The organism is Marinitoga arctica, assembly GCF_054657315.1.
Genome location: NZ_BAAHYY010000008.1, coordinates 1 through 57,671, shown reverse-complemented (window position 1 = coordinate 57,671; position 57,671 = coordinate 1). Strand labels below are relative to the sequence as shown.

At 26.9% G+C, this 57,671-nt stretch carries 36 protein-coding genes, 1 pseudogene and 1 riboswitch (1 of these 38 running past the window's edge); of the genes and pseudogenes, 29 read left to right on the top strand and 8 right to left on the bottom strand.

Annotation, left to right across the window (positions count from 1 at the left end):
* From ACYQ44_RS03800 to ACYQ44_RS03785, 4 genes are all read right to left on the bottom strand, one after another.
* Positions 1-1,090 carry the beginning of a hypothetical protein gene (locus ACYQ44_RS03800; protein WP_459995335.1) on the bottom strand. Its footprint begins 1,469 nt before the window's first position, so the window shows 1,090 of its 2,559 coding nt (coding positions 1-1,090); it begins with the start codon at positions 1,088-1,090; the stop codon falls past the left edge of the window.
* A gap of 13 nt (positions 1,091-1,103) precedes the next feature.
* Entirely contained in the window at positions 1,104-7,808 is a 6,705-nt protein-coding gene (locus tag ACYQ44_RS03795) for an Ig-like domain-containing protein (RefSeq protein ID WP_459995334.1), read from the bottom strand.
* A gap of 167 nt (positions 7,809-7,975) precedes the next feature.
* Positions 7,976-9,214, bottom strand: coding sequence for a hypothetical protein (locus ACYQ44_RS03790; RefSeq protein WP_459995333.1), 1,239 nt, complete (start codon positions 9,212-9,214; stop codon positions 7,976-7,978).
* 1 nt (position 9,215) lies between these two features.
* The gene (locus ACYQ44_RS03785) at positions 9,216-12,722 is read right to left on the bottom strand and encodes a hypothetical protein (protein WP_459995332.1); all 3,507 of its coding nucleotides are present in this window, start codon (positions 12,720-12,722) and stop codon (positions 9,216-9,218) included.
* A 193-nt stretch (positions 12,723-12,915) separates the two neighbouring features.
* Here ACYQ44_RS03785 and ACYQ44_RS03780 point away from each other — a divergent pair, with 193 nt between their 5' ends.
* Positions 12,916-15,426, top strand: a complete 2,511-nt coding sequence (locus ACYQ44_RS03780; protein WP_459995330.1) for an ATP-binding protein — start codon at positions 12,916-12,918, stop codon at positions 15,424-15,426.
* Complete coding sequence (locus ACYQ44_RS03775; protein WP_459995328.1) at positions 15,426-15,788, top strand: response regulator; 363 nt, start codon at positions 15,426-15,428, stop codon at positions 15,786-15,788. Before ACYQ44_RS03780 ends, ACYQ44_RS03775 begins: the two co-directional genes overlap by 1 nt.
* Positions 15,789-15,803: 15 nt before the next feature.
* Here ACYQ44_RS03775 and glmM read toward each other — a convergent pair whose 3' ends face one another.
* Entirely contained in the window at positions 15,804-17,129 is a 1,326-nt protein-coding gene (glmM, locus tag ACYQ44_RS03770; RefSeq protein WP_459995327.1) for a phosphoglucosamine mutase, read from the bottom strand.
* Positions 17,130-17,211: 82 nt separating this feature from the next.
* On the opposite strand from glmM, the pseudogene ACYQ44_RS03765 reads away from it, so the two are divergent.
* The 5 genes and pseudogenes from ACYQ44_RS03765 to codA form a co-directional block, all read left to right on the top strand.
* A pseudogene (locus tag ACYQ44_RS03765) lies at positions 17,212-17,349 on the top strand (LacI family DNA-binding transcriptional regulator); the annotation flags it as partial.
* Between the two features lie 87 nt (positions 17,350-17,436).
* The gene (locus ACYQ44_RS03760; protein WP_459995338.1) at positions 17,437-18,210 is read left to right on the top strand and encodes a LacI family DNA-binding transcriptional regulator; all 774 of its coding nucleotides are present in this window, start codon (positions 17,437-17,439) and stop codon (positions 18,208-18,210) included.
* A 42-nt stretch (positions 18,211-18,252) separates the two neighbouring features.
* Positions 18,253-19,734 carry a carboxypeptidase M32 gene (locus ACYQ44_RS03755; protein WP_459995326.1) on the top strand — a complete coding sequence of 494 codons (1,482 nt, stop codon included), beginning with the start codon at positions 18,253-18,255 and terminating at the stop codon, positions 19,732-19,734.
* A 229-nt stretch (positions 19,735-19,963) separates the two neighbouring features.
* On the top strand, positions 19,964-21,283 hold the full coding sequence (gene codB / locus ACYQ44_RS03750) for a cytosine permease (protein WP_459995325.1): 1,320 nt from the start codon (positions 19,964-19,966) through the stop codon (positions 21,281-21,283).
* 5 nt (positions 21,284-21,288) lie between these two features.
* Positions 21,289-22,551 (top strand): cytosine deaminase, encoded by a 1,263-nt coding sequence (gene codA, locus ACYQ44_RS03745; protein ID WP_459995337.1) that lies wholly within the window; start codon positions 21,289-21,291, stop codon positions 22,549-22,551.
* A gap of 17 nt (positions 22,552-22,568) precedes the next feature.
* Here codA and ACYQ44_RS03740 read toward each other — a convergent pair whose 3' ends face one another.
* Entirely contained in the window at positions 22,569-22,829 is a 261-nt protein-coding gene (locus ACYQ44_RS03740; RefSeq protein WP_459995324.1) for a CPF_0552 family protein, read from the bottom strand.
* A 4-nt stretch (positions 22,830-22,833) separates the two neighbouring features.
* A complete protein-coding gene (locus tag ACYQ44_RS03735) occupies positions 22,834-24,462 on the bottom strand; it encodes a radical SAM protein (protein WP_459995323.1) in 1,629 nt (542 codons plus the stop codon).
* A gap of 373 nt (positions 24,463-24,835) precedes the next feature.
* On the opposite strand from ACYQ44_RS03735, the gene ACYQ44_RS03730 reads away from it, so the two are divergent.
* Entirely contained in the window at positions 24,836-27,256 is a 2,421-nt protein-coding gene (locus ACYQ44_RS03730; protein ID WP_459995322.1) for a TolB family protein, read from the top strand.
* A gap of 28 nt (positions 27,257-27,284) precedes the next feature.
* On the opposite strand, the gene ACYQ44_RS03725 is transcribed toward ACYQ44_RS03730, so the two are convergent.
* On the bottom strand, positions 27,285-28,670 hold the full coding sequence (locus tag ACYQ44_RS03725; protein ID WP_459995321.1) for a pyruvate carboxylase subunit B: 1,386 nt from the start codon (positions 28,668-28,670) through the stop codon (positions 27,285-27,287).
* 134 nt (positions 28,671-28,804) lie between these two features.
* Here ACYQ44_RS03725 and ACYQ44_RS03720 point away from each other — a divergent pair, with 134 nt between their 5' ends.
* From ACYQ44_RS03720 to ACYQ44_RS03620, 21 genes are all read left to right on the top strand, one after another.
* Positions 28,805-29,374, top strand: a complete 570-nt coding sequence (locus ACYQ44_RS03720) for a hypothetical protein (RefSeq protein WP_459995320.1) — start codon at positions 28,805-28,807, stop codon at positions 29,372-29,374.
* 17 nt (positions 29,375-29,391) lie between these two features.
* Entirely contained in the window at positions 29,392-30,021 is a 630-nt protein-coding gene (locus ACYQ44_RS03715; RefSeq protein ID WP_459995319.1) for a Crp/Fnr family transcriptional regulator, read from the top strand.
* A gap of 76 nt (positions 30,022-30,097) precedes the next feature.
* Positions 30,098-30,574, top strand: coding sequence for a permease (locus tag ACYQ44_RS03710; protein ID WP_459995317.1), 477 nt, complete (start codon positions 30,098-30,100; stop codon positions 30,572-30,574).
* Positions 30,571-31,266, top strand: a complete 696-nt coding sequence (locus tag ACYQ44_RS03705; protein WP_459995316.1) for a permease — start codon at positions 30,571-30,573, stop codon at positions 31,264-31,266. The genes ACYQ44_RS03710 and ACYQ44_RS03705 overlap by 4 nt, the downstream gene beginning before the upstream one ends.
* Positions 31,267-31,699: 433 nt before the next feature.
* Positions 31,700-32,545: a 50S ribosomal protein L11 methyltransferase gene (locus ACYQ44_RS03700; RefSeq protein ID WP_459995315.1), complete on the top strand. Its 846-nt coding sequence runs from the start codon at positions 31,700-31,702 to the stop codon at positions 32,543-32,545.
* Positions 32,512-33,027 carry a DUF501 domain-containing protein gene (locus ACYQ44_RS03695; protein WP_459995313.1) on the top strand — a complete coding sequence of 172 codons (516 nt, stop codon included), beginning with the start codon at positions 32,512-32,514 and terminating at the stop codon, positions 33,025-33,027. The genes ACYQ44_RS03700 and ACYQ44_RS03695 overlap by 34 nt, the downstream gene beginning before the upstream one ends.
* Positions 32,984-33,787, top strand: coding sequence for a GGDEF domain-containing protein (locus tag ACYQ44_RS03690; RefSeq protein WP_459995311.1), 804 nt, complete (start codon positions 32,984-32,986; stop codon positions 33,785-33,787). The genes ACYQ44_RS03695 and ACYQ44_RS03690 overlap by 44 nt, the downstream gene beginning before the upstream one ends.
* Positions 33,753-35,501: an excinuclease ABC subunit UvrC gene (gene uvrC / locus ACYQ44_RS03685; protein WP_459995310.1), complete on the top strand. Its 1,749-nt coding sequence runs from the start codon at positions 33,753-33,755 to the stop codon at positions 35,499-35,501. Before ACYQ44_RS03690 ends, uvrC begins: the two co-directional genes overlap by 35 nt.
* A 10-nt stretch (positions 35,502-35,511) precedes the next feature.
* Positions 35,512-36,981: an ATP-binding cassette domain-containing protein gene (locus ACYQ44_RS03680; protein ID WP_459995309.1), complete on the top strand. Its 1,470-nt coding sequence runs from the start codon at positions 35,512-35,514 to the stop codon at positions 36,979-36,981.
* A 78-nt stretch (positions 36,982-37,059) separates the two neighbouring features.
* The gene (locus ACYQ44_RS03675; protein ID WP_459995308.1) at positions 37,060-38,442 is read left to right on the top strand and encodes a DegQ family serine endoprotease; all 1,383 of its coding nucleotides are present in this window, start codon (positions 37,060-37,062) and stop codon (positions 38,440-38,442) included.
* A gap of 426 nt (positions 38,443-38,868) precedes the next feature.
* A complete protein-coding gene (locus tag ACYQ44_RS03670) occupies positions 38,869-40,089 on the top strand; it encodes a M20 family metallo-hydrolase (protein ID WP_459995307.1) in 1,221 nt (406 codons plus the stop codon).
* Positions 40,090-40,099: 10 nt separating this feature from the next.
* A complete protein-coding gene (locus ACYQ44_RS03665) occupies positions 40,100-40,375 on the top strand; it encodes a hypothetical protein (RefSeq protein ID WP_459995305.1) in 276 nt (91 codons plus the stop codon).
* Positions 40,369-42,030: a LytS/YhcK type 5TM receptor domain-containing protein gene (locus ACYQ44_RS03660; protein ID WP_459995303.1), complete on the top strand. Its 1,662-nt coding sequence runs from the start codon at positions 40,369-40,371 to the stop codon at positions 42,028-42,030. The genes ACYQ44_RS03665 and ACYQ44_RS03660 overlap by 7 nt, the downstream gene beginning before the upstream one ends.
* Positions 42,027-42,707, top strand: a complete 681-nt coding sequence (locus ACYQ44_RS03655) for a LytR/AlgR family response regulator transcription factor (protein ID WP_459995302.1) — start codon at positions 42,027-42,029, stop codon at positions 42,705-42,707. The genes ACYQ44_RS03660 and ACYQ44_RS03655 overlap by 4 nt, the downstream gene beginning before the upstream one ends.
* 132 nt (positions 42,708-42,839) lie before the next feature.
* Entirely contained in the window at positions 42,840-44,525 is a 1,686-nt protein-coding gene (locus ACYQ44_RS03650; protein ID WP_459995299.1) for a carbon starvation CstA family protein, read from the top strand.
* 153 nt (positions 44,526-44,678) lie between these two features.
* The gene (locus tag ACYQ44_RS03645) at positions 44,679-49,541 is read left to right on the top strand and encodes a fibronectin type III domain-containing protein (protein WP_459995297.1); all 4,863 of its coding nucleotides are present in this window, start codon (positions 44,679-44,681) and stop codon (positions 49,539-49,541) included.
* A 172-nt stretch (positions 49,542-49,713) separates the two neighbouring features.
* On the top strand, positions 49,714-53,274 hold the full coding sequence (locus tag ACYQ44_RS03640; RefSeq protein WP_459995296.1) for an LVIVD repeat-containing protein: 3,561 nt from the start codon (positions 49,714-49,716) through the stop codon (positions 53,272-53,274).
* An 83-nt stretch (positions 53,275-53,357) separates the two neighbouring features.
* Positions 53,358-53,528, top strand: a riboswitch (cobalamin riboswitch).
* A 51-nt stretch (positions 53,529-53,579) separates the two neighbouring features.
* Complete coding sequence (locus ACYQ44_RS03635; protein ID WP_459995294.1) at positions 53,580-54,464, top strand: ABC transporter substrate-binding protein; 885 nt, start codon at positions 53,580-53,582, stop codon at positions 54,462-54,464.
* Positions 54,461-55,474, top strand: a complete 1,014-nt coding sequence (locus ACYQ44_RS03630) for a FecCD family ABC transporter permease (protein ID WP_459995293.1) — start codon at positions 54,461-54,463, stop codon at positions 55,472-55,474. The genes ACYQ44_RS03635 and ACYQ44_RS03630 overlap by 4 nt, the downstream gene beginning before the upstream one ends.
* Positions 55,471-56,235, top strand: coding sequence for an ABC transporter ATP-binding protein (locus tag ACYQ44_RS03625; RefSeq protein ID WP_459995291.1), 765 nt, complete (start codon positions 55,471-55,473; stop codon positions 56,233-56,235). Before ACYQ44_RS03630 ends, ACYQ44_RS03625 begins: the two co-directional genes overlap by 4 nt.
* 150 nt (positions 56,236-56,385) lie before the next feature.
* The gene (locus tag ACYQ44_RS03620; protein ID WP_459995290.1) at positions 56,386-57,507 is read left to right on the top strand and encodes a KamA family radical SAM protein; all 1,122 of its coding nucleotides are present in this window, start codon (positions 56,386-56,388) and stop codon (positions 57,505-57,507) included.
* The last annotated feature ends 164 nt before the right edge of the window (positions 57,508-57,671 follow it).

Below are 57,671 nucleotides of genomic sequence, written 5' to 3'. Positions count from 1 at the left end.
TATAATTATTTACGGTTAAAGAATTAAAATTAATTAAATTATCAAAGAACTGGTATTTTAGAAAAGCTAAATCCATATAAATATTGAGATTATTAGTTACATCAATATTCCTAGGAGTATCATAAAGAGAAAAATCATCTATTTTTGAAGGATTCAGTAATCTTAAAGCGTCTTTCATATCGTAATTAAGTTGATTTGTGAAATCGTTAAATAATTGTGAAATATCAGTACTATCTTGAGAGAGAGAAACTCTAATTCCAAAATTAAATAGCCATAATCTCATATTTGTTCCTAATTCTATATTCTGAGAAAAGTTCATGTCTAAAGAATCAATAATATTTTTTTCTACTAATTCATTAGTTGTTGATATTTTACTTTCAAATTTGAATTCAGATGATAATTCGTAACTTTTGTTAAAAGTAAATTCAATTAAAGGTGGTCCTTTTTCCTTCATCACAACATTTATTTCAGCAGGTTTAGAAATATTTCCTTTTTTATCTGAAACTTGAATAAATATATTATATTCCCCAAAAGGAGCATTAGTTAGTCTATAAGTTAATAAATTACCTTCAATGTTAAAATTTTCTATAGTTTTATCATTTATTTTAAAAATAATACTATTGGGATCAATGCCAGTTTCATTTTCATCAAGTAAAATAGCAATAGGAATTAATTCATTATCAAAAAAATTTTGGCCATTTAACGGAGAAATAAATTTTATTTTAGGACTTAAAGTATCTGGCAATACTTCAAATTGATAATAATTTCCAAATCCTTCGGGGAATCTTTGAACAAATCCTTTATCGTCAACTAATTGTATATAAAAATCATATTTTGTTGTTGTAAGCAGAGCTGCCGGAATGACAGCTTCTGCAGAACTTTGAAAAATTCGTAATTTTAATATATTAAATTTTCTTTCATCATAAACTTTGAAAAATAATTTCGCTTCACTAAAAGTTTGTTCAGGATTAAAATTTACAGAAATTTTTATATTTTGACCTTCGTAAACTTGTTTTTGGAAAACAACTTCTTGAGAAAATGCAAAAAATGATAATGTTAGTACTAATATAATTAATAAATGTTTTTTCATAGACTATCCCCCCTCACTCATTAAAAGTAATTTCTCTTCGGTCTTCAAATTTTATGCCTTCGTTTGTATTAATTGTATATATTTTTTGGGATCCATCTTTGAATGCTAATTTTATTTCGGTACCTCTATAAATTATTAAAGTATCTACATTGTAAATAGGGGATAGAATTTTTAAATCATTTATGTTATCTTTATATTTAGTTGAAGCTTCACCTTTAAGACCAATAACCACTGCAATAATTTCTCTTTTTTCTTCATAAGGAATTACTTTAATTTTTACTGATTTTGATATATCTTCAACGCTTGCAGTTATTTCATGTTCCCCTGGTGTCGAAAGTATAGCTTCTATAGTATCACCTATACCTAATTCTCCATCGATATCTGATGTCCAAATTATATCTCCATCTACACCTATTTTATAAGCACTTAATTCAATTGGTTGATTTTGTATAACCAAAAGCCCATCTTCAACGTCTATTACGAGTTTTTGTTCAACTTTGGTTTCTTCTAAAACCTGTATAGTTATATTTTTTGTAATTGAACCATTATATTTACTTATTACGCTTAAAGTTATTACATGTTTTCCAGCACTCAATTTTTTATTCATATCATAACCATATCCTATTTGACCATCGATACTTGAACTCCATATAACATTTTCAGGTGGTATTTTAGAACCGTCAGCATCAATTACCTCAGCTTTAAATGGGATTTCTATAGAGCCTGTAAATATATCACCATTACTTGGAGATTCAATAAATATTTTCATTTCTCCTAGGCTTAAAATATTTATAGTATCTTTTGTAATTTCACCTTTTGAATTTTTTGCAATAGCTGTTATTATATGATTTCCCGGAATTAATTTAACTTTTATGTTTTTTCCAATTCCTAATGTTCCTTGTAGACTTGAATTCCATTCTATGTTTTCTACGTCGCCATCCAATGGGTCAAGTGCAAAAGCATTTAGTTCAATTTCTTTATTGGATTTAACGATATCGTATTTTGATAGAATTTTTACTTTTAACTTTTCTCTAATAGCTATATTAATTGAATCACTATCTTCTTCATTTCCTGATTTAGCTATGATTTTTAATACATAATTTCCATTTTGGATATTGTTTGTATCAAGAGTTAAAACAGTACCCTCGCCAACTTTTTCATTGTTAAGCATCCATTCAACCTTTATGTTTTTCCCTTCAGCATTGAATAATTGAGCTACAGCATTTAGTTTTTCTTGGCCTTTTACAAGTACTTGACCATTTTTGGGTTTTATTAGTTTCACCTTAATTTTTTCAAAAATGGTTATTTCTCTAGTTTCAATATATGTATTATTAAGTGCATCTGTTATTTCAAAAGAAATTAGTGCTTTACCAGGATTTAAATCAAAAGCATTTAAATTTAAGTTATTACCGTTTAATATTTTATCTGATGAATTTGGTTGTTTTATTGTCCATACTATCTTATACGGTTCTAATCCACCGGAAATATTTGCATTTAAGTTAATAATATCAGTTTGTGAGAAAGCGGAATTATTTTCAGGAGATATAATATTTATTTTTAAAGGTGATATGATTTTTATAGAAATAGATTTTTCATTTGATAGCCCATTATCATCAGTAACCTTTACTGTAATTCTATAATCACCTTCCCCAAGCGTTCCTGCGTTATAAGAAATACCAAATCCTTTTTCTTCTCCATTAATGAACCATCTGATATTTTCTGGCTTTACATTATTTTCTAAATCATTTATTGAAGAATTAAATATAATAAAATCTTTAGTGGTTAATATACTTCCATCTAATGGTTGGATAATATCTATGTTCGGTTGAGTATTTACTATTATTCTACGAGTATCAGAGATATCTTCAACCATCGCCGTAATAGTATGTTCACCAGGAGATAAAATATTCGTATTTACTTCTAATCTTTTTCCTGTACCAAAAATCGTTCCATCTATTTTCCATGAAATATTATTATCTTCATATGGAAGATTTGGGCCTTTAAAAGCTTCAGCTTGTAATATAAGTATTTCTCCACTATTTATAATTGCCCCGTCAATAGGTTGAATAATTCGTATATTAGGTTTTTCAACAACAATTATATCTGATGATATCTGTGTATATTCTCCCATTAAATCTTCAACATATAGGTCTACAAAATGTTCTCCAGTAGATAAAATTTCTGTATATTCAATTTTTAAACCGTTACCAACTTGTTCTCCATCAATCATCCATACGATATTATTTTCGTTTATTGTATCATCATCTTGTACAATTGCTTCAAGGATAAGAGACATCCCAGCGGTTATTTCTTGACCTTTTTGTGGAGAAATTATAGTTGGATTAGGTTTTTGATTGATAATAATATTTCTTGTTTCACTAACCTCACTTCCAAGTTTATCTTTTGCAAAAACTTTTAAAGTATGAGGGCCTGGATTTAATGTGCCAGCAAATATAGATTCTATGTTTTCACCTAATTTTGTTCCGTCAATATATAATTCATATGATAATAATCCATCTTCATTATCTTCTACTTTTATATTAATAGGAATATTTGCATTTGAAACAAATTTATCTTCATTTTCTGGTGATTCCCAGTTTATATTAGGCTTTGAATTTGGTAATAATGTTATTGAGTCTTTGCTTTCTAAATCATTAAAAACGCTTTTTAAGGTTAACTCAGATTTAGAAGTGATGTTTTGAGTATCTAATGTTAAAATGTTTCCTTTTCCAATTTCGTTTTCATTTAAATACCAGGTTAAAATACCATCACCCTTACCTTTTATTGTTAAATGTTCTCCAGGATTAAAAACAAGTTCTTTTTGACCTAATATTTTAGCTTTGGCAGGCTCTAATATTTTAATATTTATTTCAGAAGTTAAATCCTGATATTCTGCCTGAATAATATGTTCCCCTGGTTCAAGATTTTCTATAAATATAACCCCACCATTTTCTAGCTCTGTTCCATCAACATACCAGATAATATCATTTGTATCAAGATTTTTTCTTCCTTCCAATTTTGTAATATATATTGTTCCAACAGCTTTAATTTCATCACCATATTTAAAAGTTGAATTATTTTTTGGTTCTAATATTTCAAGTATAGGTTTATCAGATATATTTATATTAATTTCCTTTGTATATATTTCATCAAGAATATCGATAATTTCAGCTTTAACTACAATATCTCCTTCTTCACCAATATTTGAAACAAGGACATCTCTCCCCTCTGCAATTTTATTACCATTAAAGAACCAATTAATTTCTTTCACTTCACTCCAATTACCTTTTACCAATTTAATTTTCAATCTTATAGAATCATTTAGATTGAAATGAGAATCTTCTTCAGGAGAAATAATATCAAATTCTAATCTCTCTACAACTTTAAAGTTTATCTTTATTTCAGCATGATTATTCATATTATCTTGAATTTTAAATAATATAGTGTGTGGTCCAGATCTAAGATTTGAAAGCGATATTTTGTCTTCATTAGAAATCTTTCTTCCATCAAGTAACCATATTTTTTCTTTTATCCCAATAGTTTCATCAAAATCATAATTAGAATATAATTCAATTGTTTCATCATTAAAGAAAATATCTTTATCCAATCCTTCAATAGTCAAATTTCCAACAGGTTTATAGATATAAATTTTAACAGATTCTTCTAAATTACCTGAAAGGGCTTTTATTTCATGTTTTCCAAACTTTTCAGGAGTGAAAATAATTTCGCTTCCACTACTTAAATATTCATCATCAATAAACCATTCTATAGTTGCGTCGTACTTTGTTTTAGCTTTAAGCTTAATATTTTCTCCCAATTTATATATATCACCATTTTCAGGAGAAATGATTTTTAGAGTTTGTGCTTCTAATATTTTTATTTTTATTATCGATTCAACTGTTTCTGTTTTAGCTTTTATTTCATAATTTCCAGCAGTATTAAATATATACTTAATTGAATCACCTTGTCCGATTAAAACGCCATTTACAAACCATTGAATATCTTTTCTTAAATTTTCTCCTTCAGCAGTAAATTCAATTTCTTTTTCTATATAGAATTCTGAACCATTTTCAGGAGAAATAATTTCCAGTTTTTCAGGTAGCAATATTTCTATTGTTATAGTACTTTCTAATTCCCCGCTTTTCGCTGTAATTTCATAACTTCCAGCTTCATTAAATGAATATTCTATGGAATCGCCGTTCCCTATTTCTTCACCATTAGCATACCATATAATATTATCAACTATATTTTTACTTTCAACAGAAAACTTTATAGCATCGCCAATTTCAAAAACAGCACCATCTATAGGGGTTTTTATAATCAAATATTTTTCTCCAACAACATTTACCGTAATTTCATCATAGAAATCTCCTGCTTTTGCTTTTACAATATATTCACCGCTGTTTGAAAAAGTATATTCGAAGATATCACCACTTGCAATTTCTTCATCATTTATATACCAAATAATATCATCTTCTATATTTTCTTTGTGTGCTTTAAATGAATATGATTTATTTATATCAATAACAAGCAATTTATTTTCTGGATCAATTATTTTTACAAATCTTTCTACAAAAATCTCTATTGTTATTTGATTTGAAGCAATACCTGATTCAACTCTTAAAACATGAAAGCCTTCAAGATCATTGGAGAATACAAATTTAATTTCTTTTCCTCTTCCTATTTCAACATCATCTAAATACCAAATAATATCATCTTCTATATTTTTTGATTCAGATTTTAAAGTTACTTCTTCTCCTGCTTTTATTTTTGCATTATCTAAAGGATCAATAATACGTATTTGTGGAATTTCTTTTACTTTAATAGTAAATTCAACCGATAAATCTTTGTATTTTGCAACAATAATGTATTCTCCTGATTGATCAAATGTATATTCTAAATCTGGTCCAGTGCCAATAATTCTTCTATTTAAAGTCCATTGAATTTCATCAGGATTTAAATTTTCATAATCAACACTTAGAGATATTGATTCATTTACGTATACTTCAAATGCAGTTTCTTCGCTTGTTAATATGGGTAACGATTCTATAAAAACAGTAATAGAGTCTGAATAATTTCCGGAAACGACTTCAATTTGATGTTCACCGGGTTCTTCAAAAATATATTCGAAAGATTCCCCATTTCCAATTTCATTTCCATTATCATACCATATTATATCTTCGTCTAAATCTTGTATAAGTGTTTTAAGTTCAACTTTTTCACCTGTTACAAATTTAGAATTATTAGCAGGATTGATAATTTTTAATTTTGGTTGTTTGATAAATATATTTTCTTCAACTTTGGAAATGTGATTATATTTATCCTTTGCAAAGAATTCAACTTTTAAAGGAGAATCCACATATCTCTTTTTTGGTATAAAGTTTATTGAATTTCCATTATATGTTTTACCCTCTATTTTCCACCATGTTTCTATAATTTCATCGTTAGGATCGTTATCAAAAGCTTCTCCTTCAAAGGTATAAGATTCACCAACTATTAAAAATTCATTTTCTGTAGGAAATAAAATCTGTACTTCTGGTGGATTATTCTCTGGTGTTGAAAATTCTATCCAATCTATCTCTGAATCATCAAAAAAAGGTGTATTATCTTCATAATAAGGGATAACTTTCCATTTGTAATTTTTTCCCCAATCTAATGAGTCAGGAAGTTCGAAAGTTTGTGAGCCATATACTTTGTAATTTTTAAACCCATCAATTTTTAATAAATAATATGCAACTTCTGTGTCATATTCAAAAACCCATTCAAAAACTGGATTAATATCATCTATTTGTCCGTTTGGGAATTCCATATCAGGATAAGAAATATTAAAAGTAACATTTTCATCTAATGTTTTAGCTATTTCGTTATCTCCAGAATCTTTTTGTATTACTCTAAGAGTATATGTTTTTCCTCTTCTGAAAATAGGATCATTGTCTGTTCCTGTGATATTATATGTAAAAACACCATCTTCAATATTATCACCTGTTGGATATCCTTTTATATCTAATTCTAAATTATTAGAATCAGGTTTATTATGTTCAAAGATTCTTGTAAAAATAAGTTTTCCATTTTCTTCGATTTCTAAAATACTTTTTGATTTTGAATAAGAAGGAACTTTACTTAATGACCATTTTATTGTAGGGAATAATGTATCTCCTTCAGGAAGTTTTATGAATTCAATAGGATCAGGTTTAATTATAGCGATTTCTGCATTTTTATTTCCTCTATCAATTTCTTCATTATTAACAACTTCCTTTACACTAATTTCTAAAGAATATTTTCCCTCAGCTAGTTCTAAGTTCAAAAAATCAGAGGTATTTTCTAGATTTGGAATATGAGTCATATGATTTTCTTTTAAAGCTACATTGTCCAAATAATCTAATACTTCAGTATTTTTTAATATGAACGTTTCGTTGGAAGATAATTCAATAGGTCCAAATCTAATAATTAAGTAATCATCTTCCCATTCACCAGTTAAAACACTTAGTGTGATATCAGCGAAAATAGTAGTAGGATTTGAGTCATTTATAATTTTTGCAGAAAATAAGTTTCCATTTAAAATTACACCTGGTGTAATTATTGCATAATCTTGTGATACTTCAAAATCCCATGAATTAACATCTATAGCTCTTATAGTAACTTTTTTTACAGCAGAAAAAGAAATAATAAAAAGAGAAAAAATCATAATTAACAATAAAAACCTTTTAAAATTTTCCATAATAACACCCCCCTAGGATTATTTAAATATATTCTTTTCGACTTTTTTTAAGAAAATTCTGTTCAAATATTATTAAAAATTAATTAATATATAACTTAATTATATCACAAAAAACCACCTTTCATTTTAAATGAAAGGTGGTTTTTATTTTCCTTATATTTAATACATTATATACCCATTCCAATATTTAAGTTAAATGATAAATTATCAAAATTTAGTATATTCCCCAATTTATTAGAATTACTATTAACTGATGCGTTTATATCAATAATATGAATATTAAGTCCTAATCCTGTATTTAAAGACCAATAATCAATTTTATTACTTATATCTAGCCAAAACGGAATAAAGAATAAATTTCCATCTAAATTAACTCCCCAATCCAAACCTTTTCCAAAATAATATTGTATATGTGGTGTAATATCAAAGATGAAATTAAAGGTATAAAAGGCTGAAATATTCATAGGTAAATCTAAAGGATTATCTGGAAATTTTCTTGCTATGGATTCCTCAGATTTTTCTAGCGTCGGAGAGCTTTGTTCAGTAATTATGTTCATATTATCAATAAGAATATTTCCTGTCGCGCTAAAAGTATACTTATAAGTCATCTCTGCTGGTTTTAGTACTATATCATTTATTGAAATTCCCCATTTGTTTGATTTATTGATATATCCTAGATTTATTTTTAATCCGGCTGAGTCGTTAAAAGCATTTAGGATATCTTCATCAATAGCTGGGCCATTATAAGGTTTTGATACAAATGAACTTAATGATTCTAAAGAACTATGTATATTACCTTCGATAGAATAATTAATAGTTGTTGTAGCTGACGCAACATTTGAATCCTGATTAAAGGACATAGTGCTTTTTAGAATAGATACAGGTATAAATTTTGAGAATGAAAAACCAAATATTGAATTTTTTCCAATCGAAATATAGTTAGTATTTTCAAGAATAATATTAGAATTAAAAATACCCTCACCATCTAAGTTTACAATTTCTCCATTTTCGACATTTCCATATGAAATTAATTTTACTAAATCATTTGGTAAGTTGATTTTTGTATTTGAATATAAATTAACATTATTTGCATATGTTAAAAACCATATGTGAAGCTTTCCAAAAATAGATGCATTAGCATTTAAAGTAATTGGAAGGTTTTCATTGTCTAAATTATCATAAATTTCATTGAAGTCTACAACAATTTCTTCCTTAAATAAATCCGAAAAGTTTATAAATGGTTGAAATAATGATATATCACCATTTATGCCCAAATCTAAAAAGTTTCTTGTTCCATAATCCATCAATGCTGGATTAAGGGAATAATTCCATGGTTTATTAATATTTGGGTTTGCAAAAGATAATGTTGTTAAAATAATCATTAAAACAATAATAATTTTCTTCATATTACTCACCTCTTCCTAAAAGATCAACAGAAACATCAGTTACAACTTCAGCCCATGCATTTAAGTCGATTTTTCCATTTTCTTTAAACATTTGTATTTTATTTGCGGGAATTAATACTTTGAATTCTAAAAGATATGGATTATTATTTAGTATATTTTCTATATCGGATTTATCAAAAATTATTGTTGTATTTGATTTTCCATCATTTAAACTAATATTTTTTTCATAAAGTTGTTGATCATAACTGTTTTTCCCAATTATTTTTAATTCTGGAGTTAATCCAGTGGTATTATTATAATCAATGTGTAATACTAATTTTCCTGTTTCACCAATAATTTCATCAATTGGTAAGTCTGAGTCGTTTGAGCCAGGATCTCTTCCTAATATATCTTTTTCTCCTTTGATTGTCATTAATTCTAAAGACGTTTTAGGAGTAAAGCTCAAAGGTACTGTTAGAACAATATTAAAGTCAAAATTGAAATTAGTTAAATCTGCAAGAGAAGCAGATATGTCGTTAGATTTTATCGATAAATAAACATTTTTTCCCTTTAGAATTTCAAGTAGGAAATCCGTGATATCTTTATTTATTTCTGTGCTGTCTAATATAATAGTTGAAGTGGTTGACTTTTCTGTATTGTTTAATGTATATGTAGCAATTATAGTTATTTCATTATTAGAATTAACCAATCCACTTGGAATTGAACCAATTATTTTAGCATTAAATCCGTTTATGTCGATATCATTTAATGTTATAGTACTAGTATCTGAAATAGGAATTTCAAAGTTTATTGCATCAGATTCGGGAATTATATCTTTATTAACAGGTTTAATTGATGCATCTAATTTATAATCTAAATTAATGGTAGCGGATAATGTATAAGTGCTACCCATTGTTAAGTAATTAGTTGGATCCGATATATTTAAGGTAATTACTTTGTTTGTATCATCGTAATTATTTGGAGAAGCATCAAAGTTAATATTTAATGCGGTATCTGTATTAAAATCAATAGTATTATTGCTTAAATCAATAATATGAGATCCGCCATCTGACATTGCGAATTCATCTTCGATATTAAACTCAGGAATATTTAGTAAAACATTTATTCCAACTGGCAATTCATTATTCCATTCAATTTTTATATTTGATGTTGGTGCAAATGTTATAGAATTTAATAATTCTTTTGCTTCTTGAGGGAAATTTATCGATTGAGAGTTAGTTATATTTAAGTTTTGATCTGTTTGAATTTTAGCATAACGTATTTTTGGATTTTTTAGATTTATGTTAGCATTAATAGTCGATCCCAATTCGATTCCATTATTTGAAGAAATTCCAATTTTATCTATATTAATATTTGCATTAGGTTCTCCAAGTTCTAAATTTGTTAAATCTATTATAGCGCTACCTTCTGGTGAAACATTCATAGAAGTATTAGTTGAAACATATGTGAGTGTTCCATTAATACTTGTAAATGTTGCGTTATCAAGTGCAATTTCTATTGAACCAGATCCAAATATGACCTTTTTAATATTCGAAGGTATATTTATTGATTGTGAAATATTTGAGGTAATAGTTGCTTCTGATATGGATAAATTATCAAGTGTTGGTGAAACAGATAGAACGCTGCCGAAGTTTAAAGGATTTGTTGTAAAATCAATAGTCATTTGGGTTATATTTAATGTAGCATCATCTGTTCCAGTTAATATCTTATTACTTAAATCTACTGTTAAATTACCAGAAGAAACTAATAAATTAATATCTTCATTTGTAGTTTCTAAAATTCCTGAAATATTTGTAAAGCTACCAGTGTTCAATGTAGCATTAAGATTTCCCGTTTTAAATTTAACACTTTCAATATCATTAGGTATATCTATTTTTTGTTTTATAGTTTTGTTTAGCGTTACATTTTTAATAGCGGGCTTTGTTAATGAGATATTTGCAGTTAATAAATTGGTATTTAATCCAGTTTCTCCAAAGTCTAAATCTAATGACTCAACAATTATTGTTGCATCTTTTGTTTCTTTTCCTGTTAATGTCAAATTATCCATGCTTAATATTGCCCCATTGTTATTTAACTCAAATTGTTTTTCGTTATCTGATGTACCATCGTTGTATACAATTTTTGCAACAATTGAGCTGATAGCAGTATCTGTTATGTTTAAAGAAATATTTCCTCCTGAAAGTGAAACATTTTCAATGTCATTAGGTAAATTGATATTTTGCGTGTTGTTAACAATAACTCCCTTTATTTTTTTTACAGTAACTTCAGGAGTAATAATAACAGTCGGTGATTTTGTGAAATCTATATTCGCTTTTTCATTAGTATTATTTGTAAATGTAGAATCAATGGTGAATTCAAACATTCCATTAGGTGGAAGAGCTTTGTTTTGAAAATTCAATTGTGAACTCGACTCAAATATACCATGTGCTAATTCTATATTTGTTGTATTATATGTATATAATACAGTAGCTTCAAATTCTGTTTTAACATTTTGCCATTCAATAGGTAATTCTATATTAATGTTAAAGGTCCCATCGATTGTAATTGTAGAAAATGATGTATTTCCCATATTTGGGTCAATAGTTTGAGAAATATTTTTTGTTGTTGAAAATTTGATACCTTCTGCTTTTTTTATTTTAGTGCCAGAAGAAAATCTTAAATTATCTGCAATAAGTGAATTTGAGCCATCTCCAGAACCACTAGTTATAGTTGCAATTAAGGTAATTGTAGCATTATCCGAAATGCTTTTACCTGTTATAGGAAAGGTTAGGATTCCAGAATTGGAGCCAGAAAGTGATAAAGAATTACTTTTAATTACTGTATTATCTGGATTTTCAATAATTCCTTCGACTTCAACGTCTGCCGATGATTCGTTGTTTGTTACATTTAAATCTAAACTTCCAGTTGAAAATAAAAGTTTTGAAAATGACCCGTTAGAATTTATTTTGTCTGAAGTAGAAGAACCATTTCCAGCATTGCCTGCAACCGGAATAGATAAGTCAATTGTAGGCAGTTCAACACCTGCATCAGCAACGTCAATTTCTCCAACGGTTATGTCTGGACTAGAAGATGCTGGATTTAAATTAGGTACATCTACATTTATATTTTGTGGAGTGAAATCAAAGTCTGGTACATTCACATCAATACCATTTAAAGAATCAATATTAGGAATATTAATTGCTACGGGATCAATTGAATCAATACTTGGTACAGAAATTTGCTGGGTTATAGAAGTACTGAAATCTTCAATCTTTTCAAAAGATTGACTCATATCTACATTCAGTCCGGTAGCATATTTAAGTGTTTTTGTTCCATCAATACTGATGATATCCGCACCTGGAAGAATATCTTTAATGTCTTCATTCTTTATAAAATCGTTTAACGAAACACTTGTTGCTGCTACAGCAACACCAACTTTCGGTTTTGTTTTAACTTTTACACTTTTTACACATGAAGATAATGATAAAAGTAAAATAATAGATAATCCAATAATAATAATCTTTTTCATAATCCCACCTCATCTTTTTATAGAAAGTTATTTTTATAGTATTTAATTAAATGCTCAAACATTTAAAATTATTAATAATATATTATTTAATAATAACAATTTAATTTTTGTAATCATTGTAATTATATCATAAAAATTTTAAAATAAAAAATTATGTTATAAATGTATGTTATAATATATTCGAGGTGATTGTATGAAAAAATTTATGCTTTTTATTTTATTTTTATTGATATTTATATCAGCTTTTTCATATATTAAATTATATGATGGCTGGGAGTATAGATGGGAAAATGAGAAAATTTGGCATAAATATAAAACACCAGGTGTTCCGTTGGAAAATAAACATGAAATGTTGTATTTAAGATACAAATTACCAAATGTAAAATTTGAAAACCCCGCTATATACTATACAGGAATATTTGATAATTCAAAAATGATGGTAGGAGATATTTTAATTTATGATGCCTTTGCCAAAAGTTTTTTTAGCCCTAAAAGCATATTTAAAATTCCAATGGATTTTCAAAATAAGTATTTATTAATAAAAGTGTCTTCTAATCGCCGAGATGTTGGTTTTTTTGGTGAATTTTTATTAGGAAATGAAATGGAATTATTTTCTCATCAAATATTTGTTGAGTTAGATAAAATATTATTATCGATTTTTGGATTTTTTGTATCGATTATTTCATTTGTTCTATATATAATTTTTTTAGTAACTCAAAAAGATACTTATATAAGAAAATCCATTATATATCTGGGTTTATTTTCTTTTGGAATTACACTTTTTATATCAGGTCAAACTCAGACATTTAAATATTTGATTGATAATAGAGTGTTATTTGCATATTTTATGGATTTTGGAAAATATATAGCCCCTATAGGATTAATGGGATTTTTTTATACTATGTTTGATTACTCAACAAAGAAAATTATAAAAACTCTAGTTCTTTTTCATATGGTGTATTTTTCTTTGATTTTTATTATTCAAATATCAAAAGGATTTGAAATAAACTATTTTGCAAAATATGTCATATATCTATATTTAGTTATGTTATTAGATATAATAGTTATGATATATAATTTATATATAGGATTTAAGCAAAATGATTCAAAAGCATATATTTTTTCAGGAACAATAATATTAGTTTCATTATTTACAATATATGAAATATTAGGAGATTTTAGAATTATAAAATGGGAAAGATCATATATACAATGGTCAATATTTATTTTGATAATTTCTATGATAATTTTAATTTTAAAAAATATTAAAGAATTGAATTTAGAATTATCAATAAAAAATAAAATACTTGAAAATTGGAACAAAGATTTAGAAAAAATAGTAAAAAAGAAAACTAAAGATATTAGACAATTATTGGATAATTCTGGAGAAGGTTTTTTGAGTTTTAATAAAAATTATATTATAGGTAATGAGTATAGTAATGAATGTAAAAATATTTTTGGAAAAGATATTGGGGGATTAAATTTTTTAGATATTTTTTGGGAGGACAATAATGAAGAAAAAATATTCATAAAAAGAGTATTGGATGATTTTTTTTCAGAAAAAGATAATTTTAAAAAAGAGGTATATTTAACATTCTTGCCATCTGAAATGAAAATTAATAATAAATATTTTAAAGTTGATTTTAAATATATTGAATATGAGGATATAATTATGGTTAAACTTAAAGATGTTACTATGGAACAGAGATTAAAAGAGAAAATTGTAATAGAAAAAGAAAATTTAAAAAAGATAGTTTCCGTTATAAAAAATTATGAAACTTTTGTGTTGAATATTAGAGAATTTAGAAAATTATTAAATAAAATAATAGAATCAAAAATTGAAATAGAAGATTATTATATGGAAATTCATAATTATAAAGGAATATTTGCACAATTTTATTTAGTGAATTTAACTGAAAAACTCCATGAATTAGAGGAGAAAATATTAAGCAATAATATCACAGTTAACGATATTGAAATAGTTAGAAAAACATTTGAAGAAGAAATATATTTTATTCAAAAAGAGCTTGGTTATGAGATTGAAAAGGATGTTTTAAAAATTCCTAAATCAAAGATTTTAGAATTAGAGAATAAACTAAAAGATATTTTGGATGAAAATAATGAAATATTAAATGAAATAAGAAAATTGAGATTCAAAAATTTAAAAGAATTGATTAACCCTTATATGTCATATATAAAAGAATTATCAAAGAGATTAGGGAAAAGTATTAATGATCCAATTATAATTTCTAAAGATGAAATTGTGGTTGATCCAGAAAGATATTATGATTTGACAAAATCATTTATAAATCTATTTAAAAATATAATAGATCATGGTATAGAAATTCCAGAAATTAGGATAGAAAAAGGAAAATATGAGAAAGGAAACATAATTATAGAATTATTAAGAAATGAAAAAGAAATTAGCATTATAATAGAGGATGATGGAGAAGGTATTGATATAGAAAAATTAAAAGAAATTGCGAAAGTTAAAGGCATTAGTTATAAAAATGATGAAGAATTATTAAATATGATTTTTTTAGATGGGTTTACTCTTAAAAGTGAAGTTACGAAAATTTCAGGAAGAGGTATAGGGCTTTCCTCTGTAAAAAAAGAAGTTGAGAAATTAAGAGGTAAAATTATTGTAGAAAGTGAATATGGAAAAGGAACAAAATTTAAAATAATAATTCCGGAAGTGATATAATGTTAAAAATATTAATAGCTGATGATGCACCTTTTATTAGAAATCAAATGAAAATGATATTAGAGCCACTAAATTTTGAAATTTATGAGGCTTCAGATGGAAAAGAAGCAGTTGAGATATACAAAAAAATATCTCCTGATTTAGTAACAATGGATATTTCAATGCCAATAATGGATGGTATAAAAGCATTAAGTGAAATAAAAAAATATGATCCTGAAGCTAAAATAATAATGGTTTCAGCGTTAGGGCATAAAATGAGAGTTTTAGAAGCAATTGAAAAAGGTGCATCATATTATATTATAAAACCGTTTGATTCAGAGAAAGTTGTAAATACCATAATTAAAGTATTAAATAATAGGTAGGTCTTTAGACCTACCTTAGAATTTATCGATTTCTTCTATTATTTCATATAATTCATTAACAACACTATATACTAAATTTTCATCCTCGCCTTCAGCCATAATTCTAATTTTATGTTCTGTTCCAGAAGGTCTAACAATAAGTCTAAAGTTAGGAATTTTAGAGAATTTTTCTAACTCTTCTTTTAATTTTTTATTTTCCATTATCGATTTTTTTTCTTTTACTGATATATTTTTTAATAATTGAGGATATTCTGGTATATCTTTAATCAATTTATTGATATCTTTTCCAAAATAAGATAAGGTTTCTAAAGTTTCTAAAGCAGTTATTATACCATCTCCAGTTGTAGCTTTATCTAAAAAGATAATATGTCCAGATTGTTCGCCGCCTAGTTTAGCATCAAACTCAATCATTTTTTCTAAAACGTATTTATCTCCAACAGTTGTTCTAAATAATTTAATATTATTTTTTTCTAAAAACTTTTCTAATCCTAAATTACTCATTACAGTTGCTATAACCATGTTATTTTTTAATCTATTTTTTTCTTTTAATTTTAAAGCATTTATAGCCATCAACTTATCTCCATCAATAAGATTTCCATTTTTATCAATGAATAAACATCTATCGCCATCGCCATCAAATAAAATACCTAAATCATATCCATCGTTTTTAATGATGTTGCTTAAAACTTCTGGGTGTGTCGAACCACATTTTTCATTAATATTTAAACCATTTGGTTTGTTAAAATATACATCGTAATTTAAATTAAATGCACCAAATATTTTATCAATTAAAGCTCCTGTTGCGCCATTTCCAACATCTACCGCAATTTTATAAGGAATATTATTTAAGTCGAATTCAGAAATAATATACCCAATATATTTGTCCTTTAAATGAGAAGAAGACATTTTTCCAATATCACCGTAAGGAACATATTCAGGTTTTTTTTCTAAAATCAAATTTTCTATATCTACTTCATCATCGTCTGATATTTTAAAACCTTCGGCTAAAACCTTTATACCATTATAATTAGCAGGATTGTGTGATGCTGAGATCATAACACCTAAGGTTTTTTCGCTTTTTGTTAAATAAGCTAAAGCTGGGGTTGTTATAACACCACAAAATTCAACATTCAATCCGGCCGATAATGAACCTGCAGCTAATGCAGCTTCTATCATTTCTCCGGAATTTCTAGTATCTCTTGCTATTAATAGTTTTTCATATTTACCGCTATACATTCTTCCTAAAGCATTTCCAATTTTATATACTAAATCTACAGTTAATTCTTCATTTACCAAACCTCTAATGCCATCAGTTCCAAATAATCTTTTCAAACTACCCACCTCCGACTATTATTTAAATTGACAAAAAATAAAAGATGTAGTATTATTATATCATAAATAAACCGTTTGCAAAAGTTATAGAGGTGATTATATGGTTACTATAAAAGATATTGCTAAAATAGCTGGAGTTAGTCCTTCTACGGTTTCAAGGAGTTTAAATGATTATCCAAATATTTCACAAAAAACAAAAGAAAAAATAAAAAAAATAGCAGAAGAATTGGGTTTTGAATTTAATGAAGCTGCAAGAAGTCTGAATAAAAAAAAGACAAATACTATAGGCGTTATAATTCCTCAATTTTTTGATGATATGAGAGGAGAAATATTTTTTGCTAACTTTCTTGGAAAATTAATAAAAGAAGCACAATTAGAAGGATATCATATAAGAATAGAATATGAAATTGAAAAAAATTATATAAAAAAAATGATTCAAAGCAGAAGTGTAGATGGATTATTACTAATTAATCCTGAAATATCAAAAGAAGATATAGAATTTATTTTAGAAAAGAAAGTTCCATATATATTTTTACATTACCTTTCAGAAAATTATATTGATGCAAATATAAATTATGTTAGAACAAATCAAGAAAAAGGTGGATATATAGCAACAAAATATTTAATTGAAAAGGGGAAAAAAAGAATTTTAACCTTATCAGGATTAAGCATTAATTATGAATTTGTTGAAAGAACAAATGGTTATAAAAAAGCTTTAAATGAATATGGAATTTCCGATGAATATATTTTAGATATAGATGTGACTTTTGAATCTGCTAAAAAAGCAATATATAAAAATAAGAAAATATTAAGAGAAATTGATTCAATTTTTGCACAAACGGATTTAATGGCTTTAGGTGCGATAGAGGCGCTTAATGAATTAAATATAAAAATTCCTGAAGAAATATCAGTTATTGGATTTGATAATATTCAAATTGGTACTTATTTTAAACCAAGACTAACAACAGTAGAACAACCTATAGATAAATTAGCAAAAATAGGTATAAAAAATTTGATAAAATTAATGGAAAAGAATATAAAAATAAATAAATTTATTGATCCAAAACTAATAATAAGAGAATCAGCGTAATATTTTAGGATAAATTTTATAAATTAGATAAGGAGGCTAATTATGAGTATAAAAGAATTAAAAGAAAAATATTATTTAATATCAAGATATAACACATCAGCAGCTTTATTGGAGTGGGATTTTGAAACATATATGCCTAAAAAAGCAGCAGAAAAAAGAGCAGAAGTTATAGGAGAAATTTCCGGAAAGGCTTTTGAAATATCTGTTTCTGATGAAATGGGTGAAATGTTAAATTCAGCAGAAAAAGAGAATTTAGATATTATTGATAGAGCTCTTGTAAGAGTAGGTAAAAAGGAATATGAAAAATTTAAGAAAATTCCACCAAAATTATTTAAAGAAATTAATATTTCTGCATCAAAAGCGCAAGCGGCCTGGGAAGAAGCAAAAATTAAAAATGATTTTTCAATATTTCAACCATATTTGGAAAAAGTTGTTGAATTAACTAAAAAAATGGCAGATTACCTTGGATATGATGAAAATCGTTATGATGCTTTATTGGATTTATATGAACCGGGATTAAAAACTTCAGAACTAAAAAGGGTTATAGCACCTTTAAGAGATTTTTTAGTTAATTATTTAAATGAATTAGAAAAAGGTAAAAAACCAAATAAATATATTATGAAAAAATATTTTCCTATAGAAAAACAGAAAGAGTTATCATTAAGAGTATTAAAATTAATGAAATATGATTTTGATGCAGGAAGAATGGACATAGCAATGCATCCATTTACTACAACAATAGGGACAAATGATGTAAGGATTACAACGAGGTATAATGAAAATGATTTAAATGATTCTTTGTATAGTACAATTCATGAAGGTGGTCATGCATTATATGAACAAGGAATTCCAGAAGAATTCTCTGGTTTACCTATAGGAGATGGAGCCTCAATGGCGATTCATGAAAGTCAATCGAGATTTTGGGAAAATATAATAGGTAGGAGTTTGGAATTTTGGAAATATTTTTATAATGATCTAGTGGAAGTATTTCCTGAATTTGCTAATAATACACCAGAAGAGATTTTTAAAGCAGTTAATTTTGTTGAAAGATCATTTATTAGAACAGAAGCAGATGAAGTGACTTATAATCTGCATATAATGTTAAGATTTGAAATAGAAGAAGCATTGATTAATGATAAGATCAAAGTAAAAGATTTACCGAAAATCTGGAATGAAAAAATGAAAGATTATTTAGGAATAGTTCCAAAAAGAGATAGTGAGGGTGTTTTACAAGATGTTCACTGGGCGCATGGATCATTCGGATATTTTCCCTCTTATATGTTAGGAAATTTATATTCAGCACAATTTTATAAAAAAATGAGAGAGGATATTCTAGAATTGGATAAAGAAATAGAAAAAGGGGAATTTGAAAAAATATTAAACTGGTTAAGAAAGAATATTCATTCAAAGGGGAAAATGTATGAGCCTGGAGAGTTGGTGAAAATGGTAACTGGAGAGTCTTTGAATCCAAAATATTTTATAGAATATATAAAAAATAAATTTAATAAAGTATATGATCTATAAAAAAATGCAGTCTATATTCTAGGCTGCATTTTTTTATAAAAAGATAAATTCTACAGTTATAGAAATATTGTGTGTTTATTTTTATGTAATTAAAATGCAAAATATTAGAAATAAAAAAGAAAAAATAGTTTTATATACTAACTTTAATATAATATGAAAACAATGATAATAAAACATAAATTGAAAAGTAAATATAATTTATAAGAAATATTAAGAAAGGGGGGGTACTATGGAAAATGAAGAAATTTTGAAAAAAGAACCAGAAGAAAATTTAACAGAGGGCACAGAGGATTTTCCATTAGTCGAAGTTCCAATGAGTGAAAGGAAAGGTTTTTGGTCTATTTCTGTAGTGTTACTTGGATTTACATTTTTTACTGCAACTATGTGGGCCGGTGGAAATTTAGGCGTATCTTTTAAGTTTTGGCCGGATTTGATATTATTGATTACATTAGGAAACTTTTTATTAGGTGCTTATGTTGCTATTTTAGGATATATTGCATATAAAACGGGTTTAAGTACAGTTCTCCTTGGAAGATACAGTTTTGGAGATTTAGGTAGTAAATGGCCAGATTTCATATTAGGTTTTACACAAATAGGATGGTATGCTTGGGGAACAGCTACAATTGCTATTCTGCTAGTAAAATTGCTTAATTTGCCTGAAATTTGGGATATACCTTTAATGATAGTTTTTGGGTTTGCCTTTTCCTGGACAGCATATGTCGGGTATAGAGGATTAGAATGGTTATCAAGATTTTCGGTTCCGTTAATGACAATATTAATAATTTGGAGCATGACAATTGCTACTAAAGATGCAGGAGGTTTAACTGGGATATTGGGTATTGAACCAACAAAAAATATGACAATTGCAGGAGCAATAACAATAATTTTTGGAACATTTGTCAGTGGTGGAACTCAATCAACTAATTGGACTAGGTTTTCAAAAACAGCTATGTCTGCTGTTTTTGGTTCTTTAATAGCATTTTTTATTGGTAATGGATTGATGATATTTGCAGGAGCATATGGTGGTTTAGTTTACCAGGAATCTGATATAGTAAATGTTTTAGTTAAACAGGGATTAATTTTTTGGGGAATTGTAATGCTATTTTTAAATATTTGGACAACACAAGATAATACAATATATAATTTTTCTGTAGCTGGATGTAATTTTTTTAGAACAGAGAAAAGAAGATATTTCACCATTGGTGGAGCCGCAATAGGAACAGTTTTAGCAATATTAGGTATGTATAATTGGTTAATTCCTTGGCTTGTGCTTTTAGGGACATTTATACCTCCTATTGGAGGAGTAATAATGGCAGATTTTTTCTATAAACATAAAATGAAATATCCAAAAATTACGGATATAGAATTTCAAAAATTTAATTGGTCTGGTATATTAGGTTATGTTGCAGGCGCATTGATTGCAAAATATAGTCCTGGAGTTCCTCCATTAAATGGTATAGTTGGGGCATTTGTATTTTATATTATTTTTGATTTATTGTTAAAAATTTTTGGTATTGACAATGAACATATAATAAAGGGTGAGAAATAATGGATATTATAATAAGAAATGCTAGAATTATAGGTAGAAATAATTTGAATGATATCGGGATAGAAAAAGGCAAAATAGTAGAAATAGGAAAAATTAATAAAACTGCAGATAATGAAATAGATGCAAATGGGAAATTAGTCTCTCCACCTTTTGTTGATCCTCATGTGCATTTAGATGCAATTCTTACAGTTGGTGATCCATCTTACAATATGTCAGGAACCTTATGGGAAGGGATTAGGATTTGGAGTGAAAGGAAAAAAAAGCTAACCTATGAAGATGTAAAAAATAGAGCTAAAAGTGCTATAAAATGGGCAGTAGCCAAAGGGACATTGAAAATACGTACTCATGTTGATGTGTGTGACCCTGAATTGATAGCTTTAAAAGCAATGGTTGATGTAAAAAAAGAGGTACAAGATCTAATTGATTTGCAAATTGTATCTTTTCCTCAGGAAGGTATAGTTAGTTTCCCAAATGGAGAAGAGTTAATGGAAGACTCTTTGAAATTAGGTGCAGATATAGTTGGTGGGATTCCACATTATGAATTTTCTAGAAATGATGGAATTGAGAGTATTGATATTATCATGAAATTAGCAAAAAAATATGACAAAGATATAGATGTACATATAGATGAAATAGATGATGAACAGTCAAGATTTGTTGAGTATCTGGCATCAAAAACAATAAAAGAAAATTACCAAGGAAGAGTTACAGCAAGTCACATAACGGCAATGCATTCATATAATAATGCATATGCAAATAAATTAATGGGGGTTTTTAAAAAAGCTCAATTAAATGTTATAGCTAACCCTTTAGACAATATAGCTCTTGGAGGTAGATTTGATAATTATCCTATAAGACGAGGGATGACTAGAGTAAAAGAATTATTAAATTATGGGATTAATGTTGGATTAGGTCACGATTCAGTAATGGACCCATGGTATCCTTTAGGTAAATATAGTATGCTCCAAGTAGCTTTTATGGGGCTAAATATAGGACATATGACTGGATATGAAGAAATTAAACAGATATACAAAGCAATAACATATAATTCTGCTAAACTAATGAACCTAAAAGATTATGGAATAGAAGAAGGAAATACAGCAGATCTAGTAATTCTAAACGCTCCAAGTGAAATAGAGGCAATTAGGTTGGAAAGCGAAGCGTTATATGTCATAAAAAATGGAAAAATTGTATCAAAAACCCAACCTTCGAAATCATATGTTTATAATGAAGAAATAAATTTTAGAGTGTCAGGTATTTATGAATAAAGGGGCTAAAAGCCCCTTTATTCATAGTCAAAATCCATATTTTTTACAGAAATTCCTTCGATTTTTGATAATTTTTCTTCTAAATCATTCCATAAGTTTTGATCTCCAGCAAGTTCTAATATAATAAGTCCTCTGTCACTACAATCATCATCAAAAGCATCATGTAACCCTAGTCTTGTTTTTATAACGCATCCAAACCCTGTTAATAATTTTTGCACTTCACCAGCTTCTTTTTTTCTATCATGGATAAATATCCCCAATACTCTAATTTTTCCCATGAAATCACCTCCTGAGTAATTTTATAATTTTTTTAGTTTCTTCAGAAATTTCAAGATTATCAAGGTTATCTATAGGCCTTTTAAGAACAATATTTTCTGCAGTTCTTTTACCTATACCATTAATAGAAGTTAATTCATCTATCGTAGCGGTGTTAATATTAAAAGGATATTTTAAGGCAGTTATAGAACGCGAACCATGGTCAACCACTATTCCGTTAATTTTATCTAATATTTTATATTTGCCTATAACTCCTGTTTTTACAGGATAAGTTCCCAATTGTCTTCCAAAAGATATTTTACCCTTAATATCTTCAATTATTAAATTTTTCAAAATAGTGCCAATTGGGAAAACTTTTTTTATCATTTCATGATTATAATGTTCCATATAATCTTTAAATTTAATAAATTCTTTTTTGCGTTGTTTAGGTTTTATATTATATATTAGTGTTCCAGGAAAAGACATGACTTGACGGACATTTATTCTTCTTATTAGTAAATTTTCATTCATGATTTTTTCTAAATATTTTTTATTTATATCAAAAGTTTCTTTAGTTTCACCAATTAAACCAAATAATAAATTTATACCAGGTAATAGTTTTGGTATTCCATTTTCATCCCGAATACTCCCGATTTCATTTACAATCTTAATTGCTTCAAGAGAATCTTCAGGTAAAATATCTATTCTATTCTTCACAACAACATTTTTGTCAAAAGATTCAACACCAAAAGATAATATATCACCTGCTGTGTTATATTTAACTATGATTTCCAATATTTTTTTTATTTTATTTTTATGTTTAATAATATATGCAGGGTTTGCATTATCTGTGTGAAGAACATCGGATATTTTTGACATTTCTTGGTATAATTCACTAAATAATTCAATGTTTGGTTCTCCATTATTTATTAATGAACCGTATGCTAGAAAATTTGCTGCTCTTCCAAATCTGAAATTTTTCACTCCAGTATTATATATAGCTTTTGCTTCTTCTAAAATATCTTTTAAAGGTCTTTCTCTATATTTCCCATTAATTAATGGTTCTGTACAAAAAGAACAAAAACCGTTATTTCTTTCACATCCACGTGATACATCCATTTCTACAATAATATCTGGATACCTTGGATGTTTTTTTAAAATTTCAGAACCTAATGGAGCGACTTTTAAAATTAATTCATAGTTTGACCTATCTTTTAAATTGAATTCATCTGATACAGGATAAGTAAAAAGAAATTTTTCTATATCTCCTTCAACCATGTAATCTATATATTCTGATTCTATTTTAATAGCAGATTTTCCGCCAGTTAATGTATATCCTTTTACAATTGGCCCACCTAGTATCCTTAACGGTTCTTTATTTAATGAAAATATTTTATTTATCTCACTTAAAGAAATTGGAGTTCCACCAAGATAATGTCCTGGAACTGTAACTCCGGCAATTATTATTAAGTATTCATAATGATTAAATGATTGCCACATTTTATTTTCTCTAACTTGATCAATAGTGAAATAATCCACATCTATTCCATGATAATATAAAGCGCCTGCAGCATATCTAATATATGTAGAGACATATGGGGGAACACCTAAAATAGCAGGTTCGTCAACATAACCATCTATAATTACAGCCTTCAATTTAAAAACTCCTTTTAGTTTTTTTGAACATGGTAACTTATTTTAAATTATGGAAATAATCAATTATATTATAACATAAACACAATTAGGTTTTAATTTTTTTATTAAATTTTAATTTTTTGATATAATCTAATATAATTAGGTTGTCTAAAAAGTCTAAAATGAAATGAAGACTCGAAGATTGCCCTTAAAATTATGAATGTACGCCGTCAAAATTACATGAATGTAATTTTGAGCGAAACAATACACGATGTATTGTTTGAGCAACGGCTGAGAATGAATGATTTTAAGGATTAGCAATCAAGCTGTCTGAGTGAATTTGACTTTTTAGAGAATACAGTCTTTAATATAAGATTTATTTCGGGGGTGATGTATGAAAAAAATATTCATAGTAATTATTATAGTTTTATTATCAATTTTGATTTTTTCTGAACAAGCTATATATAATATATCAGAAAAAGCTTATGTTGGAAATACAAAACATTTTAAATTTATTTTTGGAGAAAATCTTTACACATATTATGAAGAGTTAAAAGATGTATCAGAAGAATTGTATAATGATTATTCGAAATTCTATGAAACTAATCCTGGAAGTATAACTGTGTTTATCTTTGATGATGTTGATTTTGTAAATTCATTTGCAATTCCTCCATTGAACATAATAAGATTATATATTAATACTCCTAAAGCTAAGTATGGACTAACAGAAAATATACAAGATTGGATTAGCTTTGTTTTTTCTCATGAACTAAATCATATATTTTATGGAAATATGATTAATAAATATGTTTCTTGGATTCCATATAAAGAAATAAAAAAAGCATTAATGCTAAATTGGGATCCAAGTTATTTGCATGAAGGTTTATCGGTATATATGGAGAGTAAGTATTTCAAAGGTCGTTTTCAGAATGATTTATTTAATATGTTCATACGTGCAGAAATCTTAGAAAAAAATTATCCGAGATATTATTTAGGAGGTTCTCCACAAAATGATGTTTGGTCACCAGCCGGATTTAATTATATGTATGGATCTATTTTAACAAAGGAAATAGCCGAAAAATATAGTGAAGAAGTATTAAAAAATATTATAAAAGAAATAAATTCACATTTATTTTTCAGCACAATAAGCACAGCTTTTGAAAAAGTTACAGGAGAAAAATGGAATGATTTTCTACTATACATAAAAGTAAAATATAAAAATAAATATTTGGATTTATTAAAAAAAGGATATATAGATAATTATAATAAATTGAATAACGCTTATCATTTTACATCAAATCTAAAAACAGATGGCAAAGATATTTATTATTATAAAGATATTTATTATTATAAAGAATCATCAAATGAAAGAAGCGGAATATATAAAAATAATGAATTAATAATTCCTAATGTAAGAGATTTTGATGTTTCACAGAATGGGAAAATTTTATATTTAGTTTCAAATCAAAATGAAAGAAATATAAATTCGTTATATTTAAAATGTGATTGTCCAATATCTGATACATTAATTGATACTAGAGTGGCAAATTTTGGTTTTGTTGGAAATGAACAAATAGTATACTCTAAAATAGATAAAGGATTAACAGCAATATTTTTAAAAAATATTATCACAGGTGAAAAAGAAAAATTATTAGATTATGGGAAATATACAATAAATGATTTCTATTATTCAGATGATAAAATTTATTTTTCAGGAATAATGAAAAATCAAAATGATATATTTTATATTGATTTAAAAACAAAAAAAATAATTCAATTAACTAATGATAAGTATATAGAAATGAATATTTTTGTTAAAGATAATATTTTGTATTACTCAGCTAATTATGAGGATCATATATTTAATATTTATGCATTGAATTTGAATAATAATAATTTTATGAAGTTAACAAAACATATATATGGAGCATTTTATCCTATTATATTAAATAATGATATGTACTTTTTATTTTATGATTCTAATGGCTATCATTTATCTAAAATGAATATAAAAAAAATAAAATCTGAATCTATAAATAAATCAATAAAATTGGATTTAACAAAAATAGATTTTACAAATATTAAAAGTTCAAAAATTAAAAATATAAAGAATTATACGGAAAAATTAAAATATAATTTTATATTCCCATATTTTGAAAATAATAAATATGGATTAGGTTATATATCTTTGAGCGAAGGTTTAAATTACGGTATAGGCGGAGCAATATTAACTGATTTTAATACCGTAACTCCAATATTTGGCTTTTATCTAAATAAATATACAGAAAATTTTGTAAAGTTTGAATATATCAATAGTAATTTATATACCAGTATAAATATTTCCAAAAGTTTTGAATTTTTCATGAAGAATAAGAATTATTTATTTTTTAATTCAAATATTTATATAGAAAATTTTGAAATAAAGAATAATGAAATAAATTTAAATCTTATGAAAAGTCCTTATAGAATAAACTATCAGGATTTTTATGAATCTAATACTATATTGGGATATAAAAATAATTATTATTACATTCAACAATCAACATCGTTTAATTTTTTAGATCTCAAAACAGAACCATATGTCTATTATGATACATTTGGAAATTTAATTCCAGGGATAATTCTATCTAAAAAAATATGGAATCCTTACTTATATATGTTAGATGGGAAGTATGGATTAGATGGTATAAATGGAAATGTAAATTTTAATTATAATTTAAAAACAAAAAAAACTAATTTATCAATTTCTATGAATATTGAAATTACATCTTTCTATTGGTTAAAATTTTCTTTGCCGTTAGAGATAATAAAATAAGACTCAAGCTACTCGCTTGAGTCTTATTTTATACAGGATATACACTTTCGTCTTCAGAAAATTCTTCATTTTCCTCGACTAATCCAAAATCAACTTGAATTTCCTTTTCGTATTTTTTCTTTAAATAATTTTTCCCAACCTCTCCGAATAATATATAAGTTAGTAAATCCTCATCATTTTTTGCTAAAGCTCCAATTTCCTCTTTTGCATTTTCAATTTCGGGGTCTAATAAATCAGCGGGTCTACATATTATAGGTTTTTCATTACCTAAGGCTTTTTTTAATAATTCATTATCAACAGGAGCCGGTGGTCTTCCGTACATACCCCTTAGATAATTTTTTACTTCATTAGTAATAGCTTTATATCTTTCTTTATACATAACATTTAATACTGCTTGTACGCCAACAATTTGGCTTGTAGGTGTAACTAATGGCGGATATCCTAAATCTTTTCGAACTTTTGGAACTTCTTTTAATACTTCATCTAATAAATGTAACATCTTTTGACTTTTTAATTGAGATACTAAATTAGAAAACATTCCGCCAGGTATTTGAGCTTTTAAAATTCTTGAATCAATTGAAACCATTCTCATATCATTCTCTTTATGATTTTCTCTAACGCCCCAAAAATAATTTGCTAAATCATATAAAGAATCAGAATTCAATGGTTCTCCAAGAGCAAAATTAAAAGGTTCTACTGCGGGTTGAGAACTGGCGTTAGCAAAAGGACTAAGAGCAGTATCAATATAATCCACACCTGCATCAATTGCAGCTTGATAAGCAATTGAAGCCATGCCAGCAGTATTATGTGAATGAAGTTCAATAGGTATATTGAATTTTTTCTTTAGTTCAGAAATCAATTTATGAGCCATTTTTGGGGTTAATAATCCTGCCATATCTTTTATAACTATAGAATCGACACCCTTTTCTATTAATTCTTTTGCATAATTTAAATAAAAATCAAGATTATGAACAGGACTAATTGTATATGAAATTGCTCCCTGAACATGTATATTTCTTTTTTTAGCTATTTCAATGCTTTTTTCTAAATTTCTAATATCATTTAAAGCATCAAAAACTCTGATTATATCCATACCATAATCTGCAACTTTGTTGACGAAAAGTTCAACTACATCATCGGCATAATTTCTATATCCAACAATATTTTGTCCTCTTAAGAGCATTTGGATTTGTGTATTTTTTAACTTTTTTCTAATAATTTTCAATCTTTTCCATGGATCTTCGTCTAAATAACGTATACAGGCATCATATGTTGCACCACCCCATACTTCCATAGAGTGAAACCCGATTTCATCAAATTTATTCAAAACAGGTTCAAACTCGCTTGTTTTCATTCTAGTTGCAATTATTGATTGTTGCCCATCTCTTAAAGTGGTATCTACAAATTTTGTCATAATTCCACCTCCATAATAATTAAAACATTCTTTTTTTAAAAAACAGTTAAGGATATATGTTAAATATTATTATAGGAATTAATATTTGGAAATAGAAAAATAAAGTAGTAAAATTATATTAGAAGGTGGAAATAATGAAAATAAGTAATTATATACCTTCAAATGATTCTAGGGGCATATATTTGGAATCAAAATTAAGAAGAATATTATTAAAAGCTATTAATAGCAAAGATAATAATTTGCTATTAAAGATTGGGGATATTAATAATTTAATAAAATCTGGAAATATTGAAGAAGCAGAAAGAGAATTGAAAAATGCTGAAAGAAAAATTTCAATAAAAGACATAAATAAAGAAAGTACAATAAGTATTATATCAAGGAAAGAATATAAAAAAAATACTCCTAAAACTAAGAATCAAGAAACAGAAAATTCTTCATTTGAAGAAGATAAAATATATTTGCAAGATAATTCTCCCGATGGAGCAGTTTCATTTCAATATCCTACTGCAGTACCTGAAAGTGCTTCATTTCTTTTTATAAATGCACATGAAGGTGAGCATGCAAGAGAAATTATAAAAGAAGCGATGTTTAAAGGAAAGATGGCTCAAGTATATGTTAGATATTTTACTTCATATGATTCTGAAGGAAAATTAGTGTATACTGGTAGTATTACATGGGGAAAAATACTTGATACTAAAGGTTGATTTTTGGAAGTAAAATGATGAATAGTTTGATAATAAAAGAAATAATGTCTTTGAAGAAGAAATTAGAAAATTATAGTAAAATTTCTATTGTTGATAAAAATGAAATTTTACATTCACCGCATGAAAAATTAGAACAAATGAGTATAGTGATTGAAGGAAAATTAAAAGTTGTAAAATTTACATCCGAAGGAAATGAGCAGGTTCTAAAGTATATAAGTGAAAATGAAAGTTTTGGTGAAGGATTGATATTTGCTAATGAGTGTTATCCTTCTTTTATAATAGCAGAAAAAAAATCAAAAGTATTGGAAATTTCGAAAGAGGGAATTTTGTATTTATTTAAAAAAAATGAAGATTTTCTTGTTATGTATTTAAATGAAATATCTAAGAAAATGCTAAATTTGTCAACAGTTATAGATATTCTTATAATAAAATCTATAAAAGAAAGAATTATCAAATATTTTATTTTATTATCCAAGCAACAGAATTCAAAGATAATTTATTTTAAATCGAAACAGAAAATAGCAAATGATATCGGAAGTGTAAGAGAAGTTGTTTCAAGAAAAATGAAAGAATTGGAAGAAGAAAAAATTATTGAGATAATAGATAAAAATCATATTAAAATATTAAATAAAGCTTTTTTTGAATAATACTGTGACTAAAATCACAGTATTATTTTTTTTTATTTAATATAATAAGGATACATAAAAAGAAGGAGGAGGAAAAATGAATACGATAATTTTAGTAATTATTGCTCTGATATTTTTAACTTGGTCAATTTTTAAAAGTAAGGATAAAACAAAAGAAAGTCTTGTTTTATCAAAGAATTTACTTGTAAAAACATTTATTGAAATAATAGGAGTTATGGCATTAGTTGGTTTAGTTTTAGCTATATTGCCACCAGAATTAATAAAGCAATTACTTGGAAATTCAAATGAATTTTTAAGCACTATTTATGGAGCAATTATAGGGGCTTTAACAATAATACCAGCTTTTATAGCCTTTCCATTATCTAAATCTCTTTATCAAAGCGGAGCAAATTTAACAGCAATTGCAGCATTTATAACAACATTAACAATGGTAGGGTTTGCAACTATGCCAGTAGAAATAAAATACTTTGGAAAGAAATTCACTTTACATAGATTGTGGATAAGTTTTGTTGCTGCAATATTAATAGCTTCAGGAATGGCGGTGATATTATGACAAAAATGAAAGATATAATAAAAAATAATAAGTTAATATTTATCAGTATAGTTCTTTATGCTATAGTATTTTTTGTAAAACCAACAATATTTTTTAAAGGATTAGAAATGACTAAAGGATTTCTTATAGAAATGATTGAAGTTATGCCACCTATTCTTATTATATCTTCATTAATAACGGTGTGGGTGCCTTCAGAAGTTATAATGAAACATTTTGGAAAAAAATCTGGGATAAAAGGTAAACTTTTATCAATATTTACAGGTGCAATATCAGCAGGGCCAATATATGCAGCTTTTCCAGTTGCTCAGGCTTTATTTTTAAAAGGAGCTAGTGTTGCGAATTTAGTTATAATAATTAGTTCATGGGCAGTAGTTAAGGTTGTTATGTTTATGGTAGAGTCAAGCTTTCTTGGAGTATCTTTTGCATTAACTAGATATGTTTTAACAATACCAGCTATTTTATTAATGGGATATATTATGGAAAAATTAGTGAACAGAGAGGATATTTTGAATGAAATATCAAATACAGAATTTATATATAAAAATACAAAAGAGGTATTAAATGATTTACCAAATATGAATTGTGGAGCATGCGGATATGCGAATTGTAAATTATTTGCAGAAGGAGTTATAAAAGGAGAAGTGACAATAGACGACTGCGTTATCAGACAAAAAACAAAAAAGATAGCATAAAATTCATAGATAAAGTATATAAGTATTTTTCATCAAGTTTAAAATAGAACGTAATTATAATTTAGATTTCAGTATTGAAATAAAAGATATAAAATCATTGTTATTTTATCTAGGATTCATGACATTTGAAAAAGAAGGATTAAGAACATATCTAAAAATACCAAATTACTCAGAAAAAGTTTATAATTGTTTTTATTGGTAAAAAAGCGAAATATATTGAGGAATTAAATTGAATAAACGTCTAGAAAAAACGGGCAAAAGCCCGATTTTTTTGTCTAGAGTTAACGTTGAAAGCAAGATGTTATAAAAAGATTAATCGTGGAAATATGAGTAATATAGTAATTTAGTTTTTTAATTGTATGTATTGTTATTTTCATACCACGTTTTAGAAAAATTTAAAAGATAATGATATACTTAATATTGAGGTGAGATTATGGAATTTATAGAATATATTTTTGTTTTACCAGAGAATTTGGAAGATGAAATAGAAACATTTTTTTCAATGTTTGAATTTCAAAATTATTATATTGATAAACCAACAAAAGGTCAAAATGTTGTAAAAGTATATATCAATCAAAAGCAACCGGAAAATAATGTAGTAAATTTTTTACAAAATAAGTTGGAATTAATTACAAAAAAGAGTATTTCTGAAGATGAATGGTTAAAGCCATGGAGAGAATCGCTAAAACCATTTGAGTTTATTAAAGGGATATGGATAATACCAGATCCTCAAAAAAAATATGATATTCCAGAAAATGTTAAAACAATAAAAATAATTCCAGGAACAGCTTTTGGAACAGGTCTTCATCCTACAACCAAATTAGCGGCTAAAAACTTGGTTAAAGTTATAAATAAAGGTGTAGATGTCTTAGATATTGGAACAGGAACGGGAATATTATCAATAATTGCAAGGTTATATGGAGCAGAAAAAATTTTAGCCCTTGATTATGATAAGCTCGCTGTAGAAAAAGCTAAGGAAACCTTTAATTTAAATAATGTAAATGCAGAGGTAAAACATTCTGATTTATTAAATGTTGTTGGAGAAAAGGAAAAATATGATATTATAATAGCGAACATTGTAGTTCCAATATTGTTAAGATTAATGGATGATGAAAAGGTTGACAAAGTATTAAATGAAAATGGATTTTTAATATTGTCTGGTATAAATAAAGAAAGAGAAGATGAAATGATTAATAAAATATTTCAAAAAGAATATAATATAATATCAAGAGAGGAAGATAATGGATGGATATCACTACTCCTACAAAAAAGGATATAGATATTGTAAAAAAACAAATAAATAGAGAACCAAATAAAATATTATCTATTCCTAAAAGATGTTCATTTGGTGAACCACAAGTAATTGAAAGCTACCCTATAAAAGATAATAAACCTTTCCCAACATTATATTGGTTAACATGTCCCCATCTTATAAAAGAGGTAGGAAAATTAGAATCAATTGGGAAAATAAAAGAATGGGAAGAAGAATTAAAAAATAATAAAGAATTAAAGGAAGAATATATAAAGGCACATTTTGAAGAAAAAGAAAAGAGAAATGGTTTATTGACAGATGAAGCAGATTGGATAAAAAAAAGATTAGAAAATATAGGTATAGGTGGAATTAGTAATTTTGAAACTATAAAATGCTTACATTTGCAATTAGCTTCTTATCTAGGAGGCACAAAAAACCCTATAGGCGAAAGGGTGTGGAAAAACATTGAAAAGAAGGAATGTGAGAACTGCATCTGTTGTTTATTATAGAGATATTAGAACACATGTTGTAATATTTATTTTAATCTTCTTTGGGATATTATCTATAATAAAAAATGCACTGTTAGGTAATAATGTGCATGTTGTAAATGTTGGTATAAGATTTTTAGCGATTTTGATAATTAGATTTGGACTCTATATAACATCTCCAATAACAGATATTTTAATATATTTGTTTAGTATTGTAAGTCTTTTTAATATAAACATATTATTTATGAATGACATTCTTTTTGGAATAACTTTGATCTTTTCATTTAGAGATATGCTTAGAGCTAGAAAATACATATTTTCAGATTCTTTAACAGGATTGCTCAATAGAAGATATTTTGTTGAAATTATACCCAAGGTTGTTAAATTAAAAGAGTATATAGGAAAGGAATTTGGACTTATAGTATTGGATCTTGATAATTTTAAACCCGTTAATGATAATTTTGGTCATAAATCTGGGGATTATGTTTTGAAAAAAGTTGGAGAAATTATTAATAAATCGATTAGAAAATCAGATCTTGCCATAAGATATGGAGGAGATGAATTTGTTATTTTAGTTAACTCGTCTGATGAAAAGGTGCTAGATGAAATAATAAAAAGAATAGATGAGAAAATAAAAAAAGAATTGAAAATATATAATATCTCAGTTTCGGCAGGAAAATTTATAAAATTAAAAGATGACAATGTTAAATTAGAAGAAATGTTTGAAAAAGCTGATAAAAATATGTATGAAAATAAAAAGAGGAGAAAACATGCTAGATAAAAGCGTTTTAAAAAATATTCCAAATGAGCCAGGTGTATATATTTTTAAGGGAAAAGATTCAAAACCAATATATATTGGAAAAGCAAAAAAATTAAAGAATCGCTTATCTTCGTATTTTAATCAATCCAATCAAGAAAAGAATGAAAAGGTAAAAAAAATAGTAGAAGAAGCAGAATTTTTGGATTATATTGTTGTTAGAACTGAAGATGAATCGCTTATCTTAGAATCAAATTTAATATTTACACATAAGCCTAAATATAATATATTATTAAAAGATGCAAGAGTATACCCATATATTGCAATAACTAAAGAAGATTTCCCACAGATTAAACTTGTAAGAACAAAAAAAGGAGAAAAAGCAGAATTTTTTGGTCCTTATTCAAATGTTGGTATGGTAAGAGGAATAATTGAGATAATACAGTGGGTATATAAAGTAAGAACTTGTGAAAGAAATTTAGACAGAAAATCAAAACCATGCTTTTTATTTCATTTAGAAAAATGTTTTGCACCATGTTACGTTGATGTTGATAAGAAAGAATATAAAAAATCTATTAATAAAGTACGAAGATTTTTAAAAGGAAATATAAAATCAATAAGAAAATATATAGAAGAAAGTATGCATCAATATGCTAAAATACTGAATTTCGAAAGAGCAGCTCAATTAAGGGATTTGTTATATAAATTTGATAGATTGTTTATTCCAATTGGAGTAGAAATGATACATGATAAAAACGTTGATATAATTGCAAAGGATGAAGAATATCCTATAGTTGTTTTATTGATAATTAGGCAAGGATATATTATTTCTAAATTAACCTTTACCATAGAAGAGGGGTTAAATGAATTTCTACATCAATATTATATAGTTAGGGGTAATATAATTCCTTTGGAAATATGGATAAAAGATTTAAATAATGATTTAGAAAAGGATATATTAAATTATTTAAAAAATAAAGGATTAAAATATATTAAAAATTTAAAGGACGAAAGTGAAGAATTATATACAATTGCAAACAGAAATTTAAAAGAAGAAGTAAAAAAACAAGCAGATTTAGGGAATACTTTAAAACAAGCAAAAGAAATTCTTTCATTGAAAAAAATTCCATATAGAATGGAAGGTATAGATATTTCTCATTTACAAGGTATGTATACTGTAGCTTCTTTAATAACTTTTGAAAACGGAAAGCCTAAAAAAGAAGATTATAGAAGATATAGACTTGATGAGTTTAAAGAACCTAATGATTTTGAATCAATAAAAACAGTTATTAAAAAAAGATACACAAAACATCCCTTACCAGATTTATTATTTATTGATGGGGGTAAGGGTCAAGTAAATTCAGCTGTAAAAGCACTTGAAGAGATAGGTTATACAGATGTAGATGTAGTAGGAATAGCAAAAGAAGACGAAAGAATAGTATTCCCTGGAGATATTGATGACTTGCGTCTTCCTCTTGATCATCCGGTTTTAAGAATGCTCATATTTATGAGAGATGAAACCCATAGATTTGCAATAACTTTTAATAGAAAATTACGTTCAAAACGTTTTGAGAAATCTAAATTAGATGATATTCCTGGTATAGGGCCTAAAAGAAAAAAAATACTTATTAGTCATTTTGGTTCTTTGGAAGGGATTTCAAAGGCAACATGGGAAGAAATTAATGAAATTATTAATAATGAAAAAATTTCAAAAAAAATAAAGGAATTTTTTGATTGATGGTGATTATATGAAAAAAAACACAATTTTTGGAATATTTTTACTTTTATTATTGTGGTGGATAATAGCCTCTATTACCGATAACAATTTACTAATACCATATCCTCAAAACGTATTTGAAGAAATAGCAAGGCTTTTTATGGATCATTTATTTTATTTTGATTTGTTTAATACATTTTCTAAAATAGTTCTAGGATTTATTGTTTCTCTATTAATAGGTATCCCAGTAGGATTTTTAGCTGGATTAAGCAAACATTTTTTTGAAATATTTAGGCCATTTTTAATGCTTATTCAAAGTTCTCCAGTAGTTTCATATATTGCAATATCAATGTTGTGGTTTGGAATAGGGTTTTATACACCGATTTTTGTTTCTTTTATGGTTATTTTTCCAGTAATAGTTTTAAATATAGCTGAAGGTATAAAATCCACTGATAAAAAATTATTAGAGATGGCAAAAGTATATAAAGTTAGTAAAAAAGATATACTTTTTAAAATTTATTTTCCTTCAATAATCCCCTTCTTAAAGTCTACAATAAATGTGATTTCTGGTAGTTTGTGGAAATCCGTAGTTGTTGGTGAATTTTTAGCGGGAGATAGAGGTTTAGGTGTTAGTCTTTCCTTTTCCAAAATAGCATTAAATACAGATAGAGTTTTTGCATATACAATATTATTAGCTATTTTTGGAATGATATCAGAAGAATTATTAAAAAGATTTTCAAAACTGAAAATAAGAAAAGATAATATAATAAACAATACATCATATGAAGGAATTAATATAAAAGATAAAAAAAATTCACAAAATGTTATTATAAAAGGCTTGAACAAAAGTTTTAAAAATAACGTCATACTATCTGGTTTTGATATAGTTTTTGAAAAATCAAAAATAAATATTTTACTAGGAGAATCTGGTATAGGAAAAACTACAATATTAAATATATTATCAGGAATATTAGAAAAGGAAAAAGGCGAAATATATATTGAAGGAAAAATCGGATATGTCTTTCAGGATGATAGATTGGTCCCGTGGTTAAGTGTTTATGAAAACATTAAACTTATTAATAAAAATATAAATTTAAAAGATATAAAAAAATATTTAGTATCTATGAATTTAGAAAAAAATATTTTAAAAAAATATCCAGATGAACTATCTGGTGGAATGAAAAAACGAGTAAATTTATTAAGAGCAATTATGTATAATCCAGATATTATTTTAATGGATGAAGCATTTTCTTCATTGGATATTTCAACAAAGTATAAAATTATAAAAGAATTGATAAATATTCAAAAAAAAGAGAGATATACTATTATAATGGTAACTCATGATCCTTTTGAAGTTTCAAATTTAGGTGAAAATATATTTATATTGTCAGGAAAACCATTAAAAATAAAGGAAAAATTTACATTTAAAAATGTTTTTGATAGAGATATGGAAACAAATCATGAAATACTTTATAAAATCAACAAAATTTTGTTAGAATAAATTAAAAATATTCTAAGGAAATTCTAAGGAAATAGAGTAAAAATTTATAACGTAGTCATAAAAATGGAGGTGATAAGAATGAAAAAAGTTATTCTTGCAATGGCAGTGTTATTAATAATTACATCATCTTTTGCTTTTGTAAATCCTAATTATGTTTCACCAGTTGTTAATGTTGTAAATGAAGCAGCACCAGCTGTTGTAAATATCGAAGCAGTAGGTCATAGGCAAACTACAGTAGATCCATTTTTTGAAGAATTTTATAAAAGATTTTTTGGGGAATCACCTTGGACACAAGATAGAGAATTTAAAGCTTTGGGGACAGGATTTATTTTTGATAAGAGGGGATATATTTTAACAAATTATCATGTTGTTGAAAATGCAGATGAAATAACTGTAACAACATTAAAAGGGAAAAAATATAAAGCAAATTATGTTGGTGGAGATAAAGACTTGGATATAGCAGTTTTGCAAGTAAAAACAAAAGACGAATTACCTGTAATAGAATTAGGAGATTCTGATAATATTCAAATTGGCGAATGGGCAGTTGCTATAGGTAATCCATTAGGATTTAAACATACAGTTACATTAGGTGTTGTAAGTGCTGTGCACAGAAAAATACCAAAACCTGATGGAAATGGTTATTATGCCGATTTAATACAAACAGATGCTGCCATAAACCCTGGGAATAGTGGAGGTCCTTTATTAAATATACATGCTCAAGTTATTGGAATAAATACAGCAATAGTAAATCCAACTGAAGGACAAAATTTGGGTTTTGCTATACCTATTAACTTCGCAAAAAGGTTTGCTGAATCTTTAATCAATACAGGTAAAGTATCAAAAGCTTATTTAGGAGTTTACATACAAAATGTAACAGAAAGCTTGGCTAAAACATTTGGATTAAAAGTAACAAAAGGGGCTTTTGTTAGTGATATTGAAAAAGGTTCTCCTGCAGAAAAAGCAGGAATAAAACCAGGAGATGTTATTGTAAAGATAGATAATAAAGAAATAGAAAGTGCTGATGAATTAGTATATATTGTAAAAACATATCCAGCTGGTGAAAAGGTAAAGGTGGTTGTAAATAGAAAAGGAAAAGAAATAACCTATGAAATAGTTTTAGCGGAAAGAGAAGAATATGCAAAGTCTACAGAAGAATATTATTTAGGATTGAAAGTAAGGGATTTAACTCCAGAAGATTTAAATGAATATAAATTACCTAAAGATATGTATGGTGTAATGGTAGAAGATGTAAAAGAAGGTTCAGAAGCACAATACGTAAATATCAAAAAAGGCGATATTATTATGGAAATGTATGTAAATGGAAAAGGTACAAAATTAGAGAATATAAAAGATTTCCAGAAATTAGCATCAAAAATTAAAAAAGGTGATTATATAGGATTTATAGTTTATAGAGATGGTTATAGAATGTCTGTATATTTCAGTTATTTGGGAAATAAATAATATAAAAAAAGCAAGCCTAGAAAACGGGCTTGCTTTTTTTATATTTTAAGAATAATAAAGTTATGTTATAATTATATTGAAAATATAATATTTTTTTAGGAAATTTATGGTTTTAGTTTAGCTTACAAGACTGTATTCTCTAAAAAGTAAAATTCATTCAGACAGCTTGATTGCTAATCCTTAAAATTATTCATTCTCACCCGTCGCTCAAACAATACATCGTGTATTGTTTCGCTCAAAATTACATCTATGTAATTTTGACGTCTTACATTCATAATTTTAAGGGCAATCTTTGAGTCTTCATTTCATTTTAGACTTTTTAGACGCTCTATTATCTTACTTTTTGGAAATGCTATTATCTAGTCTATTTTATATATAAATTATGGTATAATTAATTTGTATAACTAATTAAAAGGGAGGATTAAAATGGCTATTATCAATTATGTTGAAAAAATTGAAGATGAAATTATAAATGCTTTGAAAAAATTTGTATCAATAAATTCAGTAAATCCTAGAGCAGGAGGGCCTGGCGAAAAAGAAGTTGCTGAGTGGTTAGAATCATATTTAAAAAAACTAAAATTCGATGAAATTAAAAGATATGATGCGCCAGATGATGCAGTTAAATATGGATTTAGACCAAATATAGTAGCATTATATAAAGGTACGAATCCTGAAAGAACTATATGGTTTATTACACATATGGATAAAGTACCTGAAGGAGATTTGACTCTATGGGAACATGATCCTTTTGATCCTGTTGTTAAAGATGGGAAAATATTTGGAAGAGGTTCAGAAGATAATGGTAGTTCATTAATAGCCACGCTATTTGGAGTAAAAACTTTAATGGATTTAAACATTAGACCTAAAAATAATGTTGGACTTGTTTTTGTTTCAGATGAAGAAACAGGAAGTGATTTTGGTATTAAATATTTATTAAAACAAAAAATTTTTGATAAAGATGACTGGTATTATGTTCCAGATTCTGGAAATCAAGAGGGCTCTTTTATTGAAATAGCTGAAAAATCCATATTATGGTTAAAAATATTTACTGAAGGTAAACAAGCTCATGCCTCAACTCCAAATGTAGCAAAAAATGCACATAGAGCGGCAATATATTTTGCAAGGGAATTAGATGAATTTTTACATGAAAAATATAATGCTGTTGATAAAATGTTTGGAAGAATACCTATTTCTACATTTGAACCAACTAAAAAAGAACATAATGTAGATAATGTAAATACAATACCAGGCACAGATATAATGTATTTTGATTGTAGAATTTTACCACAATATGATTTAAATGAAATTTTAAATGATGTAAATAATATAAAAGAAAAATATGAAAATAAGTTTGGTGTAAAAATATCAATTGAAGTTCCACAAATTGAAAAAGCTCCAGAACCAACTCCGGCAGATCATCCAATGGTATTAAAATTAAAAGAAGTAATAGAAGGTTTAAGAGAGATAAAAACATTTGTTGGCGGAATAGGCGGAGGGACATGTGCAGCAATTTTGAGACATGAAGGATTACCTGCAGTTGTTTGGGGAACTATGGATCACATGGCTCATCAACCTAATGAATATATAAAAATAGAACATCTAATAGAAGATACAAAGGTTTATGCAAAATTAATGTCAAATTTATAGGGGGTATATGATGAAAACTTTAATTTTATATGGATTTGGAGTAGGAGTTATTGATATTAGAAGTATAAAAAAAGTTATAAATCAATATGAAAAAGTAATAGTATTTACTTCGAAATCTCCACAAGGAAAAGCAAAAGAAATGTTAGGCGAGTTATCTAATGTGGAAATAAATGAAACGTTAAATTTTTATAAGGAAGCAAAAAGAAAAGCAAAAGAACTAAAAGAATGTGAATTAAAAGATTTGGGGGATTTTGGAGATAGGGCGATGATGAGAGACCCATGTTAGAAAACATTAGTTTGGTTTTACTTGAAAGAGTATCATTGATATTAGTTATAACTTATATTATTTTTCAAACATACTTTATTAAAAAACTTTTTGGCAAAACGTTAGTTGCCAAAAATAGGATTATACTTGGTATTATTGGAGGGTTATTAGGAATTTTAGGAACAATTTTTGGAGTAAAATATAACGGTGCTATAGTAAATTATAGAGATATTGGTGTAATACTTGCAGGGATGTTAGGTGGAATACCTTCTGGAATTATTGCCGCATTAATTTCAGCAACTCATAGGCTTTTTATTGGAGGTATTACGGCTATTCCTTGTTTTTTTGGAACATTAACTGCAGGAATAATAAGTGGATTAATATCACAATATTATGGAAGAAAACATTTTACTTTTTTTAGAGCACTTTTTTATACAATTGTTATAGAAATAATTCATTTAACATATGTATTGATAATGGTAAAACCATTTAATTTAGCTTATGATATAACGTTTAATATATTATTTCCTATGGTTATTACAAATGCATTGGGTATATCATTCCTAAACTTTATGATAATAAATATGGAAGAAAAACTTGAATTTACTACAGAAAATACAATTAACTCTATATTTGTTATAATGGAAAGTAGTTTAAATACGATAAAAAAAGGTTTTAATGAAGATAGTGCTAAAGATATCGCTGTTGCAATATTAGATAATACAGATTTTGAGGCAGTTTCATTAACAGACAAGGGAAAAATACTTGCTCACGTTGGTATAGGAGAAGATCATCATTATTCTGGATTAAGTATAAAAACAGAAGCCACAAAAAGAGTTATAAAAAATGGGCAAGGTTTGAAGATTATAGGGAAAAAAGGAATTAATTGTGAAAAAAAAGATTGTCCTTTGCATTCTGCCATAATAGTTCCATTAAGAGATATAAATGAAGAATTAATTGGAACATTAAAATTATATTATTCTAAAAAAAATTCTATAAAAAATTCTGATATTATATTTGGTAAAAAACTTGCACAAATTTTATCATTAATAATTTCGATTTATCAAATTAATGAAGATTTAAAATTAGCAACAGAAGAAAAACTAAGAGAATTAATGTCCAATTTAAGTCCACATTTTCTTTTTAACACATTAAATGCAATAAAATATATTTCAAAAACAGATCCGAAAAAAGTAAATAGGTTTATTGATAATTTATCAGATTTGTTAAGATATACATTATATGAAAATTCTAGATTAGTAAATATAAAAGAAGAGGTAAAATTTACAGTTGACTATCTTGAATTAATGAAATTGCGGTTTAAAGATAAACTGGATTATGTGATTGATTATATAGGGAATATAAAAGAAAAAAAAATTCCACCATTTCTTTTGCAGCCCTTAGTAGAAAATTCAATTAAACATGGAATGAACGATAAAAAATTAATAATTGAAATATCAATAGAAGAAAGGGTTGATGAAATTTATATAGCAGTAAAAGATAATGGTAAAGGAATCTTAAATAATAAGTCTAAAGGGAAGGGTCTAACACTTATAAAAAACAGATTATCTTCTTTATACGGGGAAAATTATAATTTATCAATAAAGAATGGAATATTCAGTGGAACAATAGTAGAAATTATAATAAAAGAAAAAGTTGGTGAAGTAATAATATGATAAAAGTAGCCATTATAGATGATGAATATTATGCAAGAGAGGCTTTGAAAGATTTAATTGAAGAAATGACATCATTTGAAATTCTAGGATGTTTTGAAAGTGTCGAAAAGTTTTTAAAAAGCAAAGAGAAAAATAGCGTTGATGTTATATTTCTTGATATCGAATTACCAAAAATGAATGGAATAAAAGCTTCAAAATATCTTGAAAAATATAAAATTGTATTTGTAACGGCATATTCAGAGTATGCAGTGGATGCTTTTGAAGTAAAGGCATTGGATTACTTAACAAAGCCTATTTCAGAAGCTAGATTTATAGAAACAATAAATAGAATTGAGGAAATATTTAAAGAAACTAAATTGAATAAAATAGCAGTTGAAAATAATAATGAAATAGTATTTTTAGATTTTGATGAAGTATGTTTTTTTGAATATTTTGATAAAAAAATACAGGTTATAACGATTGATAATGAATATATTCTTAAACATTTTAAAAATTTAAATAAATTAGAAAAAGAATTACCATATAATTTTTTAAGAATTCATAAGTCGTATATAATCAATTTAAATTATGTGGAGAAATTTATAAAGGGTCTTAATTCTCTTCAGATGAAAAATAATAAAATTATCCCTATAGGTAAAACCCACATGAAAGATGTTAGAAATATGCTTAATATATGATGTCAAGAAAATTAAATAACATTTAATACAAAAAAATGACCATTCAGGTCATTTTTTTGTATGTTTAATTGTTAAATTAACATATCATCTGATATACTAATCACACATAAATATAAGAAAGGGGGAATTTTAGTGAATTCATTACTTTTGGCAGTTTTAGCTTTCATAGGTTATTGGTTGGCATATAATACGTATGGTAAATGGATTGCAAAAAAGATTTTTGGATTAAACGATAAAAATCAGGTTCCATCAAAAGAATTTGAAGATGGTGTTGATTATGTCCCAACAAAAAAACATATTTTGTTAGGACATCATTTTACAACAATTGCAGGTACAGGTCCTATAGTTGGTCCGGCAATAGGTGTAATTTGGGGTTGGGTACCAGCATTTATATGGGTATTCTTTGGTTCAATATTTATGGGAGCAGTTCATGATTTTACATCATTAATTGTATCCGCTAGAAATCAAGGAAAAACTATTGGTGAATTAACAGGTAATTTAATTAATGAAAGGACAGCGAAAATATTTTTAATTTTGATACAATTCTTATTATGGATAGTTTTGGCTGTTTTTGGTTTAATAGTAGCATTGCTGTTTAATATGTATCCACAATCAGTATTTCCAGTATGGATGGAAATACCTATAGCTATGTGGTTAAGTTATATGGTATATAATAAAGGTAAAAATGATACAGTTTATTCAATAATTGCAGTTATTTTGATGTATGTTACCATTGCAATTGGGGTTATATTCCCAATTAGTGGTATATCAGTTGTTACATGGATTTATATTTTAATGGCATATGTATTCCTTGCTTCAACATTACCTGTTCATAAATTATTACAACCAAGAGATTATATAAATTCACATGAATTATTAATAGCAATGGCTTTATTAGTATTGGGTATAATAATAGGACATCCAAAAATTGTTGCGCCAGCATTTCAAACAGTGCCAGATGCCCCACCATTATTTCCAATACTTTTCATAACAATAGCTTGTGGAGCTATATCTGGATTCCATAGTTTGGCAGCATCAGGAACTACAGTTAAGCAAATGGAAAAAGAAACAGATGCATTACCTATTGGTTATGGAGGAATGATACTAGAAGGTGTTCTCGCAACAGTAGTTATTATTGCTGTAACAGCAGGTTTGGGTATGAACGGTGGAGGAATTGAAGCATTTACATCACATTATGCATCATGGGCAGCAGCAAGTGGATTAGGAGCAAAATTGTCTGCAGTTATAAATGGATCAGCAAATTTAATGAATTCATATGGTATTCCTTTAGATTTAGCGAAAACAATTATGGCAGTATTTATTGTATCATTTGCTGGTACAACAATGGATTCATCAGCAAGAATTCAAAGATTTGCATTACAAGAATTATTCACAAATAAAGATAAGGAAGTAATAGTTAAGCCATTAAAAAATAGATATGTTTCCACAGCGATAGTTATTTTAGCGGCATTAGCCCTCGCATTATCAGCAGATGGCGGTAAAGGTGCTTTAATATTATGGCCAGTATTTGGAGCATTAAATCAATTATTGGCAAGTTTAGCATTATTAGTAGGTACAGTGTATTTGGCAAAGAAGAAAAAACCTATTTGGATTACTGGATTACCTATGTTATTTATGATGGTAATAACATTATACGCAACATTAATGAACTTGAATAAGTTTATTAATTCAAATAACGGATTATTAATATTCATTACAGTTGCAACACTTGTAATTGCATTATGGATTATAATAGAAGGCTTTATAGCAATAGCCAAAGCAGGAAAAGAAGAAGAACCTGTTGAAGAAGAAATATAATAATATAAATAATATAATCCCTCTACGATTTTGTAGGGGGATTATCTTATTATAAGATAGGTTATTATAAGAGTAATGTAGAAAAATAATATGAAAATATTATTATGAACAAAAGTTTAATATATAATGTCTGAAAATATAGGAGGAATATATATGAAAAAGATAAATATAATGATTCTAATTTTGTTTTTGTTTTTATTTCAGGGATGTATATTTCAGAATCAACCTCCTATAATAAAAAGTATGAAACCAGGAGATGGGGAAAAAATTAATCCTGGAGAAACTACTTTTGAATGGGATGTAAGAGATCCCGAAGAAGATATATTAAAGTATAATTTTTATTTATACTCTAATGGAATATTAAAGAAAAAGATTGAAAATCTTGTTTTAAATTATTTAAAAGTGGATTTGGAGGAGAATACTAAATATCATTGGACATTGGAAGCTATTGATATTAAAGGAAATAGAGTACAAAAAGAAGTTTCTTTTGAAACTATTTTTGTAAATTCAAAGCCAATAAAATCATTTTTGCAATATCCAGCAGATAATGAAAATGATGTTTATCCATATAATGTAACTTTCAAATGGAATAAAAGTGTGGATTTTGATGGGGATACGGTTTTTTATGATTTATATATTTCAGAATCAAGTCAATTAACTACACCAATTGCAACAAATTTACTGAATACTGAATATACAATAGATAAATTAAAATTAGGAGCTTTATATTATTGGAAAGTTGTTTCTCATGATACTTTTGGGGCATCTAATACATCAGAGACATGGAAATTTAAAACAGCAGATAATACATCACCTACCATAGATTTTCCTCAAAAAGATTTTATAGTTAAAGAAAATGAGGAATTTGAATTGGATTTAAGTAATTTTATATCTGATATGGAGGATAATTATTTTGAATATAGTATAGTAACAAATAATGGAGCTAGTATTCAGGGAAATAAATATATATTCAAACCTGGATATAATTTTGTAAAGCATCCTAATTTAACTAGAAAAATTCAAGAACAAATAATTGTTTCAGATACTAAGGATAATTCTAGTGGACTTTTAAACATCATTGTTGAAGATGTTAATCAAAATCCAGAAAAACCAGAAATTTTATATCCTTTAAATAACTCAATAGTGCCAAAAGATATTCAAATTAAATGGAATTGTATTGATTTGGATAATGATAATTTAAAATATGATATTTATTTGGGAAATTATTCAGGTAATTACACTAAAATAGCTACAGATATATCTTCAAAAGAATACAATCTTAATTTGAATTATAATACTAATTATTATTTAAAAATAGTAGCAAAAGATATATATGGAGGAATAAAATCAAGTGATGAAATATATTTTATGACTAAAAAAGAAGAAAAAAATCTTCAATGGGAAAAAGATATTTCTAATATCAAAGATATCTTTATATATAATAATAGATTAATAGTAGTTAGTGAAAATAAAATATATAAGCTAAACACAAATGGTACAGAATGTTGTTCATTAGATTTATCAGGTGTAAGATCAAATAGCGTTATTTTCGATAATTTAATTTATATTCCTCTTAATGGTGGGATAATACAAATAGTGAATTTAAATAATTTTGAAATTATTAACACAATAAATGTACCCGATGAGATTATCGGGATTACATTAAATAAAGATTATCAAAATAGAAAATATTTATATGTAATTACAGATAATGGAAATATATTTGTATATACCTTAGAAAATTATTCACTATATTGGAGTAAAAATTATAATTTATTACCAAATGCCCCAATTTTAGTAATAAAAAATGGCTATTTGGTAATATCAGGTAATAATGGTAATGAAGGGAAAATAATAATTGTAAAACCTAAAGGTGAAATATTTAAAGAAATAAATCTATCTCAAAACATCACTTCGTTGGTCTCAAACGATGAAAATTATAATATTTACTTTTCTGTAGGAAATAAGATATATTCTTATTCAATGGCAGGAATTAAAAATTGGGAATTAAGCTTATCAGAAAATCCAGAAAATGAGATAATATATGATGGTGAAAATTTTTATGCATCTAGTAAAGATAAAATATTTAAAATAGATAAAGAAGGCAACTTAATAGATACATACATTGAAAATAATATATATTCAAAAAGCTTACTGATAACTGAAAATAAGAATTTAATTATAGCCTATAATAATGGAATAATACAAAACGAAAATAAACTAAATTTGGAAAATTTTGGAGAAATAATTACATATGCATTATTAAATGATGGTATATTATATTTTGCTTCAGAAAATAAATTATATGCCATTTCAATTGAAGATAAAAATATATTAAGCGGTTTTTGGTCAAAGTTTGGTAAGAATATTTTCAATAATAGAGAATCTTATATAAGAAATAATACGGCGCCAAAAAAACCAGAATTAATATATCCACAAAATCAGAGCGTTGAAATACCTGTAAAACTAGAATTAGAATGGCAATGTGAAGATATGGAAGATGATGAATTAAGTTATGATATTTATTTAGGTAAAGGAGAAAATTTAGAATTTATTACAACAACTCATGCAACATCATATGTGATTGAATTGGAAAACAATAAAAAATATTATTGGAAAATAATATCTAATGATGGAGAATTATCCTCAGAAAGTGATATTTATTCATTTAATACAATACCTTCTCCTGCATCTCAAAAATTTAAGGTAAAGGTAGAGGGAGCAACAATTTTTTCACCGGTTATTTCAGATGAAAATATTATTTATTTTTCTACCAGTTCTGGAAAAGTATATTCATATGATTCAAGTGGAAATAAAATTTGGGAATATAATACAAATGGATTTATTAATTCAAGTGTGGTATTAAACCCTTTAAATCAAATTATTATTGGAAATGAAAATGGTGAGTTATATATTATTAATTCTGATGGAACATTAACAAATAAAGTAATTTTAAATGGAGCAATAAAAAAACCTGTAGCATTAGGAAATAATAGTGAAATATTTGTTGTAACTGATATAGGAATGTTATATAAATTAGGAGCATTTGGGAATAAAATCTGGAATATTAAATTAAATGGTTATCCTACTACAAATATAGTAATAGACTATGAAAATAACCTCTATTTTGGGTTAAATAATTATTTATATAGTTATGATGAAAATGGGAATCTTAGGTTTAAAATATCTTTTTCAACAGAAATAACCACCTATTTATCTATGGATAACAATGAAAATGTTTATTTTGCAGTTAATGATAAAATATATGCAATAAATAAATATGGAATTATAGAATTTGAAAAAAATATAAGTCAAAAAATTATTGGAAGTATATTAATTGATAATAATAATGCAATTGTTTTTGAAAGTAATAACGGTAACATATTCAAATATTATTATATTAGTGATACTTTTGAGAAAATAAATATAGATGAGCAATTGTATTCATTAATATTGATGGAGAATACAAAATATATTACTACAAAAAATAAGTTTATTGTATATAATGGTGAATTAAAATGGTTCGATGAATATAAGAAAATAAAGTACTCACCAAATATAGATGTGAATGGTGTAATAATATTTGGTAATACAGAAGGATATTTATATGGTGTATATGGTGAATCAAATTATTTGAGAAATTCACCATGGCCAATATATTTAGGAGACAAAAAACACACAGGTAACATTAATAAAAACATTAATATACCTGAAAATAGACCTCCTTTGAAACCATATAATCCTTATCCACAAGATGGGAGCGAAATATCATTAACAAGCATAACATTAACTTGGGAATCATCAGATCCTGATGGGGATAATGTATATTATAATCTTTATTTTGATTCCAATAATAACCCGAATTTATTAGCCTCAAACTTAAATCAAAATTCATATCAAATAAATAATCTTACGGCAGGTACATATTATTGGTATATTGAAGCAATTGATGAAAAAGGAAATATTTCAAAAAGTAGCATATGGTCTTTTGTTATTAAAGAAGGTGTTCAAAATAATCCACCACTAAAACCGAATTTATTAGAACCGTTAAATAATGCTAATAATATTTCAAATAATGTAGTTTTAAAGTGGCAATGTTCAGACCCTGATGGAGATACATTAAAATATGATGTTTATATTAATACTGAGCCAATCCTATCAACTCCTATAGAAACTGATTATACTAATACAACATATTCAATGGTTTTAGATACTAATACAACATATTATTGGAAAGTAGTAGCTAAAGATGGAAAAGGTGGAGAAACATCAAGCGATATATACTCATTTACAACATCTGAAGAAATAAATAATCCACCAAATAAACCTATATTGCTAGAGCCATTAAATAATACAACTAATGTAGAACCTAATGTTACTTTAAGCTGGAGTGCGACGGATCCTGATGGAGACACATTAACATATGATTTGTATTTTGGAAAATCAAGCAATTTTACAGTTCCATATAAAAAAGATTTAAAAACAACAACTATGTATTTAACAGATTTAGAATTAGGTGCAACATATTATTGGAAAGTGGTAGCAAAAGATGGAAAAGGTGGAGAAAATTCTAGCGATATATATAAATTTACCGTAAAAGATTCTATCGGCCCATTAACGCCTAAATTATATTTTAAAGACACAACTATTCCATCTGGAGGACAGGGAGAATTAATAATACATGGCCAAAAATTGGAAAATGTATTGGCTTTTGATATTGAAATAAAATATGATAATACAAAATTAAGTGTCTCAGAAAGCGATATTCAATTTATTGGTGAATTAACAGGAAGAAATTTAATTGTTAATATTAATAATGGAAAATTAAAAATCACAACATTATCTTTTTCTCCATTTAACGTTAATAATAGTGATATTATAAAAATAACATTTACGGCAATAGGATCATCTGGAAATACAGAATTACGATTTACTGATAATACTAAAATAGTAGATTCAAATGGAAAAGAATTAGAAGTAGATACTTCCGATGTTGGGATAATTTCAATTCAGTAACAGAGGTGTTTTCAAAGCACCTCTATTTTTTATAGTAAAATATTGAACTAAAAAATAATAGATTCGTCTAAATGTATAGTGATTTATCATTAATATAAAATTAAAATTAAACTAAAGTTTTTTTTTGTAAAGACGATACTAAAATTGGAATTTAATACACGGAGGTGAAAATATGCGTAACAAAAAAGGGATTTTATTTTTAGGGATTTTGCTAATTATAGCATTTATTTTTGTGGGATGTTTTAAAGCAGCACCTGTAGAATTATTAAATACTAAACACATTAGCGTGGATTTATCTAATAACTATGACATTTATTCAAAAGTAAACGCATCTGCAGTAGAATTGGATATTAATGCAAACATACCAAAAGATGCATTTATTTACGACAAGAGTGATTCGTTATTGTTGGTTAAGAATGAAGGTAACAAAACAATTATCATGTTTTCGAGAGCACAAAGAGACATAGTAAAAGGTGAAAAATTGTTTTCAATTAAAAGGAATTATTTAAATGTAGAAAAAAATCAAATTATAACTAAAGCAGCTTTACTTGATGAAAAAAGTAATAGAGTAATAACAAAAGCAACAGCACCATATGAAGATGGTTTAAGTGTATCAGATGCTACAAATGTTTTGACTAATGACTCAACATGGTCCATAATACATGCAGAAAATATTTCTGGAGTAGAGGCATTTAGTATAGAATTTTATTATGATGAAAATTTCATGGAAATAGAAAATAAAGGTGTAGATGGTGATGGTGTAGATGTTTTAATAAGTAATATAAACAAAGCTACGGTAGAAAAAACAGGAGGGAAACTTTTAATAGAATTTTCTACAGTGAATGGTCAAGAGTTAACAATGGCTTCAAGTGATCTGGTGAAAATATATTGGAGAGCAAAAAATGTTGATCCGAAACAAACTATAACTTTATCAGTTGATGCTACTCTTTTGAATAATGCCTTACAAAAAGTTAGTGTAGATAAACATACTGGAGAGGTTACAATATATAATCCAAAACTTTTAGGGGATTTCGATGATGTAAGTAGAGGATTATCAAAGGATAAAGTCGTTAATATTAATGATTTTATTGCATTTTTAGATCATTATGGCTCAAAAATTGGGGATGTTAGTTACGATTCGGATTTTGATATTTATCCATCAGAAATTACACCTGTAGGAGATTGGAAAAATAACAATATTTATAGTATAGCTTTTCCAGATGGAAAAATAGATTTATATGATTTTATTATTTTTTCAAGAAATTATAATAAAACAAAACCAGAACTTAATACACCTCCAGGTTCATTTGATTTAACTGCACCTGCTAATGGTGCATCATTTGCAGCAGGAGCTAATGTTAGTTTTACCTGGAGTATTCCTGTAGATCCTGATGGTGATGCTATAACATACGATTTATATCTCGATACAAACTCAAATCCGACAACGTTATATGCAAAAGATCTTACAACAAGTAGTTATAATGATACGTTTACTCAAACAGGGGTAACATATTATTGGAAAGTAATAGCAAAAGATCCAAAAGGAGGTACCAGAGAATCTGATTCAATTAGAAGCTTTACTATCAATCCAGTAGATAGAATTTATGCAGCAGGTGGATATGAAGGGATATTTATTTTCGATGCAGGTTATACGAACAAGATGACTCAATTACAATCTCAAGATACAGATGGTTATGCTTATGATATAGTAAAAATTGATACATCCACACCGGAAAAATATCTTTTAGTTGCAGATGGTAGTGAAGGTATTATCTCATATCATTTAAATGCAGGGGTACCTGAAACGGATAATACTGATATAGATGGTGGTAAAATATCCCTTGGCGGAATAACAAGAAAAATAGTAAAAAAAGAAGATAGCGGAGAATACTATATTTTAGCAGCTGTTGAAGATTCCGGTATAAAAATATTAAAAGCAACATTTGAAGTTGATGGAGCAAGGGATACTGATTTTCAATTATTAGGAAGTTATAATGTAACTGATAAAACATATGATGTAACATATGATGGAACAATTGCTTATGTTGCAGCGGGTACAGAAGGATTGTTATTATTAGATATTTCAGATTATTCAAATCCTTTATTAATAACAAGCATAAATACTGATAATAATTCCAATTCTGTTGATATAAATAGTGTTGTTTTTGAAGCATCGGGGTCTAGTAAATACATTTATGCTACCGCAAAAGATAAGGGAGTAATAAAATATGATGTTACAGATGAGAATAATCCAATAGCATTATATAGTTTCGATACTCCTGGATATGCAGAAGATGCAGTTTATTCAACAATTGAAGATGCGCTATTTGTTGCAGATGGAACTATGGGCATAATTAAATTAAAAAAATCTGATCTTACATACGTTGGAGTAAAAGGTACATCTGGATATGCAAAAGCGTTAGATATAGATGGTTCTACACTTTATGTTTTTGATAGCTTTAATGGTTTGGTAAAAATAGGTACTGATTTAAATATAATAGATGACGTAATATCAGCACCTTATGATTCAGATGCAGTTAACGCAAATAGTTTAGTAGGAATGAATGCAAGAAGAAGTATTGTAATTACAACAGATTATAATGACAATGGAATATCTGGAGAAGCTAATGAAGTAGCTATAATTGTTGCAGATAAATCAGGTGGAGTTAGAATATTAAAAAATGATGGAAGTATAGTAGCAGTTATTAAAACAAGAGGATCAGCAGAAGATATATGGTTTGATGGTTCTAGATATTTATATGTAGCAGATGGTGCAGCAGGAGTTTCTGTAATAGATCTAGATAGTGATGGAGATGGAAATATTTTAGATGATGGTAGTGGTGGAACAGGTGATACGCCTGCCTTAAGTAATAATTACGTTGATACAGATGGATATGCATATTCATTATTACCTTCTGAAACATCTGGAACTTACTTATATGTAGCAGATAGTACAGCTGGTATAGCGGTTATTGATATATCTACTGTGGGAGCTCCATCTTATGTTAAAAACGTTAGTGTTGACGGAAAAGTAGTTGTAGACTTAGCAATAGATACAACAAATAACATAATATTTGCAGCTCTTGGAGATGATGGAATTGGATCATTAACATATGCAGCGGAAGACGCTTTAACATTTGTTGAAAGATATGATACAGATGGTTATGCATTTTCAATTGAATTATCAAATACATCTGATTTTGTTGTTGTAGCAGACGGAAGTGCTGGAATTGTATTAAAAGAATATAATACTGCAAATGGAAAATTTAGTGAAGATGGACCAACAGATGCTAATACAACTTCTGATAAATATGCTGTAAGATTTGAGGATGCTATGATAACAGATGTTGAATACACAGCTTCTAATGGAGGATTTGATTATTACTTAATAGCAGCTGGTAATAAAGGTATTATATCATTCCAAGTAGATCCTGCAAACTTAACATCATTAGATAATTCAGATGGAAGATATCCAGATGGGGATACTGATAATAATAAAATAATTGACATGTATGATACACAGGGGTCTGCAGTAGATGTTACCCCATATCATGATGCAACGGCTTGGGCTGACAAAGCAATATTATCAGATTCTTTAAATGGAATACTAATTTTCGATTATGATTATAATACTACACCAGATTTTGAGTTTGGTCCAAACCCATTCAGTAATACACCATCTAAAGATTTAAATTGGTATAATTTAATTGGTGGAATAGCAGCAAATCAATAACTTTATTAACCCCCGGGATTTCCCGGGGTTTTTTTATTCTATTTACATTAATAGAATTTCATGTTATAATATCATAGAAAAGTGAATAAAAATTCCTTTAAAATGTAAGGGAAAACGGTGAAAATCCGTTGCGGTCGCGCCACCGTGAGTGGGGACGAAACCAACACTTATGCCACTGGAAACATTTCTCTGGGAAGGCGTTGGTAGTAGGAAGAACCACAAGCCGGGAGACCTATTTTAAAGGAATTTGTTCCATCTTCTCGCGGAAAGAAGATGGAAAATAGATTTTTTATAGGAGGGATTATATGAAAAAGGTATTGGTGGGAGTTTTATTAATTTTAGCATTGTCAGTATTTGCATTTCAACCAATAACATTGGTAGATGATTTGGGCAGAGTAGTGGTTTTTGACAAGGAAGTTGAAAGAATTGTTGTTGCAGCTCCTGCAATTTCAGATTTTGTAGTAAAGCTTGGATCTAAAGATAAAGTTGTTGGTGTTACAGATTTTGATTCATATATAACAGATGTTGAAAAAATAGGAAATATGGTGCCTTTAAATGTTGAAAAAATAATAGCTTTAAATCCTGATGTTGTATTGTTAACAGGAGGATTTCAAGAAGGTGAAGTATCAAAATTAGAAAAATATGGTATAAAAGCATTTGTTTTAAATGCAACTACATTAAATGAAGTTTTTAGGGATTTATCTCTTGTAGGAGTAATTTTGGGAAAAGAAAAAACAGCTCAAGATTATTCACAAAAATTAAGAGCAAGAATGTTGAACATAGCAAAAAACACATTTGCATGGAGAAATAAACCAAAAGTAATATATTTATCAGCATATGGTAGTGTGTCTCAAATGTGGACATGTGGAACAGGTTCGTATTTAAATGAATTAATTACATATGCTGGAGGTATAAATGTTACTGCACCATATACAGGTAATAATGGGTGGTTTGCTGTTGGTCCTGAATTTGTTGTAAAAGAAAATCCTGATATAATTTTAGTGCCAGGATATTATCCTGGAGATAAAGGTGCATACAATTTGATAGTAAATGCAGAGCAATTTAAAGATGTTAATGCAGTAAAAAATAATAAAGTGTTTGTTATTGATGGTAATAAAGCTTCTTTACCAAACACAGGATTAATAGATTTATTGGGAGAGCTAAATAAACTCTTCAGTGAAAACAAGTGAAATTAAAAACGGGGAAATCTTCCCCGTTTTTTCACCTTTTTTTAGGTAGTTTAATAATAATTTTTTCTATTATTTTATTCGTATCTTTAGGCACAGTGAATATACCATTTAAAGATGTAGTTTTTGCATTTTTCGATAAATCACAAAATGTATTGTATAATAGAATAATTTTCAATTTGCGTTTACCTAGAATTCTTGGTACATTGCTTATAGGGTCTATATTAGCAATAGCGGGAAATGATTTTCAAATGATTATAAAAAATCCACTTGCCGATCCGTTCATTATAGGTATTTCATCGGGAGCGAGTTTTGGTGCTGTTATATATACAGCATTAAAAAGTGTATATGGAATTAATTTACCTTTTGGAATAGAAAGTTTTGCATTTTTTTCGGCATTATTAGCAACGTTTATTACATTTTCTTTAGCTAAAGAAGGTAAAAAAATACCTGTAGTATCATTAATCTTAAGTGGAGTTATCGTTGGTTTTGTGTTTAATTCTATTTCAACGTTATTTACCGTTTTATTTTGGCAAAATCTTTTACATATTAATTTTTGGCTTATGGGAAGTACTGGTAATATAGTTTGGTCAGATTTAATTATATTAAGTGTTTTCCTCTCTTTACAAATTTTAGTAAATTTTATTTTTAAAAAACATATTGAAGTAGTTGCTATGGGAGATGATATATCTGTTTTTTCTGGAATTAATCCTGAAAAGATAAAATTATTGGTTTTGACAATTAATATTTTTGCCGTCTCTGTTGTAGTTTCTAAAGCTGGAATTATAGGATTTGTAGGACTGATAATACCTCATCTTGTAAGAAAATTAACAGGTCCTAATATATATTTTTCGACAATTGGTTCTTTAATATATGGTGGAGTTTTTCTTGGATATGCCGATTTGTTTTCTAGATATTTATTTAGACCTACTGAATTACCTATAGGGGTAACAACATCTATAGTAGGTGCACCTATTTTTATTTTGATAATGAAAAGAGGAAGAAAAATATGAAAGTTTTAGAAATAAAAAACTTACATTTTTCATATGATGGATATTTTAATTTATATATAAAGCATATGTATATAAACAAAGGAGAATTTGTATCGATAATAGGGCCAAATGGTTCAGGTAAAACAACAGTTTTAAAATTAATAACGGGTTTAGAAAAGAAAAATGAAGGAGAAGTTTTTATTTCTCAAAAAAATATTGAACAGTATTCGAAAAAAGAATTATTTAAAAAAATATCTGTAGTTCCTCAGGAATTTTTTACTTCTTTTAATTTTACAGTGGAAAGCATAATATCCTCTGGAAGAATACCTTATGAAACATTATTTTCAAAAGATGAAAAAATTATAGAAGAAGTAATGAAACAAACGAATACATTTAAATTTAAAGATAGGATATATAATTATCTTAGTGGAGGGGAAAAGCAAAGAGTTATGCTTACAAGAGCTTTAGTACAGGATACTGATATATTGTTGTTGGATGAATTTGTATCCCAAATAGATCCTGGTTATACACAGCAATTGATTAGAATGGTGAAGGATGAATCAATTAAAAAAAATAAAAGTGTTTTATCTGTATTTCATGATGTGAATTTAGCTTCATTATATTCTGATAGAATATATATTTTTAAAGATGGCAAGATAAGATATTCTGGAAAACCAGAAGAAATAATAACAGAGAAAATAATGAAAGAGGTTTTTAATATAGAATGTATAATAGTCAAACACCCTATTAAAGATAAACCGCAAGTTATTTTTGAATATTAAAAAAATATGATATAATTTTATTGTAGTTATTACAAACTTCATTATCTTCCTTTTATTTCTGCAAGTGAACTTCAATAGATATAATTTTTAATATTAAGGCTCGAATTGAGTCAATCTTTTATTTTTAAAAATTGAAAGGAGGAGGATGAATTGAAGGTAAAGTATATTATTGATATTGATAAGGTTGAACAATTATCAAAAGAAGAAAGAGAAGAATTAAAAAAGGTTACAAAAAAGTTTAAATTCAGGGCAAATGACTATTATTTGAGTTTAATTAATTGGGATGATCCTAATGATCCTATTAAACGTTTAATAATTCCACAAATGGAAGAATTGGAAGAATGGGAAGAATGGGGTAGATTGGATGCATCGAATGAAAAATCATACACTATAAGCAAAGGATTGCAACACAAATACAGAGATACAGCTTTACTGCTTGTAAATGATGTATGTGGAGGATTTTGTAGATTTTGTTTTAGAAAAAGATTATTTATAAATGTTGGAGCTGAGGTTGTAAGAGATGTAAGTGATGATTTGGAATATATTAAACAACATAAAGAGATTACCAATGTTCTTTTAACAGGAGGAGATCCATTATTATTATCCACTAAAAAGTTGGAAAACATTGTAAAACAAATTAGAGAAATAGAACATGTTCAAATTATTAGGATTGGTTCAAAAATGTTAGCATTTAATCCGTATAGAGTAATTGATGATCCTGATTTAATAGAAATGATAAAAAAGTATTCTACAAATGAAAAAAAGATATATATAATGACTCAATTTAATCATCCAAATGAAATTACAGATGTTTCAATAAAAGCGATAAATATGTTATTAAAAGCAGGAGCAATATTAGCTAATCAAACTCCATTGATAAAGGGGATTAATTCAGATTGGCGAGTTTTAATGGAATTGTTTAAAAAATTATCATTTATTGGCATTCCACCCTATTATGTATTCCAAGGAAGACCAGTAGCTGGTAATAAACCTTTTGCTTTGCCTATAGAAGAAGGGTACCAAATATTTTTAAAAGCTATTATGAATGTATCTGGTCTGGCAAAAAGAGCAAGATTTGCAATGTCCCATGAAACAGGAAAAATTGAAGTAGCTGGGTTGACTAAAGAACATATTATTTTTAGATATCAAAGAGCACATGATCCTAACAATGCAGGGAAATTTATGGTTTATAAAAGAAATCCAGAAGCATATTGGCTTGATGATTATAAAGAATTAGTAGAAGAGTATGTTGTTGATAATCCACTTTTATAAAGCGCCGAATGGCGCTTTTGTTTTTATGTTAAAAGTGGTATACTAAAATTAGCAATAAATTAAAACAATATCCGACTTCATATGCAATTTTTTCAGATATTTTTGAACTTTTGATTATTATGCTTTTTGAGCATAATATAGAATAATATGGCGTCTAAAAAGTC

Coding starts and splice junctions, on each gene's coding strand:
- ACYQ44_RS03760 (WP_459995338.1), top strand. CDS start 17,437: ATGAGAGGAGAAATATTTTTTGCTAACTTTCTTGGAAAATTAATAAAA.
- ACYQ44_RS03655 (WP_459995302.1), top strand. CDS start 42,027: ATGATAAAAGTAGCCATTATAGATGATGAATATTATGCAAGAGAGGCT.
- ACYQ44_RS03785 (WP_459995332.1), bottom strand. CDS start 12,722: ATGAAAAAGATTATTATTATTGGATTATCTATTATTTTACTTTTATCA.
- ACYQ44_RS03625 (WP_459995291.1), top strand. CDS start 55,471: ATGAAAGTTTTAGAAATAAAAAACTTACATTTTTCATATGATGGATAT.
- ACYQ44_RS03790 (WP_459995333.1), bottom strand. CDS start 9,214: ATGAAGAAAATTATTATTGTTTTAATGATTATTTTAACAACATTATCT.
- ACYQ44_RS03780 (WP_459995330.1), top strand. CDS start 12,916: ATGAAAAAATTTATGCTTTTTATTTTATTTTTATTGATATTTATATCA.
- ACYQ44_RS03660 (WP_459995303.1), top strand. CDS start 40,369: ATGTTAGAAAACATTAGTTTGGTTTTACTTGAAAGAGTATCATTGATA.
- ACYQ44_RS03675 (WP_459995308.1), top strand. CDS start 37,060: ATGAAAAAAGTTATTCTTGCAATGGCAGTGTTATTAATAATTACATCA.
- ACYQ44_RS03710 (WP_459995317.1), top strand. CDS start 30,098: ATGAATACGATAATTTTAGTAATTATTGCTCTGATATTTTTAACTTGG.
- ACYQ44_RS03680 (WP_459995309.1), top strand. CDS start 35,512: ATGAAAAAAAACACAATTTTTGGAATATTTTTACTTTTATTATTGTGG.
- ACYQ44_RS03665 (WP_459995305.1), top strand. CDS start 40,100: ATGAAAACTTTAATTTTATATGGATTTGGAGTAGGAGTTATTGATATT.
- ACYQ44_RS03635 (WP_459995294.1), top strand. CDS start 53,580: ATGAAAAAGGTATTGGTGGGAGTTTTATTAATTTTAGCATTGTCAGTA.
- ACYQ44_RS03640 (WP_459995296.1), top strand. CDS start 49,714: ATGCGTAACAAAAAAGGGATTTTATTTTTAGGGATTTTGCTAATTATA.
- codB (WP_459995325.1), top strand. CDS start 19,964: ATGGAAAATGAAGAAATTTTGAAAAAAGAACCAGAAGAAAATTTAACA.
- ACYQ44_RS03670 (WP_459995307.1), top strand. CDS start 38,869: ATGGCTATTATCAATTATGTTGAAAAAATTGAAGATGAAATTATAAAT.
- uvrC (WP_459995310.1), top strand. CDS start 33,753: ATGAAAATAAAAAGAGGAGAAAACATGCTAGATAAAAGCGTTTTAAAA.
- ACYQ44_RS03775 (WP_459995328.1), top strand. CDS start 15,426: ATGTTAAAAATATTAATAGCTGATGATGCACCTTTTATTAGAAATCAA.
- ACYQ44_RS03740 (WP_459995324.1), bottom strand. CDS start 22,829: ATGGGAAAAATTAGAGTATTGGGGATATTTATCCATGATAGAAAAAAA.
- ACYQ44_RS03645 (WP_459995297.1), top strand. CDS start 44,679: ATGAAAAAGATAAATATAATGATTCTAATTTTGTTTTTGTTTTTATTT.
- ACYQ44_RS03795 (WP_459995334.1), bottom strand. CDS start 7,808: ATGGAAAATTTTAAAAGGTTTTTATTGTTAATTATGATTTTTTCTCTT.
- ACYQ44_RS03700 (WP_459995315.1), top strand. CDS start 31,700: ATGGAATTTATAGAATATATTTTTGTTTTACCAGAGAATTTGGAAGAT.
- ACYQ44_RS03715 (WP_459995319.1), top strand. CDS start 29,392: ATGAATAGTTTGATAATAAAAGAAATAATGTCTTTGAAGAAGAAATTA.
- ACYQ44_RS03695 (WP_459995313.1), top strand. CDS start 32,512: ATGGATATCACTACTCCTACAAAAAAGGATATAGATATTGTAAAAAAA.
- ACYQ44_RS03725 (WP_459995321.1), bottom strand. CDS start 28,670: ATGACAAAATTTGTAGATACCACTTTAAGAGATGGGCAACAATCAATA.
- ACYQ44_RS03705 (WP_459995316.1), top strand. CDS start 30,571: ATGACAAAAATGAAAGATATAATAAAAAATAATAAGTTAATATTTATC.
- ACYQ44_RS03730 (WP_459995322.1), top strand. CDS start 24,836: ATGAAAAAAATATTCATAGTAATTATTATAGTTTTATTATCAATTTTG.
- ACYQ44_RS03755 (WP_459995326.1), top strand. CDS start 18,253: ATGAGTATAAAAGAATTAAAAGAAAAATATTATTTAATATCAAGATAT.
- ACYQ44_RS03720 (WP_459995320.1), top strand. CDS start 28,805: ATGAAAATAAGTAATTATATACCTTCAAATGATTCTAGGGGCATATAT.